This is a genomic window from Micromonospora sp. DT47, assembly GCF_049844475.1.
Lineage (GTDB): Bacteria > Actinomycetota > Actinomycetes > Mycobacteriales > Micromonosporaceae > Micromonospora.
In genome coordinates this window covers 56,745-112,532 of the sequence record NZ_JBNCLC010000014.1, presented here as the reverse complement: position 1 = coordinate 112,532, position 55,788 = coordinate 56,745, and the positions used below count along the sequence as shown (strand labels likewise).

Annotated in this window: 54 protein-coding genes and 1 pseudogene (2 of these 55 running past the window's edge); 32 read left to right on the top strand and 23 right to left on the bottom strand. The window is 72.4% G+C overall.

All coding sequences use genetic code 11. From position 1 onward, the window contains the following. Window positions 1–407, bottom strand: partial view of an NAD(P)-dependent oxidoreductase gene (locus ACLQ2U_RS21220; RefSeq protein ID WP_425752461.1) — the 5' end (the start) only. Its footprint begins 457 nt before the window's first position; 407 of the gene's 864 nt are visible here — the first part of the coding sequence; it begins with the start codon at window positions 405–407; the stop codon falls past the left edge of the window. A gap of 216 nt (window positions 408–623) precedes the next feature. On the opposite strand from ACLQ2U_RS21220, the gene ACLQ2U_RS21215 reads away from it, so the two are divergent. After that, window positions 624–920 (top strand): DUF6059 family protein, encoded by a 297-nt coding sequence (locus tag ACLQ2U_RS21215; RefSeq protein WP_425752460.1) that lies wholly within the window; start codon window positions 624–626, stop codon window positions 918–920. Window positions 921–1,096: 176 nt separating this feature from the next. Here the strand turns inward: ACLQ2U_RS21215 and ACLQ2U_RS21210 are convergent, their stop codons facing one another. The 3 genes from ACLQ2U_RS21210 to ACLQ2U_RS21200 all read right to left on the bottom strand — a co-directional run bounded on the left by ACLQ2U_RS21210 (window position 1,097) and on the right by ACLQ2U_RS21200 (window position 4,472). Beyond that, window positions 1,097–2,998, bottom strand: a complete 1,902-nt coding sequence (locus ACLQ2U_RS21210) for a BTAD domain-containing putative transcriptional regulator (RefSeq protein ID WP_425752459.1) — start codon at window positions 2,996–2,998, stop codon at window positions 1,097–1,099. 155 nt (window positions 2,999–3,153) lie between these two features. Beyond that, on the bottom strand, window positions 3,154–3,618 hold the full coding sequence (locus tag ACLQ2U_RS21205) for a DUF1772 domain-containing protein (protein ID WP_425752458.1): 465 nt from the start codon (window positions 3,616–3,618) through the stop codon (window positions 3,154–3,156). Continuing rightward, window positions 3,615–4,472, bottom strand: coding sequence for an LLM class flavin-dependent oxidoreductase (locus ACLQ2U_RS21200; protein ID WP_425752457.1), 858 nt, complete (start codon window positions 4,470–4,472; stop codon window positions 3,615–3,617). The genes ACLQ2U_RS21205 and ACLQ2U_RS21200 overlap by 4 nt, the downstream gene beginning before the upstream one ends. 179 nt (window positions 4,473–4,651) lie before the next feature. Between ACLQ2U_RS21200 and ACLQ2U_RS21195 the strand changes: the two genes are divergently transcribed. The 3 genes from ACLQ2U_RS21195 (at window position 4,652) to ACLQ2U_RS21185 (ending at window position 7,844) form a co-directional block, all read left to right on the top strand. Further along, window positions 4,652–5,788: a nucleotide disphospho-sugar-binding domain-containing protein gene (locus ACLQ2U_RS21195; protein WP_425752456.1), complete on the top strand. Its 1,137-nt coding sequence runs from the start codon at window positions 4,652–4,654 to the stop codon at window positions 5,786–5,788. Window positions 5,789–5,884: 96 nt separating this feature from the next. Further along, window positions 5,885–7,249: a phosphopantetheine-binding protein gene (locus ACLQ2U_RS21190; protein ID WP_425752455.1), complete on the top strand. Its 1,365-nt coding sequence runs from the start codon at window positions 5,885–5,887 to the stop codon at window positions 7,247–7,249. Then, on the top strand, window positions 7,242–7,844 hold the full coding sequence (locus tag ACLQ2U_RS21185; protein ID WP_425752454.1) for a helix-turn-helix transcriptional regulator: 603 nt from the start codon (window positions 7,242–7,244) through the stop codon (window positions 7,842–7,844). Before ACLQ2U_RS21190 ends, ACLQ2U_RS21185 begins: the two co-directional genes overlap by 8 nt. A 47-nt stretch (window positions 7,845–7,891) precedes the next feature. Here ACLQ2U_RS21185 and ACLQ2U_RS21180 read toward each other — a convergent pair whose 3' ends face one another. Both ACLQ2U_RS21180 and ACLQ2U_RS21175 read right to left on the bottom strand, forming a co-directional pair. After that, window positions 7,892–8,932, bottom strand: coding sequence for a beta-ketoacyl synthase N-terminal-like domain-containing protein (locus ACLQ2U_RS21180; RefSeq protein ID WP_425752453.1), 1,041 nt, complete (start codon window positions 8,930–8,932; stop codon window positions 7,892–7,894). Next, window positions 8,929–10,227 (bottom strand): beta-ketoacyl-[acyl-carrier-protein] synthase family protein, encoded by a 1,299-nt coding sequence (locus ACLQ2U_RS21175; protein ID WP_425752452.1) that lies wholly within the window; start codon window positions 10,225–10,227, stop codon window positions 8,929–8,931. The genes ACLQ2U_RS21180 and ACLQ2U_RS21175 overlap by 4 nt, the downstream gene beginning before the upstream one ends. Before the next feature lie 180 nt (window positions 10,228–10,407). On the opposite strand from ACLQ2U_RS21175, the gene ACLQ2U_RS21170 reads away from it, so the two are divergent. The 10 genes and pseudogenes from ACLQ2U_RS21170 to ACLQ2U_RS21125 all read left to right on the top strand — a co-directional run bounded on the left by ACLQ2U_RS21170 (window position 10,408) and on the right by ACLQ2U_RS21125 (window position 21,155). Continuing rightward, entirely contained in the window at window positions 10,408–10,731 is a 324-nt protein-coding gene (locus tag ACLQ2U_RS21170) for a TcmI family type II polyketide cyclase (protein ID WP_425752451.1), read from the top strand. Next, window positions 10,728–11,183 (top strand): cupin domain-containing protein, encoded by a 456-nt coding sequence (locus ACLQ2U_RS21165; protein ID WP_425752450.1) that lies wholly within the window; start codon window positions 10,728–10,730, stop codon window positions 11,181–11,183. Before ACLQ2U_RS21170 ends, ACLQ2U_RS21165 begins: the two co-directional genes overlap by 4 nt. Next, complete coding sequence (locus ACLQ2U_RS21160; RefSeq protein WP_425752449.1) at window positions 11,180–12,454, top strand: beta-ketoacyl-[acyl-carrier-protein] synthase family protein; 1,275 nt, start codon at window positions 11,180–11,182, stop codon at window positions 12,452–12,454. The genes ACLQ2U_RS21165 and ACLQ2U_RS21160 overlap by 4 nt, the downstream gene beginning before the upstream one ends. Further along, window positions 12,451–13,680: a ketosynthase chain-length factor gene (locus ACLQ2U_RS21155; protein WP_425752447.1), complete on the top strand. Its 1,230-nt coding sequence runs from the start codon at window positions 12,451–12,453 to the stop codon at window positions 13,678–13,680. Before ACLQ2U_RS21160 ends, ACLQ2U_RS21155 begins: the two co-directional genes overlap by 4 nt. A gap of 9 nt (window positions 13,681–13,689) precedes the next feature. Beyond that, window positions 13,690–14,160 (top strand): annotated as a pseudogene (locus tag ACLQ2U_RS21150) (SRPBCC family protein); the annotation flags it as partial. Then, on the top strand, window positions 14,160–15,788 hold the full coding sequence (locus ACLQ2U_RS21145; protein ID WP_425752446.1) for an FAD-dependent monooxygenase: 1,629 nt from the start codon (window positions 14,160–14,162) through the stop codon (window positions 15,786–15,788). The pseudogene ACLQ2U_RS21150 and the gene ACLQ2U_RS21145, both read left to right, overlap by 1 nt. Next, a complete protein-coding gene (locus ACLQ2U_RS21140; protein WP_425752445.1) occupies window positions 15,785–16,516 on the top strand; it encodes a TenA family protein in 732 nt (243 codons plus the stop codon). The genes ACLQ2U_RS21145 and ACLQ2U_RS21140 overlap by 4 nt, the downstream gene beginning before the upstream one ends. A gap of 190 nt (window positions 16,517–16,706) precedes the next feature. Continuing rightward, window positions 16,707–18,227, top strand: a complete 1,521-nt coding sequence (locus tag ACLQ2U_RS21135; protein WP_425752444.1) for a hypothetical protein — start codon at window positions 16,707–16,709, stop codon at window positions 18,225–18,227. A gap of 129 nt (window positions 18,228–18,356) precedes the next feature. Beyond that, window positions 18,357–19,697: a cation:proton antiporter gene (locus tag ACLQ2U_RS21130; RefSeq protein ID WP_425752443.1), complete on the top strand. Its 1,341-nt coding sequence runs from the start codon at window positions 18,357–18,359 to the stop codon at window positions 19,695–19,697. Between the two features lie 60 nt (window positions 19,698–19,757). Further along, entirely contained in the window at window positions 19,758–21,155 is a 1,398-nt protein-coding gene (locus ACLQ2U_RS21125) for an NAD(P)/FAD-dependent oxidoreductase (protein ID WP_425752442.1), read from the top strand. Between the two features lie 65 nt (window positions 21,156–21,220). Here ACLQ2U_RS21125 and ACLQ2U_RS21120 read toward each other — a convergent pair whose 3' ends face one another. After that, entirely contained in the window at window positions 21,221–22,198 is a 978-nt protein-coding gene (locus ACLQ2U_RS21120) for an LLM class flavin-dependent oxidoreductase (RefSeq protein ID WP_425752496.1), read from the bottom strand. Between the two features lie 236 nt (window positions 22,199–22,434). On the opposite strand from ACLQ2U_RS21120, the gene ACLQ2U_RS21115 reads away from it, so the two are divergent. Genes ACLQ2U_RS21115 through ACLQ2U_RS21105 form a run of 3 tightly spaced genes read left to right on the top strand, consistent with a single transcriptional unit; the run spans window position 22,435 to window position 25,578 of the window. After that, window positions 22,435–23,292 carry an LLM class flavin-dependent oxidoreductase gene (locus ACLQ2U_RS21115; protein WP_425752441.1) on the top strand — a complete coding sequence of 286 codons (858 nt, stop codon included), beginning with the start codon at window positions 22,435–22,437 and terminating at the stop codon, window positions 23,290–23,292. A 9-nt stretch (window positions 23,293–23,301) separates the two neighbouring features. Then, the gene (locus ACLQ2U_RS21110; protein ID WP_425752440.1) at window positions 23,302–24,549 is read left to right on the top strand and encodes an FAD-dependent oxidoreductase; all 1,248 of its coding nucleotides are present in this window, start codon (window positions 23,302–23,304) and stop codon (window positions 24,547–24,549) included. 15 nt (window positions 24,550–24,564) lie between these two features. Next, window positions 24,565–25,578: a methyltransferase gene (locus ACLQ2U_RS21105; protein ID WP_425752439.1), complete on the top strand. Its 1,014-nt coding sequence runs from the start codon at window positions 24,565–24,567 to the stop codon at window positions 25,576–25,578. A 51-nt stretch (window positions 25,579–25,629) separates the two neighbouring features. Here ACLQ2U_RS21105 and ACLQ2U_RS21100 read toward each other — a convergent pair whose 3' ends face one another. Then, window positions 25,630–26,637, bottom strand: coding sequence for a methyltransferase (locus tag ACLQ2U_RS21100; RefSeq protein ID WP_425752438.1), 1,008 nt, complete (start codon window positions 26,635–26,637; stop codon window positions 25,630–25,632). 176 nt (window positions 26,638–26,813) lie between these two features. On the opposite strand from ACLQ2U_RS21100, the gene ACLQ2U_RS21095 reads away from it, so the two are divergent. From ACLQ2U_RS21095 to ACLQ2U_RS21075, 5 genes are all read left to right on the top strand, one after another. Continuing rightward, window positions 26,814–27,002 (top strand): ferredoxin, encoded by a 189-nt coding sequence (locus ACLQ2U_RS21095; protein ID WP_425752436.1) that lies wholly within the window; start codon window positions 26,814–26,816, stop codon window positions 27,000–27,002. Window positions 27,003–27,055: 53 nt separating this feature from the next. Continuing rightward, on the top strand, window positions 27,056–28,648 hold the full coding sequence (locus ACLQ2U_RS21090) for a multicopper oxidase family protein (protein WP_425752435.1): 1,593 nt from the start codon (window positions 27,056–27,058) through the stop codon (window positions 28,646–28,648). An 87-nt stretch (window positions 28,649–28,735) separates the two neighbouring features. Then, window positions 28,736–30,595: an asparagine synthase (glutamine-hydrolyzing) gene (gene asnB / locus ACLQ2U_RS21085; RefSeq protein ID WP_425752434.1), complete on the top strand. Its 1,860-nt coding sequence runs from the start codon at window positions 28,736–28,738 to the stop codon at window positions 30,593–30,595. 17 nt (window positions 30,596–30,612) lie between these two features. Beyond that, complete coding sequence (locus tag ACLQ2U_RS21080) at window positions 30,613–31,209, top strand: nitroreductase family protein (RefSeq protein WP_425752433.1); 597 nt, start codon at window positions 30,613–30,615, stop codon at window positions 31,207–31,209. Further along, window positions 31,197–32,798 (top strand): hypothetical protein, encoded by a 1,602-nt coding sequence (locus tag ACLQ2U_RS21075; protein ID WP_425752432.1) that lies wholly within the window; start codon window positions 31,197–31,199, stop codon window positions 32,796–32,798. Before ACLQ2U_RS21080 ends, ACLQ2U_RS21075 begins: the two co-directional genes overlap by 13 nt. 223 nt (window positions 32,799–33,021) lie before the next feature. Here ACLQ2U_RS21075 and ACLQ2U_RS21070 read toward each other — a convergent pair whose 3' ends face one another. The 4 genes from ACLQ2U_RS21070 to ACLQ2U_RS21055 are packed head-to-tail and all read right to left on the bottom strand — an operon-like array spanning window position 33,022 to window position 36,422. Further along, entirely contained in the window at window positions 33,022–33,804 is a 783-nt protein-coding gene (locus tag ACLQ2U_RS21070) for an SDR family NAD(P)-dependent oxidoreductase (protein WP_425752431.1), read from the bottom strand. Window positions 33,805–33,832: 28 nt separating this feature from the next. Then, window positions 33,833–34,513, bottom strand: coding sequence for an SDR family NAD(P)-dependent oxidoreductase (locus ACLQ2U_RS21065; protein WP_425752430.1), 681 nt, complete (start codon window positions 34,511–34,513; stop codon window positions 33,833–33,835). Then, window positions 34,510–35,712: a cytochrome P450 gene (locus ACLQ2U_RS21060; protein WP_425752429.1), complete on the bottom strand. Its 1,203-nt coding sequence runs from the start codon at window positions 35,710–35,712 to the stop codon at window positions 34,510–34,512. Before ACLQ2U_RS21060 ends, ACLQ2U_RS21065 begins: the two co-directional genes overlap by 4 nt. Further along, window positions 35,709–36,422 carry a TenA family protein gene (locus ACLQ2U_RS21055; protein ID WP_425752428.1) on the bottom strand — a complete coding sequence of 238 codons (714 nt, stop codon included), beginning with the start codon at window positions 36,420–36,422 and terminating at the stop codon, window positions 35,709–35,711. Before ACLQ2U_RS21055 ends, ACLQ2U_RS21060 begins: the two co-directional genes overlap by 4 nt. A gap of 179 nt (window positions 36,423–36,601) precedes the next feature. Between ACLQ2U_RS21055 and ACLQ2U_RS21050 the strand changes: the two genes are divergently transcribed. Then, on the top strand, window positions 36,602–37,354 hold the full coding sequence (locus tag ACLQ2U_RS21050; protein WP_425752427.1) for an SDR family NAD(P)-dependent oxidoreductase: 753 nt from the start codon (window positions 36,602–36,604) through the stop codon (window positions 37,352–37,354). 60 nt (window positions 37,355–37,414) lie between these two features. On the opposite strand, the gene ACLQ2U_RS21045 is transcribed toward ACLQ2U_RS21050, so the two are convergent. Further along, complete coding sequence (locus ACLQ2U_RS21045; protein WP_425752426.1) at window positions 37,415–39,247, bottom strand: BTAD domain-containing putative transcriptional regulator; 1,833 nt, start codon at window positions 39,245–39,247, stop codon at window positions 37,415–37,417. A gap of 613 nt (window positions 39,248–39,860) precedes the next feature. Between ACLQ2U_RS21045 and ACLQ2U_RS21040 the strand changes: the two genes are divergently transcribed. Then, window positions 39,861–40,238, top strand: a complete 378-nt coding sequence (locus ACLQ2U_RS21040; RefSeq protein WP_425752425.1) for an antibiotic biosynthesis monooxygenase family protein — start codon at window positions 39,861–39,863, stop codon at window positions 40,236–40,238. A 39-nt stretch (window positions 40,239–40,277) separates the two neighbouring features. Here ACLQ2U_RS21040 and ACLQ2U_RS21035 read toward each other — a convergent pair whose 3' ends face one another. Continuing rightward, window positions 40,278–41,903: an FAD-dependent monooxygenase gene (locus tag ACLQ2U_RS21035; protein WP_425752424.1), complete on the bottom strand. Its 1,626-nt coding sequence runs from the start codon at window positions 41,901–41,903 to the stop codon at window positions 40,278–40,280. Between the two features lie 208 nt (window positions 41,904–42,111). Here ACLQ2U_RS21035 and ACLQ2U_RS21030 point away from each other — a divergent pair, with 208 nt between their 5' ends. Genes ACLQ2U_RS21030 through ACLQ2U_RS21020 form a run of 3 tightly spaced genes read left to right on the top strand, consistent with a single transcriptional unit; the run spans window position 42,112 to window position 45,627 of the window. Continuing rightward, a complete protein-coding gene (locus tag ACLQ2U_RS21030; RefSeq protein WP_425752423.1) occupies window positions 42,112–43,758 on the top strand; it encodes an acetyl-CoA carboxylase carboxyltransferase subunit alpha in 1,647 nt (548 codons plus the stop codon). A 20-nt stretch (window positions 43,759–43,778) separates the two neighbouring features. Then, entirely contained in the window at window positions 43,779–44,246 is a 468-nt protein-coding gene (accB, locus tag ACLQ2U_RS21025; RefSeq protein WP_425752422.1) for an acetyl-CoA carboxylase biotin carboxyl carrier protein, read from the top strand. A 19-nt stretch (window positions 44,247–44,265) separates the two neighbouring features. Then, the gene (locus ACLQ2U_RS21020; RefSeq protein ID WP_425752421.1) at window positions 44,266–45,627 is read left to right on the top strand and encodes an acetyl-CoA carboxylase biotin carboxylase subunit; all 1,362 of its coding nucleotides are present in this window, start codon (window positions 44,266–44,268) and stop codon (window positions 45,625–45,627) included. Window positions 45,628–45,777: 150 nt separating this feature from the next. On the opposite strand, the gene ACLQ2U_RS21015 is transcribed toward ACLQ2U_RS21020, so the two are convergent. The 7 genes from ACLQ2U_RS21015 to ACLQ2U_RS20985 all read right to left on the bottom strand — a co-directional run bounded on the left by ACLQ2U_RS21015 (window position 45,778) and on the right by ACLQ2U_RS20985 (window position 50,356). Further along, window positions 45,778–46,164 carry a SchA/CurD-like domain-containing protein gene (locus ACLQ2U_RS21015; protein ID WP_425752420.1) on the bottom strand — a complete coding sequence of 129 codons (387 nt, stop codon included), beginning with the start codon at window positions 46,162–46,164 and terminating at the stop codon, window positions 45,778–45,780. Beyond that, on the bottom strand, window positions 46,164–46,916 hold the full coding sequence (locus ACLQ2U_RS21010; RefSeq protein WP_425752419.1) for an SDR family NAD(P)-dependent oxidoreductase: 753 nt from the start codon (window positions 46,914–46,916) through the stop codon (window positions 46,164–46,166). The genes ACLQ2U_RS21015 and ACLQ2U_RS21010 overlap by 1 nt, the downstream gene beginning before the upstream one ends. Continuing rightward, complete coding sequence (locus ACLQ2U_RS21005) at window positions 46,913–47,254, bottom strand: antibiotic biosynthesis monooxygenase family protein (RefSeq protein WP_425752418.1); 342 nt, start codon at window positions 47,252–47,254, stop codon at window positions 46,913–46,915. The genes ACLQ2U_RS21010 and ACLQ2U_RS21005 overlap by 4 nt, the downstream gene beginning before the upstream one ends. Beyond that, entirely contained in the window at window positions 47,254–47,979 is a 726-nt protein-coding gene (locus ACLQ2U_RS21000; RefSeq protein ID WP_425752417.1) for an SDR family NAD(P)-dependent oxidoreductase, read from the bottom strand. Before ACLQ2U_RS21000 ends, ACLQ2U_RS21005 begins: the two co-directional genes overlap by 1 nt. Before the next feature lie 31 nt (window positions 47,980–48,010). After that, entirely contained in the window at window positions 48,011–48,472 is a 462-nt protein-coding gene (locus ACLQ2U_RS20995; RefSeq protein ID WP_425752416.1) for an anthrone oxygenase family protein, read from the bottom strand. A 47-nt stretch (window positions 48,473–48,519) separates the two neighbouring features. Next, window positions 48,520–48,768 carry an acyl carrier protein gene (locus tag ACLQ2U_RS20990; protein ID WP_425752495.1) on the bottom strand — a complete coding sequence of 83 codons (249 nt, stop codon included), beginning with the start codon at window positions 48,766–48,768 and terminating at the stop codon, window positions 48,520–48,522. A 97-nt stretch (window positions 48,769–48,865) separates the two neighbouring features. Further along, on the bottom strand, window positions 48,866–50,356 hold the full coding sequence (locus tag ACLQ2U_RS20985) for a peptide MFS transporter (RefSeq protein WP_425752415.1): 1,491 nt from the start codon (window positions 50,354–50,356) through the stop codon (window positions 48,866–48,868). A gap of 241 nt (window positions 50,357–50,597) precedes the next feature. Between ACLQ2U_RS20985 and ACLQ2U_RS20980 the strand changes: the two genes are divergently transcribed. The 5 genes from ACLQ2U_RS20980 to ACLQ2U_RS20960 all read left to right on the top strand — a co-directional run bounded on the left by ACLQ2U_RS20980 (window position 50,598) and on the right by ACLQ2U_RS20960 (window position 54,890). Next, window positions 50,598–51,194, top strand: a complete 597-nt coding sequence (locus ACLQ2U_RS20980; RefSeq protein ID WP_425752414.1) for a PadR family transcriptional regulator — start codon at window positions 50,598–50,600, stop codon at window positions 51,192–51,194. Further along, a complete protein-coding gene (locus ACLQ2U_RS20975) occupies window positions 51,191–52,423 on the top strand; it encodes an FAD-dependent monooxygenase (protein ID WP_425752413.1) in 1,233 nt (410 codons plus the stop codon). Before ACLQ2U_RS20980 ends, ACLQ2U_RS20975 begins: the two co-directional genes overlap by 4 nt. Before the next feature lie 208 nt (window positions 52,424–52,631). Continuing rightward, complete coding sequence (locus ACLQ2U_RS20970; RefSeq protein WP_425752412.1) at window positions 52,632–53,474, top strand: hypothetical protein; 843 nt, start codon at window positions 52,632–52,634, stop codon at window positions 53,472–53,474. A 143-nt stretch (window positions 53,475–53,617) separates the two neighbouring features. Continuing rightward, on the top strand, window positions 53,618–54,358 hold the full coding sequence (gene fabG, locus ACLQ2U_RS20965; protein WP_425752411.1) for a 3-oxoacyl-ACP reductase FabG: 741 nt from the start codon (window positions 53,618–53,620) through the stop codon (window positions 54,356–54,358). Window positions 54,359–54,539: 181 nt separating this feature from the next. Further along, the gene (locus ACLQ2U_RS20960; protein ID WP_425752410.1) at window positions 54,540–54,890 is read left to right on the top strand and encodes a DoxX family protein; all 351 of its coding nucleotides are present in this window, start codon (window positions 54,540–54,542) and stop codon (window positions 54,888–54,890) included. Between the two features lie 162 nt (window positions 54,891–55,052). On the opposite strand, the gene ACLQ2U_RS20955 is transcribed toward ACLQ2U_RS20960, so the two are convergent. Then, the gene (locus ACLQ2U_RS20955; RefSeq protein ID WP_425752409.1) at window positions 55,053–55,478 is read right to left on the bottom strand and encodes a hypothetical protein; all 426 of its coding nucleotides are present in this window, start codon (window positions 55,476–55,478) and stop codon (window positions 55,053–55,055) included. Between the two features lie 185 nt (window positions 55,479–55,663). Further along, window positions 55,664–55,788, bottom strand: the end of a protein-coding gene (locus tag ACLQ2U_RS20950) for a hypothetical protein (protein WP_425752408.1). 766 nt of this gene lie beyond the right edge of the window; only the last 125 of its 891 coding nucleotides appear in the window; its start codon lies off the right edge, out of view; its stop codon occupies window positions 55,664–55,666.

Here is a 55,788-nt window from a genome sequence, read left to right as displayed (position 1 = left end):
ACGCGCAGTGCGCCGGCCTGTGCCATCGCCGGGTTGCCGAGGACGCACGCCTCGACCCGACGAATTCCCTCCTTGGCAAGGCGCTTCCCCGCCTCGACCGCGTAGGCCGGCGAGACCGTGGAGGTGTCGATGACGATGGCGTCCGCGGACAGGTGACCGGCCAGTTGGCCGAACAGGACCTCCTCGACCGCCTGCTCATCACTGAGGCTGAGCACCACGATGCGGGCTGCGGCGGCCGCCTCTGCCGGCGAGTCCACCACCCGCGCGCCGGCTGCGGCCAGCGGTGCCGTCCGGGCCCGCGTCCGGTTGAACACCGTGATCGGGAAGCCGGCCGCGCACAGCCGCTGGGCCATGCCGCCACCCATCGCGCCCAGGCCGATGAAGGCCAGGTCCTCGTGACTGCTCACTGTGTCTCCGTCCGCCGTCGCACTGCCTCGGTGATTCCGGATCCTCCCGGACCGGACTCGACGCAGGATCGGAAACCCGTGGGGCTTGGCGCCTGGCCCGGGAGCCGCTCCCCGCCCGCCGGTGAGGTCCTCCGGTCGCGCCTCAGCGGTGTCGGGAGCCCGACGCGCGATTCTCTCCAGAAGGCATCGAGCCCACCTCGAGCCGGCGCTCAGCCGATGGCCGGAACATGTGCGGGCACCGGCGCGCCGGCCGGTCGTCACGGAACGGAAGCGGTGGTCTTGGTGGCATCCAGGGACAACTGGTTCGTCCGCCTGCTCAAGGGCGTCCTGCGCATACTCTGGGCCGGTCTGGTGAGCTACGGGGCGGCGTACAGCGGCACGGTCGTGCCTCCGGGGCCCCCGGTGCTGCCCAGACACCTCCGACCGGGGCCGCACGGAGACCACCCGGAGCGCTCCGCCGCTCACATACCCCCGTCACCCGTCGAGTCTCGCCTCTGGGCCCAGCTCGACTGATCGCGCCGCCTCGGTGCTGCGGGGACGTCAGCTGTCGACTCCAGCCACCGCACGGGGCCAGAGCCGAGCGGCTGCCCGCGCGGCTCCGGCGGGGCCGGCTTCCTTCCCGCCATCTCCCGGTCCTTCCCGGGCCGGGGACGTCGCGACGCGATCCCGGGCCGGGGCCTCGGGGCGCCTCACGCCAACGGGCTGTTGGACCCGGCGATGTCCTCCAGGGTGTCGTCGGGCTGTTCGCGGGCGTAGAGCCGGCTCAGCCTGTGCAGTCGGTAGCGGGGATCGCCTCGCCCCCGGCGCGAACTCAGCTCAAGCAGGTGGCAGGCCGCCAGCCGGCTGAACTGGGCCTCGACCGTGTCGAGGGACTCGCCGAGCAGTTCCGCCACCGTCGAGGCGGTGAACTCCTGCGCGGGCAGCAGGCTGAGCAGGCGCAGGGCCCGCCGTTCGCCGACGTCCAGTTGGGAGTAGCTGCTGTGGTAGCGGGCCCGCACGTCGATCTCGGCGAACCGGAACTCGTCGAGCGGGGTGACGCCCGAGGCGATCCGGGCCGCCAGCTTGCGCAGTGACCAGGTCGGGTTGGCGACCAGCCGGGTCCCCACGGACCGCAATGCCAGCGGCAGCCGCCCGCTGAGCTCCACGATCGCCTTGGCGTCGTCGGGCTCGGCCTCGACCCGGTCCTCGCCGATGATCCGGCCGAGCAGCTCGACGCCCTCGTCGACCTGCATCATCCCGAGCGCGATCGGGCGCAGCCCCGGCACGCCCTGCGGCCCGCACCGGCTAGTGATGATCACCGCGCAGGACGGGGACGCCGGCAGCAACGGCAGAACCTGGTTCGCCGTGTACGCGTCGTCGAGCACGATCAGCACCCGCCGGTTGTGGGTCCAGGTACGCCACATCTTGCCCCGCTCGGCGGCATCGGCAGGACCCGGGATCTGGTGTTCGGGAATACCCGCGGCCCGCAGGAAGCCGGCGAGCACGTCGCCGGGCGAGGCCGGCAGGGTGGTGGCGCCACGCAGGTCGGCGAAGAGTTGACCGTCGGGGAACCGGGACCGTTCGAGGTGTCCGGCCCGCAGGGCCAGCGTGGTCTTCCCGACGCCGGGCATGCCGCAGATGGACACCACCCGGGCCGTCGTGCGGTGCTCGTCGGCCGTCAGCACCCGACGGACATGGGCGAGGGCCTCGGGGCGGCCGGTGAAGTCGGGCAGATCCGGCGGCAACTGCGCCGGCATGACGGGCAGCGGCGCGTACGTCCGCTCGACCACCACCGGCGCCGGCGCGGCGGCCGGCCCGGGGGGGTCGACCGGTTCGTCCGCGTCGCCGGTGTCGGCCGACAACAGCGACTGGTGCAGGCGCTGGACGGCGGGCGACGGTTCGAGCCCGAGCTCCTTGGTGAACACGGTCCGCAGCCTCCGGTACGCCTCGAGCGCTTCGTGCCGGCGCCCCGAGCGGTGCAGCGCGGTCATCAGCGCGGAGTAGAACCGCTCGTGCAGCGGATAGGTGAAGGTGAGCATCTTGAGCTCGCTGATCAGCCGCTGGTGGTGGCCGAGCAGCATGTCGGACTCGATGCGCGACTCGAGGGTCCGCAGGCGCTCCTCCTCGAGTCGGGTGACGTAGGCGGAGAGGATGTCGCCGGCCACGACTCCGGCCAGGGCCTGCCCGTGCCACAGCCCGAGCGCCCGGGAGAGCAGCTCGGACGCCCGGCGCGGCTCGTCCTGCTCGAGCGCCAGCCGACCCGTGGACGAGAGCGCGTCGAAGTCGTGCGCGTCGATCGTCCCCTCCTCGATCTCCAGCAGGTAACCCGACGGGCGGGTGTGTACCCGGCCCAGCCCGTTCTGGTCGACCACGTCCTTGCGGAGTTTGTAGATGTAGGTCTGCAGGGTGGTGAGCGCACTCTCGGGTGGGCGGTCCCCCCACAGCTCGTCGATCAGCTCGGTCACCTGCACGAGGTAGTTGCGCCGAGCCAGCAGGAAGGCGAGTACCTGCCGGATCTTCGGTGCGGTGGGGGTGATGTCCCGACCCTCGTGGAGCACTGTCAGCGGTCCGAGAAGGCGGAAATGGTGCGCGCCGGCAGACGCGATCTTCATGTGATCTCCCCCAGGATGTCCGGTCACCCGACGCCGCTGAAACTATGGCCCATCGCTAGAAGACCACTCGAACGGTTGAACGTTCAAGGTCGGAGTTCATCGATGTACGAACAGCCGGCCGCATCGCGTGGCATCGATGCAGCTACGGGCTCGGATCAACCGAGCAGCGTGACGGCGACGCTGTCTGCGGTCAGCGCGAGCAGTGCCAGGGCCGTACGCAGCAGGTGCCAGCGCCGCCACACCGGCCGCGGATCCGACCAGTCGGCCGGGATCGCCTCCGGGTCGGTACGGTGCACCCGGCGGTTGATCGGCACGTTGCGGAAGTGCGACACCACCGAGACCCCGAGCAGAGCGACCGACGCGGTCACGACCAGTGCGCGCGCGGCGGCGCCGGGGACCACCACGGCCAGCCAGACATTGAGCAGCGTGCTGGTCAGCACGATGATCGGCATCGTCGGGTCCCAGTTGCGCCCCAGCAGCGTGTGGGTGGCGACGTAACGCCCCGGCGACATGGCCGCGAGTGCCGGCACGGTGCTGAGCGCCACGGCGAACAGCACGCCGGCGACGGTGCCACTGCCGAGCAGGACGAGCACCGAGAGCACGCGGGTCAGGGTGCTCACCGCAGCACCACCCGGGCGATCTCGTCCACCTGACCCGGCTCGCTCACGCAGGGGAACAGGATCAGCTCGTCGCACCCGACGGCCCGGTACCCGTCGACGAACTCCCGCAGCTGATCGGGCTCGGTGATCAGACCCTTGACCGCGATCTCGGCCTTCCAGCCGAGGAAGCCGTAGTAGTCCAGCAGGAACCGCTCGGCCCGCTCGGCCGCGTCGGGGCCCAGCGCCACGTTCGCGATGGCGACCAGGCGCGGCCTGTCCGTGCGGCCCTCGTCCCGCCAGGCCTGACGCGCCCGGTCCGCCAGGTCGCCGTAGCTCGACGCGGAGCTCCCCCCGGCGATCCAGCCCACCCCGAACCGGGCGGCCCGCCGCATCGCCTGCGGCGTGTGACCGCCGACGAGCAGTGGCGGGCCACCGTCGCTACGGCTCGGCCCGGGGTTGAGCGGGTCCGGCCCACCGCTCCACGTCCGGCGCAGGCCGTCCAGCAGGTCGTCGAGGCGGCGACCGCGACGCTCGTACGGCGTGTCGCAGGCCTCGAAGTCGTCGGGCCGGCCACCCGCCGCCACGCCGACCACCAGCCGCCCGCCGCTCAGCCGGTCGATGCTGGACAGCTGCTTGGCCAGCACGGACCGGTCCGCGCGGTAGGCGGCGATGAGGATGGTCGTGGTCAGCCGGATCCGGCGGGTGGCCCCCGCCGCCGCAGCGAGCGTCACGAGCGGCTCGTAGCCGTCGTACATCAGTCGGTCCAGCACGCCGAGCGAGGCGAACCCCAGTTCCTCCGCCCGGACGGCCGAGGCGAGCAGGTCCTCGCCGGGAACACCGGGGATCATCGTCGGCAAGCCGATGCCAAGCTCCATGTCTGCACCCTCAGTCCGCGGAAGCTGTCGGCGTCCACCAGAACGCAGCGCGCTGGTCGTTCGCTTGCGGACCGCCGGGGTCCACCGGCACCTCGGGACGCCGGCTCGAGACCGGCTCGATTCGCCGCAGTTGAGCAGTCGTGGAGCGGGCGGTCAGCCGGTGCTGCTGCAGTGGCCCGATGCGGATTCTCTTCACCTGCTGGGCGTGGCCCTCCCACCTGTACGCGATGGTCCCGGTCGCCTGGGCCTGCCGGGCCGCCGGGCACGACGTCCTGGTTGCCAGCCAGCCGTCGCTGACCGGCACGATCGAGCGCACCGGCCTGCCCGCCGCCGTGGTGGGCCGCGACGTGGACGCCGAACAGACCTTCCGGGACGTCGTCTTCACCCCGCCCGGCGCCAACGGTGGCGGTCCGCGGGTGCTGACCCTGCTGTCGCAGCTCGCCGAGACGATGACGGGCGACCTGGCCGACCTGGCCCGCCGGTGGGGTGCCGACCTGGTGGTCAGCGACCCCACGGCCTTCGCCGGCCCGCTCGCCGCCGCGGTCGCGGGTGTCCCGGCGGTACGGCACCTCTACGGCACCGACCTGATGAGTGCCGCCGGCCGTTTCCTGCCGACGGTGCTCGAGCCGCTGGCCGCCCGCCACGGCGTCGGCCCGGTCGACGCCTTCGGGGTCGCCACGATCGACCCGTACCCGGAGGGCCTGCAGGTGCCGGTGGCCTCGCGCCGGCTGCCGGTGCGCTACCTGCCCTTCAACGGGCCCGGCACGGTCCCGCCGGTGCTGCCGTCACGCACCGGGCGAGCCCGGGTCTGCGTCACGTGGGGCACCACGCCGGGTCGGCTGGACCCGTCGCTGTTCCTGGCCGGCGACGTCGTCCGGGCACTGCACGGCACGAACGTCGACCTGGTGGTGGCGGTCGCCCCGGAACAGCGCCGGCTGCTCGGCCCGATCCCGGACGACGTGCCGGTGGTCTCGGCGCCCCTGCACCTGCTGCTCGGTGACTGCGACGTGGTGGTGGGGCACGGTGGCGCCGGCACGCTGCTCACCGCCGTCACCTACGGCCTTCCGCAGTTGCTCGTGCCACGGCTGCCGGACCACGTACGGCACGCCGACCGGATCGCCGCGGCGGGCGCCGGTGTCGTCGTGCCCGCCGCGTCGGCCGAGCCCGCCGATCTGGTGGCCGGGCTGACCGCACTGCTCGACGACCCGGCGTACCGGGCCGCCGCGGCCGGCCTGCGTGAACAGTCGGCCGCGCAGCCGACGCCGGCACATCTGGTCGGCGAGCTGACCGCCCTGCGCGCGCCCGCGCGCAGGTGACCCGTCCAGTCGACCGGCCTGCGAGCCGCGCTCCACTCGGCGCAGTGAAGGTCTTCAGGCACCGACCGAGACCCGACGACGCGCCGGGAGCGACCCATGACAAGCACCCCGCAGTTCGAACACGACACCTTCGCCCGCCGGCATCGGGGCGGCATGCTGCTCGAACGCCACGGCATCGACCTCTACCTGCACCCCTTCCTGGGGTTCACCCTGGCTCCGGGCCTGCGGACCGAGGCGATCAACACCGACGAGGAGAGCTTCCGCCTCTCCGACTCGCCGTTCGGCACCGTCGACTCCGAGAGCTGGCTCGCGACGGGCGGCGGAGGCATCCTCCTCGGCAACTCCGTGGCGTTCTCGCTCGCGGCGAGCAGCGACTCGACCACCATGGCCTCGTACCTGGCCCATGCCACCGGGAGCCGGCAGCTGAACCTCGGTTTGTGCGCGGCGGTCTCGCTGCAGGAGCTCGTCGTCGCCGTGCCGTTCCTGCACGCCGCCTCCACGATCACCGTCGTCGGCGGCGGCCCGGACTTCGTGAACCTGATCGGCTCGCTCGCACCGGCCGGCCAGTTCGGCACGGTGTCGTACGAGCGCACGTTCGACGACCTCACCCACGTCCCGATGTTCGACCTCGCCGCCCTGGCGGCCGGCAAGCCGGTGCCGGACCTGGAGCAGCTGCGCCGGCCCCGCCGCACCGCACCGGCCTGGGACCTCGCCGAGGTCGGGTCACGGATGGCGCTGGCGGCCCAGCGGCGGCTGCGCGACCTGGCCGTGCTCGCCCGGGCGGCCCGCGACGACGCGCGCATCGTGTTCTGCCTGCAGCCGCTCGCCTCCACCCGGACCCGGCAGATCACGCCGGAGGAACAGGCCCGGTACGACTTCGCCGCGCCGGTCTTCGGCATGCTGCACAGCGCGATCGAGGAGCACTGGGACGCGTACGCGGACCTGTTCGCCAAGGGCTGCGCCGAGCTCGGCGTGACCTTCGTCAACCTGGCCGCGGACCGCTTCGAGGGCGACTCGTTCGCCGACACCGTCCACTTCACCGACCACGGCAACCGGCAGGCGGCCGAGGTGATCCGGCGGGCCCTCGACGCCACGCCGCCGCTGCGGGACGGCGCCCCGGCCGCGCGGCCGGCGCCGACCGTGCAGCCGGGGCCGACCACCGCGACGGCGGCCGCCGAAGCGCCGGCCCCGACCGGCGCGGACGGCGACGAGGAGTGGCTCGACCAGCTCGTGGAGATCGTCACCGAGTCGCTCGAGATCGAGCCCGGGGTGCTCACCCGCACCGGCAGCTTCGTCAACGACTACGGCGCGGACTCGATGCTCGTCATCGACATCCTCGCCCGCGTCGAGCGGGACATGGACGTGCGTATCCCGGACGCGGCGCTGGCCCAGATGACCGACCTCGAAGCGGTGATCGGCCTGGTCAAGCTGCACGGCGGGAAGGCCGAGGTGAATGCCTGAGCCACCGGCGCGGGCCGGGCGGGTCGTCCTGACGGGCGGCTGGCCGGCCGCGCACGTCGACGCGCTGGCGGCGGCGTCCACCATCGTGGACCCCGCCGAGGCGCGGGTGTCGCCGCAACCGGTCGACTGGCTGCTGGCCGCCGCGGGACCGGGCGGCCCGATGCCGGTCCTGGCCCTGGCCGGTGACCTGCGCGCCGCGACCTCCCCCGCGCTGCGGGTGGCGGTCGTCGACTCCGCCGGGCACTGGCCGACCGGTGTCGACTGTGACGTCTACGTCGCCGGTGACGTGGGACCGGGTGAGCTCATCACCGCGCTGTGGCTCGGCGGTCGGGGTTTCCGGGTCGGTCGGCCGGCCGTGGCCGGTCTGCCGGCGCCCCGGTGCCCGGCCGCCCTCACGGTCCGGGAGGACCAGCTGCTGCAGGCTCTGTGCGCCGGGCTCAGCAACGATCGGATCGCCCGTCAGCTGCGGATCTCGCGCAGTACGGTCGAGTTCCACCTGACCCGCATCTTCAAGAAGCTCGGCGTCACCAGCCGGGCCGAGGCGATCGTGCATGTCCTGCAGCGCGACGGCACCGCACCGCTGTCCCTGCCCTGACACCGGCCGCGCCGGCGTCCCTCGTGGGTCCCGGTGCGGCCGGTCGGCTATCCGGCGGGCGTCACGCGGACCACGCCGACCGCCACCTGCCCGTCCGGGTCGACGGAGGTGACCAGCGTGACGCCGCCGTCCGGCCCGGCGGAGACGACGGCGGCGGCGACGCCGAAGGCCGAGGACGCGCCGTAGGTGTCGCCGACGACCGCCGCCGGGTCGACGATCCGGGCGTCCGGCGCGAGCGCCGCCAGCAACGCGCTTTCCTGCCGGGCGAGGGAGTCGTTGCCGGGGGCGCCGCGGACGACCGTGCGGATCTCGCCGGGTGCGACGCCGGCCAGCCGCAGGGCCCGAGCTGCGGTCCGCGCCAGGGTCGCCTCGGCCTCCGCCTCCTCGGCGCAGTGCCCGGCCGTCGTCGCCAGCAGCTCGGCCAGTACCCGCCGGCCCGCGCGCCGCGCGGAGTCCTCGGTCTCCAACGCGAAGACGCAGCATCCCTCGCCCGCCGCGACGCCGTCCGCCGACCGCCCGGTCGCCGTCTCGATGCGCAGGCGACGCTCGGTCACCTCCTCGAAGGCGCCGGCGAGCATGACGTCGGCCCGGCCCGCGGCGACCAGGCGCCGGCCGCAGGTCAGCGCGGTCAGCCCGCTCGCCCGTCCGGCCGTCACGGTCACGTTCGGGCCGTGCAGGTCGAACTTCACCGCGGCCTGGCCGCTCGTGTAGTTCATGATCCCCGGCGGCATCCGGTTGTGGTCGACGAAGTAGGGCTTGGCGCCCGACAACGACCCCTTCGACACGATCATGTACGAGTCGATGCTCGCCATGGCGCTGCCGAACACGATGCCGCGCCGGGCGGGCGGCGAGGCGGACAGGTCCAGAGCTTCGAGCAGCTTGGTGACGGTGCCGACGGCCAGCACCGAGGAGCGCTCCCGCAGCCGGACGCGCCGGCTGGTGGCGAACGCCTCGTCGTCCTGCTCGGACACCCGCGCCGGCTGCGCCGGGTCGCCGGGGGCCCGGCCCGCCGGCAGGCCGGCGGTGAAGCTCCCGGTGTCGGTGCCGAGGCACGACACGACCGCCATCCCGGAGATGACCACCTTCATCGGACCGCTCCTCGAGCCGGGGTCGAGCCCGGCGTCTCGTCGTCGAATCGGCGCAGGACGACAGCGGCGTTGTTGCCGCCGAAGCCGAGCGAGTTGACCATCGCGGTCCGGACCTCGGCCGGCCGTGACGTGTTCGGCACGCAGTCGATCACGCAGTCCGGGTCGGCCTCGCGGAAGTTCACCGTCGGCGGCAGGAAACCGTGCCGCATGGCCAGCATCGCCGCGATGCAGGTGTGCGCGCCCGCCGCCCCCATGGTGTGCCCGATCATCGACTTCAGTCCGACGATCGGCGGGAGTTCCCGCCCGCCGAACACGTCCCGGATCGCCTTGACCTCCATCGGGTCGCTGGCCTTGGTGCCGGTGGCGTGGGCGAAGACCACGTCGAGCTCGGCGGGGTCGACACCGCTGTCCCGCAGGGCGCCGGCGATGTTCTCGGCGACCCGCTGCCCGACCGGCGCGGTCGGATGGTCGGCGTCACAGTTCAGCTGGAACCCGAGCACCTCGGCGTGGATGGCGGCGCCCCGGCTGCGAGCGTGCGCCAGGCTCTCGAGGACCACCACCGCCGAGCCCTCGCCCCACATCGTCCCGTCGCGGTCGCGGTCGAAGGGCCGGCAGCGTTCCTGCGCCATCGCCCCCATCCGGAAGAAGCCGGCGAAGGCCATCCGGTTGACCGCGTCCGCGCCGCCGCAGAGCGCGAAGTCGGCCTCGCCCGCCCGGATCGCGTCCATCCCGTAGGCGATCGCGTAGTTGCCCGCCGCGCACGCGGTCGGGATGGTCAGGGTCTCGACGTCGTGCAGGTCCAGCTCGGCGGCGGCGGTCGCCGCCAGGCGGCCGGGCGACAACAGTCGTGCGGTCTCCGCGGGCAGCGCCGCCGGCTCCGCCCGCAGCTCGGCCTCGGCCACCCCGTCGAGTTCGAGGGACTCACCGCAGGTGGTGCCGATGGCGATGAGGCCGGTCTCGGCCCGGGCCTGCGCCAGGGCGAACCCGGCGTCGGCCATCGCCATCCGGGCGGCGGCCGCGGCGAGCCCGGCCACCCGGCCGGTCTCCTTCGGCTCCACCCGCTCCAGCACGTCGGCGGGCTCGAAGTCGGTGACCTCGCACGCGTGGTAGTGCGGGAAGCCGGTGGCGTCCCAGCGGCTGATCGGCTTGGCTCCGCACCGGCCCTCCCGCAGCCCAGCCAGGAAGCCGGCGCGCCCGGAACCGATGCTCGAGACGACGCCGAAGCCGGTGACGACGACGCGGCGTTCCTCGTCGTGCCCGGCCGGAATCCGTCGGACGTCCTCAGAATTCGACAAAGCGGCCTCCGGAATAGGGATGAGCGACCACCAGTGCCACTATCGGCGTCCGGCGCGGCCGGTGCCACTAGGGCTATCCCCAGGTGTGCCGCGGCGGTGGCGAGCGTCGAGCGGCCTTCGACCGGGCGGATATCCGGGCCCCACATCATGTGCGCCGTACCCGATCGAGAGGGGTCCGAAGTGCACCGCACGCTGATCGTCGCCCGGATGGCGCCGGAGAAAGCAGACGACGTCGCCGAGATATTCGCCAAGTCAGACGCCAGTGATCTGCCGCGGATGATCGGCGTCTCGCGCCGCACTCTCTTCCGGTTCCACGATCTCTACTTCCACCTCGCCGAGGCCGACGAGGACATCTCGCCTCGCCTCTACCAGGCCCGTTCGCACCCGTTGTACGGGCAGATCAACGAAGAGCTGTCGCACCACATCCGGCCCTACGACCCGAACTGGAAAGAGCCGAAGGACGCGATGGCCAGCCCCTTCTACGTCTGGGAGGCGGACAAGTGAGCGAGACCGCTAAGGCGGCGGCCACCTCACCCGTGGTCGCCGCCGCCGACGTGGCGCCGAACCGGCGGCGCGGCGGCGACATCCGCGTCGTGCTCAGCCCGAAGACGGTCGGCTCGACGTCCGGGTTCATGGGCACCCTGACCGTCCGGCCCGGCGAGTACGTGGCGGAGCACTACCACCCCTACTCGGAGGAGTTCGTGTTCGTCGTCAGCGGCACGCTCGTCGCCCGCGTCGAGGACGTCGGCGTCTTCGAGGTCGCCGCCGGCGAGGGCTTCATGGTGCCCATCGGTCGCCGGCACCGGGTCTGGAACGACGGCGACAGCGACGTGCGGGCCGTCTTCTACCTCGGCCCCCTCGCGCCGCGGCCGGAGCTCGGTCACGTCGACACCGAGGAGCTGCCGGTTGGCGGGGAGGCCATGAGCCAGCCCGACGTGGGAGCACCGCGCCGATGACCGGACAGCGGCGGGTGGTGGTGACCGGGATCGGCGTCGTGGCGCCGGGCGGCATCGGCACCAAGGCCTACTGGGAGCTGCTCACCGCCGGGCGGACCGCCACCCGGCCGATCACGCTCTTCGACGCCACGAACTTCCGGTCCCGGATCGCGGCCGAGTGCGACTTCGACCCGGCGGCGCAGGGGCTCAGCCCGCAGGAGATCCGCCGGATGGACCGGGCGGCGCAGTTCGCCGTCGTCTCGGCGCGGGAGGCGCTGAGCGACAGCGGGCTGGAGGTCACCGACGTTCCGCCGGAACGCATCGGCGTCAGCATCGGCAGCGCGGTCGGCTGCACCACCGGGCTCGAGGAGGAGTACGTGGTGGTCAGCGACGCCGGGCGGCGCTGGCACGTCGATCCCGCGTACGCGGTGCCGCAGCTCTACGGCTATATGGTGCCGAGCACGATGGCGGCCGAGGTGGCCTGGACGGTCGGCGCCGAGGGCCCGGTCGGGCTGATCTCGACGGGCTGCACGGCGGGGCTCGACGCGGTCGGCAACGGCAGCAACCTGATCTGGTCGGGCCGGGCGGACGTCGTGGTGGCCGGTGCCACCGACGCCCCGATCTCGCCGATCACCTCGGCCTGCTTCGACGCCATCAAGGCGACCTCGCCCGACAACGACGACCCGGCGCACGCCTCCCGGCCGTTCGACGCGCACCGGCGTGGCTTCGTGCTCGGGGAGGGCGCGGCCGTGCTGGTGCTCGAGGAGCGCGAGGCGGCCCGGCGGCGGGGTGCGCACATCTACGCCGAGATCGCCGGGTACGCGAGCCGCAGCAACGCGTACCACATGACCGGCCTCAAGCCGGACGGCCGGGAGATGGCCGAGGCGATCCGCCAGGCGATGGACGCCGCGCGCGTCGACGCGACGGCCGTCGACTACATCAACGCCCACGGGTCGGGCACCCGGCAGAACGACCGGCACGAGACGGCGGCGTTCAAGCGGGCGCTGCGCGAGCGGGCGTACCAGGTGCCGGTCAGCTCGATCAAGTCGATGATCGGGCACTCGCTGGGCGCCATCGGGTCGATCGAGGTCGCGGCGTGCGCGCTGGCGATCGAGCACCAGGTCGTGCCGCCGACGGCGAACCTGCACCACCGCGATCCGGAGTGCGACCTCGACTACGTGCCGCTCACCGCCCGGGAGCACCGCGTCGACGGGGTGCTGAGCGTGGGCAGCGGGTTCGGCGGTTTCCAGACCGCCATGGTGATCACCCGGGACCGGGGGGCCGGGTCGTGAGCCGCGCCGCCGTGGTGACCGGGATCGGGGTCACCGCTCCCAACGGGCTGGGCACCGAGGCGTACTGGGCCGCGACGCTGGCGGGGAAGAGCGGGATCGCGCCGATCACCCGCTTCGATCCGGCCGGTTACCCCGTCCGACTGGCCGGCGAGGTCACCGACTTCACCGCCACCGAGCACGTGCCGAACCGGCTGATCCCGCAGACCGACAACTGGACCCATCTGGGCCTGACCGCGGCCGCCTGGGCGCTCGCCGACGCCGAGGCCGACTCCGCCGGCTACTCCGAGTACGACAAGGCGGTGGTGACCGCCAGTTCCTCCGGCGGCACCGAGTTCGGGCAGCACGAGATCGAGCGGTTGTGGACGAAGGGTCCGTCCTGGGTGGGCGCGTACCAGTCCATCGCCTGGTTCTACGCGGCCACCACCGGTCAGATCTCCATCCGGCACGGGATGCGGGGACCGTGCGGGGTGGTCTGCTCGGAGCAGGCGGGGGCGCTGGACGCCGCCGGTCAGGCCCGACAGCTGATCCAGCAGGGCACCCGCCTGGTGGTCACCGGGGGCACCGACGCGTCGCTGTGCCCGTACGGGCTGACCGCGCAGCTGAGCACCGGCGCGCTCAGCACCCGTACCGACCCGCGCCGGGCCTACCTGCCGTTCGACGCCGACGCCGCGGGCTACGTGCCGGGCGAGGGCGGGGCGATGCTGATCATGGAGGACGCCGAGTCGGCGCGGGCCCGCGCGGTCCCCCGCGTCTACGGGGTCGTCGCGGGACACGCCGCCACCTTCGATCCGCCGCCGGGTTCCGGCCGCGAGCCGGGGCTGCGCCGGGCGATGGAGCTGGCCCTGGCCGACGCGGGGCGGCGCCCGGACGAGGTCGACGTGGTCTTCGCCGACGCGGCCGGCGTGCCCGCGCGGGACGCGGCCGAGGCGAAGGCCATCCGGGACCTGTTCGGCCCGGCGGGCGTGCCGGTCACCGCGCCCAAGACGATGACCGGCCGGCTGTACGCCGGCGGGTCGGCCCTGGACCTCGCCACCGCCCTGCTCGCCATCCGTGACCGGGTCATCCCGCCGACGGTGGGCGTGACCGCGCCGGCCGTCGGCTACGACCTGGACCTGGTCCGGGACACGCCCCGGGAGGCGCCGGTGCGCACCGTCCTGGTGGTGGCCCGGGGGCACGGTGGTTTCAACGCGGCGGCCGTCGTCACGGCCGCCTGGAGTGAGGAGTAGAGCGTCATGGCAGGACACACCGACAACGCGATCGTCATCAACGCCCCGATGGACCTGGTGTGGGAGATGACCAACGACGTGCCGTCGTGGCCGCAGCTGTTCAGCGAGTATGCCTCGGCGGAGGTGCTGGAGCGCGACGGCGACACGGTCACCTTCCGGCTCACGATGCATCCCGACGAGGACGGCACCGTGTGGAGCTGGGTGTCGCGGCGGACCGCCGACCCGGAGAAGCGTGAGGTACGCGCCCACCGGATCGAGACCGGGCCGTTCGAGTTCATGGACATCCACTGGACCTACGAGGAGGTCGAGGGCGGTGTCCGGATGCGCTGGGTGCAGGACTTCCACATGAAGCCGCAGGCACCCGCGAACGACGACGTGATGAGCGCCCACCTGAACCGCAACACCTTGATCCAGATGGACCGGATCAAGGGCCTCGTCGAGGCAGCCGCCAACCGGGCCACTGCAGAGAAGGTTTCCTGATGGTTGACGAGAACGTCCCCGTACTCGTGGTGGGGGCCGGCCCGGTCGGCCTGTCCACCGCCCTCTTCCTGGGCCGGCACGGCATCCGCGCCACGGTCGTGGAGAAGCGCTCCGCCACGTCCCGACTGCCGCGGGCGCCGGGTCTGCAGGCCCGCACGATGGAGCTGTTCCGGGCCGCCGGCATCGGCAAGGAGATCCGGGCGCTGGAGATCGGCGACTCGCACCGGTTCTTCGAGGGCGGCATCCTGCGGGTCAACACCTACTCGGAGATCGCCGACGCGGTGGTGCTCGAGGCGCCGTCGCTGGACGGTCCGGAGATCAGCCCCGAACGGGTGATGGGCTGTGGCCAGGACCGCTACGAGGTGGTGCTGACCGAGAAGGCGGTGGAGTCCGGCGCGACGGTGGAGTTCGGGCAGCGCCTGGTCTCCGTCGCGCAGGACGACGACGGCGTCACCGCGACCCTGGAGGACGTGGGCACCGGCGCCGTGCGCACGGTGCGCGCGCAGTACCTGGTCGGCGCGGACGGGGCGAGCAGCACGGTGCGCGAGGTGCTCGGCATCTCCCGGACCGGGCTCGGCACGGTGTTCAACGCGCTGAGCATCTACTTCCGGGCGCCGGAGCTGGAGGAGATCCTCGCCGACCGGCCGTTCATCCTCTGCTACGCCACGGTGGGCGGCACCATGACCGGGCTGTCCCGGCTGCACGGCCGCGACCCGTGGCTGGCCGCGCCGGTCTACCACCCGGACCGGGGCGAGACGCCGGCCGACTTCACCGACGAGCGCTGTGTGGCGATCGTCCGGGAGGCCGCCGGCAAGGCCGACATGCAGGTCGAGATCATGGACAAGGTGCCGTGGGAGGGCGCGCAGCTGGTCGCCGAGCGGTTCCGCAGCGGCCGGGTCTTCCTGGCCGGCGACGCCGCGCACGTGCACCCGCCGGCCGGCGGGTTCGGCGCGAACACCGGCATTCACGACGCCCACAACCTGGCCTGGAAGCTCGCCGCCGTGATGCGCGGCTGGGCCGGTGAGGACCTGCTGGACAGCTACCACGCCGAGCGGCACGCGGTGGGCAGCGCGATGGCCGAGCAGGCGATGGTCCGCAACCGGATCCGGCACGGGTACGCCGACGACGCCACCCGCGCGCAGATGGTCGACGACATCATCATCACGCTCGGCTACCGCTACCGCTCGGCCGCGGTGATCGCCGACGACGCCCCGCCCGTGCTGACCGCGCCGCTGACACTCACCGGCGAGCCGGGCACCAGGGCCCCGCACGTGTGGCTGCGCTCCGAGGCCGGCCGGGAGTCCACGATCGACCTGTTCTGGTCGGAGTTCGTGCTGCTGACCACGACCGAGGAGAACGGTTGGTCGGAGAGCGCGCTGCGGGCGGCGAAGGCGGCGAAGGTGCCGCTGCGCGTGGTGCGGATCGGGCCGGGCGGCGACTACACCGATCCGGACGGCGACTTCGCGGCGGCGTACGGGATCTCGCCGCGGGGCGCGGTGCTGGTCCGGCCGGACGCGTTCGTGTCGTGGCGCAGCCCGGAGGGTTCGGACGATCCGGACCGGGTGCTGGCCGACGTGCTCGGCGCCGTGGCCGCGACCGCACCGCTGGCGACGGTGTCGTCGTCGTGACGCCCGTGCGGCAGGCGCTCCCGGACCTGCGGGACCCGGGGGCGCCCGCCGGGCGGGAGCCGACCCGGCGGACGCTCGAGCGGCTGGCCGCCCCGGTGCTGGACCGCATCCGCAGCCACCCGTTCTGGCAGGGCCTGCGCGCGGGGACGCTGCCCGCCCCGGTGCTGTGGCACTTCGCCGAGCAGGACGCCCGCTTCGTCGTGCCGGCGTACGCGCGGGCGCTGTCCCGGTGTGCCGCGCTGGCCGGCAGCGACGCGCACGCGACGCTGTTGTCGTCGGCGGCCACGGCCACCTTCGGTTCGCTGCCCCGGCTGCGCGAGGAACTCGCGATGCTGGCCGCGGCGGTCGGTGGGGCTCCGGCCGCGCCGGCGACGGCGCCGACCCCGGTGGTGCACGCGTACGCGTCGTTCCTGCTGGCCGCGCCGGCGACCTCGTTCGCCGGCGCGGTGGGCGCCCTGCTGCCGATGTCCTGGTTCCACCTGGCGGTGTCCCGCGAGCTGCGTCGGCACCCCGAGGGTGGCCCCCGGTACGCCCGCTGGATCGCGCAGTTCGGGGCGCACGACGGCTTCGACGACTACCTGTCGGCCTTCCTCACCGTGGTCGGCGAGGTCGCGACGGAGTGCTCGGCGGCCGAGCGCGAGCAGCTTCTCGAGCTGTTCTCGACTGGCGCCTCCTATGAGTTAGCGTTCGCTGACTCAGCGTGGCAACTCGAACGCTGGCCCGACTGACCCCCATCTCCAAGATCGATTGTCGAGCGTCGAACCAGAGCCCCGGATCACACTGGCCGACAGCGTCGACCACCGGACCGGGCGGACCGCCCGGACGGTACGTCCTTCTTGGAGAGAAACCATGACCGAACTGTCACACCGTTCCCGATCAGGCCTACGGGCCCTGGCTCGCATCGGAGGTCGGATCCTCATGGCAACCGTCACCGGCGCCGCCACCCTCGCCGTGGGGGCGACGGCCGCCGAGGCGACGTACACCGGCGGGACCGCTTACTACGTGGACTGCGTCGGCGGCAACGACGCCGCGAAAGGCACCGCGCCCGACAAGGCCTGGAAGTCGCTCGCGCGGGTCAACCAGGTGACCTACCAGCCGGGCGACTCCATCTCGCTGCGGCGCGGCACCACCTGCACCGGCGTGCTGCAGCCGAAGGGCTCGGGCACCCCGTCGGCCCCGATCACGCTCGGCGCGTACGGCAGCGGCGCCCAGCCGAAGATCGTCGGCACCGGCGGCCGGGCCACCGTGCTGCTGCGCAACGTGCAGGGGTGGCACATCCAGGACCTGGAGATCACCAACCCGGGCCCGGCCGACGGCACCGCCCGGGTCGGCATCTACGTGCAGCTGGAGGACTACGGGATCGGCCGCTCCTACCGGGTCGAGAACGTGTACGTGCACGACGTCCCCGGCTGCGACTGCCTCGACCCGACGCTGGAGAACAGCGGCGGCATCCTGTTCGAGGCGATGGGGTCCACCAAGCCGACCGGCTTCGACTCGATCAAGGTGCTGCGGAACACCGTCTCCGGGGTGGACAACATCGGCATCGGCACCCTGTCGTCGTGGTCGAAGCGGGACCTCTTCCCGGGCGGGCACAACAGCTTCGTCCCGATGACCAACGTCCGGGTCGCCAACAACACGCTGTCCAACCTGGGCGGTGACGGCATCCTGCTGATGAACACCATCGACGGCCAGACCGAGCGCAACACGGTCGACGGCTTCGGGCTGCGGGCCACCCAGTCGCACGCCGCGGTGCTGGCCTACAACTCCGACCGCACGATCATGCAGCACAACGAGATCACCGGCGGTGCCGCGTTCCCGCCGTCGTTCGCCTTCAGCGTCGACGCCGCGACCAAGGACATCGTCTACCAGTACAACTACAGCCACGACAACAACGGGCCGTTCGTGCTCTACTGCGCGCCCGCCGGCACGTTCTCCGACGGCGCGATCATCCGCTACAACATCAGCGAGAACGACAAGGACCTCGACCTCGGCGGCTTCATCATCCCGGTCGTCGCGGCCGGCTGCGACAACGCCGTCACCAACTCGAAGTTCTACAACAACACCATCCACGCCCCGAACGCCGCGAACCTCGTCGGCACCCTGCCGCCGTACACCTCGATCGCGTTCACCAACAACATCTTCGCCGGCCGCGCCGAGGGCGCGACGATCCAGGACCCGGCCGGCGTCTACTCGCACAACCTGTACTTCAACGTCGGCCCGGACGCGGTCAGCGACGGCGGCGCGGTCGTCGCCGACCCGCTGTTCAACAACCCGGCCGGCCCGCGTCCGGCCGGCCTGCGGCTGACGTGCGGCTCGCCCGCCGTCGACGCGGGCACGCCGGTACCGGCCAACGGCGGCAGGGACTACTTCGGCAACCCCGTCTCTGCCACCGACAACCCGAACATCGGTGCCTACGAAGGGCCGTGCCTCGACTCCTGAGCACGACCACCCGGGCAGCCCTGCGCGGCATCCACCGCGCGGGGCTGCCCGCCCGTCTGGGGGCACCGCAGCGAGGCAGTCCGCCGCCGCCGCGTCCCGGCCGTGGCGGCCGAGACCGGAGGGTCATCCATGTCCGTGAGCCAGCCCATCCCCCTCATCGAGTCCGTCGACCTGCGTACCTTCCTGATCCAGCTCACCCTGCTCGCGGTGAGCGCGCTGCTGCTCGGCCGGCTCACCCAGCGGCTCGGACTGACGTCCATCGTCGGCGAACTCAGCGCGGGCGTCCTGCTCGGGCCGTCCGTGCTGGGCAACCTGGCCCCCGCCCTCAGCGGCTGGCTGTTCCCGCCCGACCCGGCCCAGTTCCACATGGTCGAGGCGGTCGGGCAGGTGGGCGTGCTGCTGCTGGTCGGCATCACCGGCGCCCACATCGACCTCTCCCTGGTACGCCGCCGCGGCGCCACCGTGGCCCGGGTCAGCCTCGCCGGCATGCTCATCCCGGCCGGGCTCGGCGTGGCCATCGGCCTGGCCATCCCGGCGTCACTGGTGCCGGAGACCGCCGACCGCGGCGCCTTCGTGCTGTTCCTCGCCGTCGCGATGGCGGTCAGCGCCATCCCGGTCATCGCCAAGACGCTGACCGAGCTGCGGCTGGTGCACCGCAACGTCGGCCAGCTGATCCTCTGCGCCGTGACGGTGGACGACATCATCGGCTGGGCCACCCTGTCCGTGGTGTCGGCCATGGCGACCACCGGCGTACGCGCCGGCAACATCGCCCTCTCCATCGGTTCGCTGCTCGGCGTCCTGGTCGCGGCGATGCTGCTGCGCCCGGTCTTCCGGGGCCTGCTGCGCCGGGCCGGGCGCGCCGACGGCGCCGAGGAGGGCAGAGTGACCATCGCGGTGGTGGTGATCCTCGTCCTGCTCGCGGGGGCACTGACCCAGGCGGTCAAGCTCGAGGCGGTGTTCGGTGCCTTCATCTGCGGCATCGTGATCGGCAACTGCGGCGCCCTGTCGTACGCCAAACTGGCTCCCCTGCGCGCGACGGTCATGGCCTTCCTCGCGCCGCTGTTCTTCTCCCTCGCCGGGCTGCGCATGGACCTGACCGCACTGGTGCGCCCGGTCGTGCTGGTCACCGGCCTGATCGTGCTCGCCGCGGCGATCCTGGGCAAGTTCGCCGGCGCCTACCTCGGCGCCCGGCTGAGCCGGCTCGGGCATTGGGAGGGCCTCGCGCTCGGCGCCGGCATGAACGCCCGGGGCGTCATCGAGGTCATCATCGCCATGGTCGGCCTGCGGCTCGGCGTGCTCAGCGTCGAGGTGTACACGATCATCATCCTGGTGGCGATGGTGACCTCGCTGATGGCGCCGCCGCTGCTGCGCCGCACCATGGCCGGCCTCGAGCAGACCGCCGAGGAACGGCTGCGCGCGCAGACGTTCGACGACCGGCCGCTGGCGCACGACGCGGACGGCGCGCGCTGACCACCCCCGAGTCGATCGGCGCACCATCGCCGCTGGACGCCGGGTCGCCACGATGCGGACATGCGTGAATCCACCCAGATCCTTGTCATCGGCGGCGGCCCGGCCGGCGCCACCACAGCCGGCCTGCTGGCCAAAGCGGGGTTCCAGGTGACGCTCGTCGAGCGCGATCGGTTCCCCCGTTACCACATCGGAGAGTCCATCCTCCCGTCGTGCCGTCCCATCTTCGAGCTGCTCGGCGTCTGGGACAAGATCCGGGCGCACGGCTTCCAGCCCAAGGGCGGCGCCTACTTCCACTGGGGCACCGAGGAGTGGGAGGTCCGCTTCTCCGACCAGGGCAACGACAACACCAACGCGTGGCAGGTCATCCGGAGCGAGTTCGACCAGATCCTGCTGGACCACGCCCGCGAGCTGGGCGTCGAGGTCGTGGAGGGGGTGAGCGTCCGGGACGTCGAGTTCGACGGCGAGCAGGCCGTGGCCGCACGCTGGTTCGAGACCAAGAATCCCGACGTCGGGGGGCGCATCGAGTTCGGCCACCTGGTCGACGCGTCCGGCCGCGGCGGCGTGCTCGCCACCCGGCACCTGCAGAGCCGCCGGTTCCACGAGGTGTTCCGCAACGTCGCCGCGTGGTCGTACTGGAAGGGCGCCAAGCCGCTGGGCAAGGGGCCGGACGGCGCGATCGCCGTCTGCTCGGTGCCCAACGGCTGGTTCTGGGCCATCCCGCTGCACGACGGGACGCTCAGCGTCGGCCTGGTCACCGGCCGGGACCTGTTCAACGACAGCCGCCAGCGGCTCGGCGGCATCCAGGCCGTCTACGACGAGGCCCTGCAGGAGTGCCCGACCGTGCTGGCGATGCTCGAGGGCGCCGAGCAGGTCGCCGAGATGAAGGTCGAGCAGGACTACTCGTACGTGACGGAGAGCTTCGCCGGCCCGGGCTACCTGCTCGCCGGCGACGCGGCCTGCTTCCTCGACCCGCTGCTGTCCACGGGTGTGCACCTGGCCACCTACAGCGGCATGCTCGCGGCGGCCAGCCTGAGCAGCGTGCTGCGCGGAGAGGTGGCCGAGAAGGACGCGTGGGCGTTCTACGAGACCGTCTACCGCCACTCGTACGAGCGCCTGCTCGTCCTGGTGTCGGTCTTCTACGAGAGCTACCGGGGCAAGGACTACCACTTCTACAACGCCCAGCGGCTCACCGCCGACGAACGCGACCGGCTCAACGTGCAGGCGGCGTTCGACCGGATCATCACCGGCATCGCCGACCTCGACGACGCCGAGCGCGCCTACCACGTCGTGCAGGAACACCTGCAAGGGTCCGGCAGCGGCGACCCGAACCCGCTGAACAACCTCAACCGGGTACACGAGATGAAGCAGTCACCGCTCGACCCGGCCAACGCGGTCGGCGGGCTCTACCTGACGATGCAGCCGACGCTGGGGCTGCGGGCCACGCCCGCGCCGGAGTGAGCCGGGCACCCAGACGGATCGGGCACCGCTACTTCGGCAACGGTGCCCGATCCTTGTGCCGAGGATCAGCCCGCGGCCGCGCGGAGCCCGCGCAGGGTGCCGAGCGGATCGGCCAGCGGCGGCAGCGCCGCGAACACGCCGGTCAGTCCCGCCTCCTCCAGCAGCGGCAGGTGCGCCGCCACCTCGGGCACGCTGCCGGTGATGCCGGTCATCCCGAGTGCCAGGTCGACCAGGCCCAACTCCTCGAGCAGCTGCGCGTTCTTGCCACCGACCGTGTGGTCCCACACGTCGTACCGGCGCTCCATCTCCTCCACCGCCGGCAGCAGGTCCGCCGGGACCTGTCGGCGCATGTGCGGGCTCTTGAGCCGCAACGCGACGTCCGAGGCGAGCGCGGCGCCGATCTCGGCGTTCGCCTCCGCCCGGGTGGCGCGCACCGAGATGAAGCTGAAACCCCACACCTGCACCGCCGCCGGGTCGCGGCCGGCCTTCTCGGCCGCCTCGCGGACCACCGCCACCTTGCGGGCCACCCGCTCGATTGACATGCCGACGGTGGTCACCACGCCGTCGGCCAGCTCGCCGGCGAGGCGCAGCGTCGTCGGGTAGTCGGCGGCGACGAAGACCGGCACCTGCCGGGTACGCGTCAACGGCTCCGTGTCGAAGCCGTCGACGTGCGCCGACTCGCCCTTCAGGATCGCCTGCACGGCGATCAGGTAGTCGCGCAGCTCGTGCGGCGTGGCCACCGGGGACCGCCCGACGATCCGGCGCACGCTGCCGCCGTTGCCCAGCGCCAGCATCGCCCGGCCGCCGGTCAGGTCGTGGAGGGTGGACACCGCGGTGGCCGTCGCGGCGGGATGCCGGAAGAAGGGCGTGGTCACCATCGGCGTCAGCGTCGCGCTGCGCGTCTCGTGTGCCGCCACGGTCAGCGACACGTACATCTCGTAGGCACGAGCCGGGCTGTCGCCGACGCCGACGATGTCGTAGCCGAGCTCGTCGGCGAGCCGGACGGCATGGCGGAACGTCGCGAGGTCGTCCGCCCACTCAATGATCGCTCCGAGTTTCAGGGGTCGGTCCTCCAGGTCCGCGGCCGGCGACCAGGCCGGCCTGTGCTTATGAGCCGAGAGGCAGTTATGTCACGGCAGGCCGCAGGGCGGGTCGAGATGGTGTCGAGCGGTCCGCCCGACAGCTCCGGCGGGCCGTACGGGTCGACCGCGCCTCGACCGCTGCCCCAGACGTGGTCGGCAAGCTGGCCCCCGTTGAGTTGCGACGCGAGGAGAGCCTGATGGATATCGGTGTCTGCCTGCCCACCACCATCCCAGGGGCGGAGGGGCGCCAGCTGATCGAGTTCGCCCGCCGCGCGGAGAGCCTCGGCTTCCACAGCCTGACCGTCGTGGACCGGATGGTCTACGACAACTACGACAGCATCGTCGCTCTCGCGGGCGCGGCCGGGGTCACCGAGCGGATCAAGCTGGTCACGGCGATCCTGCTGGCCGCGTACCGGCCCAGCCCGGTCGAGCTGGCCAAGCAGCTGGCCAGCCTGGACCGGCTCAGCGGCGGTCGGCTGATCGTCGGTGTCTCCTCCGGCATGCGGGCGGACGACTACGAGGCGACCGGCACCGACTACGCGACCCGGGGCCGGCGGCTGGACGAGACCATCGAGGAGCTGCGCGCGGTCTGGCGCGGCGAGGGCCCGGTCCCCGGGGTCGGCCCCCGGCCGACGAACGGCGACATCCCGTTCCTGGTGGGCGGCCAGTCGCCGGCGGCCCTGCGGCGCGCGGCGAAGTACGGCATCGGCTGGATCTCGCCGGGCGGCCCGCCGCACAAGTACCCGGAGCTGGTGACGAAGGTCAAGGAGCTGTGGGCGGAGGAGGGCCGCGAGGGCACCCCGCGGATGGGCGCCAACTGCTACGTCTCGCTCGGCGAGAACGGCCGGCAGCTCGCCACCGAACACATGCAGAGCTACTACGCCTACATGGGGGACCTGGTCCAGCACCTCGCCAAGGGCGCCGTCACCGACGAGGCCGTGCTGCGCGACGTGGTGGACGGGTACGCCGCCAACGGATGCGACGAGCTGCTGCTGCTGCCCTGCAGCGCCGACCCGGCCCACCTGGACCGGATCGCCGCCGTGGTGCTCGGCTGAGCCGGACTCATGCCTACCTCCCACTCCAGGGCGCGTGCCCTGCGCGTGCTCGTCATCGGCGGCGGCATCGGCGGCCTCTGCCTGGCCCAGGGGCTGCGCCAGGCGGGCTTCACCGACGTCGCGGTCTACGAGCGCGACAGCTCCCCCGACGGCCGGATGCAGGGCTACCGCCTGCGGATCAGCCCGGACGGCGAGGCGGCGTTGCGCCAGTGCCTGCCCCGCCGGGCGCAGGAGCTGCTCAGCGCCACGGCCAACGACCGGCACCAGCGCGGGCTGGTCGCGTACGACGAACGGCTCAACCCGATGCCGGCGCCCACCTTCGACGACCCGCGCGGCGACTCCCCGGACAAGATCGACGCGGTGGACCGCGCCACGTTGCGCCGGGTGCTGCTCGCGGGGCTGGCGGACGTGGTCCACTTCGGCAAGCGCCTCGTCCGCCACGAGCAGACGCCGGACGGGGTGGTGGCGCACTTCGCCGACGGCACCTCGGCGACCGGGGACGTGCTGGTGGCCGCGGACGGCGCCAACTCGGCGGTCGGCGCACAGGTGCGGCCCGGCGAGAAGACCCGCGACATGGGCGTACGGGCGATCCTGTCCCGCACGCCGCGGGCCCTGGCGCACGAAGCCGGCCTGCCGGAGGTGCTGCGGGACCGGTTCCTCAACGTCACCGGCGCCGACGGCCTGCGGCTCGCGCTGATGCCGATGGTCTTCCGGACCGCCCCCGGTGCGGCTGCCGACCGGCTCTGGCCGGACCTGGACCTGGGCTCCCCCGACGACTACTACATGTCCGTCTTCAGCGTGCACCAGGACGTGCTGGGGTTGAGCGACGAGCGCTTCTTCGCGTTGAGCGGGGAGGAGCTGCGCCAGCTCGTGCTGGAGCGCACCGCCGGCTGGCACCCCGACCTGCGCGGCATCTTCGCGCACTCCGAGCCGGCCGAGACGTACCCGCTCGCGCTGCGGGCGACCCTGCCGGTCGAGGCCTGGCCGACCGGCACCGTGATTCCCCTCGGCGACGCGGTGCACCTGATGCCGCCGACCGGCGGGGTGGGCGCCAACACGGCCCTGCGGGACGCCAGCGCGCTCTGCGCGGCCCTGACGTCCGTGGCGGACGGCGATAGCTCCCTGGCCGACGCGGTGACCCGGTACCAGACCGAGATGGTCCGGTACGCCACCGAGGCCGTCACCATGTCCCTGCGGATCGCGCAGTGGTCGATGAAGAAGATCAATGTCAGCGAAACCGAATTCTCCACGACGTAAAGGCGGGCCGCACACGTGACCACCACTGCGATCGACACCAGCCGGCCGGCCGGGATCATCCGGCTCGCCAACTCCTTCTGCGACGCGAAGGCGTTGCTGACCGCCGTCGACCTCGGCCTCTTCACCACCCTGCGGTCCGGGCCGGCCACCGAGGACGAGATCCGCGAGAAGCTCGGCCTGCACGGCCGTGGCCTCTCCGACTGGCTGGACCTGCTGGTCGAGCTGTCGCTGCTGGAGCACTCCGACGGCCGGTACCGCAACGCCGCCGGCGCCGACCAGTTCCTCGTCAGCGGCGAGCGATCCTACATCGGCGGGTTCCTGGAGCGCTCCAACCGCAACCTCTACCCGGCGTGGGGCCGGCTGACCGACGCGCTGCGCACCGGCCAGCCGCAGTCGGGCAGCAGCTTCGACGCCGTCGTGCAGAACCCGCGCATCCTGTCCCAGTTCATCAACTCGATGGACGCGCTGACCCGGACGCTGGGGCCGCAGCTGATCGCCGCCTACGACGGCTGGGGTGGGTACCGTTCGGTGCTCGACGTCGGCGGTTGCCGGGGCAGCCTGGCGGCCCAGATCGTCACCGCCAACCCCAACCTCACCGGGCACGTCTTCGACCTGCCCCAGATGGAGCCGTTCTTCGACGAGCAGGCCGCCGAGAAGTCGCTGACCGACCGGCTCACCTTCCACGGCGGCAGCTTCTTCACCGACCCGCTGCCCACCGCGGACATCGTGGTGATGGGCCACGTCCTGCACGACTGGGACCGCGAGCAGCGGCGCTTCCTGGTCGAGAAGGCGTACCAGAGCGTCAACCCCGGCGGCGTCCTGCTGGTCTACGACCGGATGCTCGACCGGGCGTCCAGCCGGGTGGAGAACCTGGTGATCAGCCTCGACATGCTGCTGGTCACCGACGGCGGCTCCGAGTACACGGTCGGCGAGGTGACCGAGCACGCCAAGAACGCGGGCTTCGAGACGGTCGAGAGCCGGCTGCTGGGCGACGACGACACCCTGGTCGTCGCGCGCCGGGCCAGCTGACGTACGCCGAGAGGGCCGGGACCACCGCGGTGGTCCCGGCCTCGTGCGTGGTCAGGTCGCCTTGCGGCACAGCACCAGGGTCTCGTTGTCGTCGAGCGGTTGCCGGTCGACCGCGGCGAAGCCCGCCGCGCGGGCCAGTTCGGCGAGTTCCTCGACGGGGTACTCGCCGCCGTCCTCGGTGACCAGGGCCATGGTGAGGCTGGCCAGCAGGTTGTCGACGCGCGGGTCGGCCGGGTCGAGCATCCGGTCGTGCACGAGCAGCGCCCCCCCGGGCCGCAGGGCGTCGAACGCGGCGCGCACCAGCAGCTCCCGCTGCTTGGCGTCCCAGTTGTGCAGCACGTGACCGAAGACCACCAGGTCGGCTTGCGGCAGCGGGTCGGTGAAGAAGTCTCCGGCGTGGAAGGTGACCCGGCCGGCAGCGCCCGCCTCCGCCATGTGCTCGGCGAAGACCGGTTCCAGCTGGGGCAGGTCGAAGACGTGCCCGGACATCCCCGGGTGCCGCGCGACGAGCCGGGCCACCAGGCTGCCGCGGCAGCCGCCGACGTCGAGCACCTCCGGGTACGCCGCCCAGTCCACCGCCTCCAGCAGGCGCGGCAGCAGCGGGCGCAGCACGCCGTCCATCATCTGCGCGTACCGCCGGAGCTGTGCGGGGTCGTCGAGCATGGCGGCGAAGGAGTCCGACGCCGAGCGGGGCCGTCCGGTGCGCAGCGTCTCGGTCAGGCCGCCCCAGACGGGATAGAGGTTGGCCTTGGCGCCGTGCAGGAAACCGCCGACGTAGCCGGGCTCGCCGGCGACGAGGTACCGGTCGGCGTCCGGGGTGTTGCGGTACCGCCCGTCCTCGTCCGTCAGTAGGTCGAGCCGGACGAGCAGGTGCAGGAAGTCGCGGGCGCCGCGGCCGTGCAACCCGACCCGGCGGCACAGCTCGCGCTCGGTGGCCGGGCTGCCGTGCAGCACGGTGAACAGGTCGAGCTCGGCGGCCGTGAGCAGGGCCTGCGCCTCGCAGAAGGCGTTGCCGAGCCGCAGGATCCACGGGCTGGGTTCGAGAGCCGGGTCGGTCATGGGCGGTCCTCTCCGCGGCGGGCGATGGGTGTGCGCGCATCGTCGCGTCCGGGCGTCGCACCCTGCTGGAGATCGCGGCGGGCGGCTACACCGAGGCTCGAGCCGGGCCGTCCACCATGGCGCGACCAGGGCCCTGTGGCCGGGCCGGCGGACCGGACGACGGACGGAGAATCGTGATGCGGGTCAGTGCCACCAAAGAGACGTGCGCGGTGAGCAGCCTCTGCGTCTACCGCGCGCCGGAGGTCTTCGACCAGGACGAGGACGGCGCGGTCGAGGTGATCGACCCGGAGCCCACGGCGGACCTGCACGAGGACGTGAAGATCGCGGCCCGCGGGTGCCCCACGCGATCCATCCACATCGAGTAATATTCCGCTGACTTTCCGCGTTGCCAGCCGCCGACCGACAGGGGTACGACGTCTTGGTCAAGCCGATCGAGAGCACGCCGACCGAAGGCCCGACGACCGCGCCGCCACCGGCCGCCCGACCACGCCGGCTCACCCGGCGCAGACTTCTCAAGGCAGGATTCATCGGCGTCCCTGCGGTGCTGGGTCTCGCCGCCGCGGGCACCGGCATCGTGTACGCCGTGCACGACGTGGACACCGTCGGGAAGGTCGACTTCGACCAGCCCCTCGCCATCCCGCCGCTGGCCCCCGCCCGCACCGACGGCGGCCGCCGGGTCTTCGACCTGCAGGCCACCGCCGGCACCCGCCAGTTCCGCCCGGGGCGACCCACCACGACGTGGGGGTTCGACAACGGCTTCCTCGGCCCGACGGTGCGCGCCAACCGCGGCGACACGGTGCAGCTCAACGTCCGCAACGGCCTGGACGTCCCCACCACCGTGCACTGGCACGGCATGCACCTGCCGGCCGTCATGGACGGCGGTCCGCACCAGCTGATCGGCCCCGGGGCGGTCTGGCAGCCCACCTGGACGATCGACCAGCCGGCCGCCACGCTCTGGTACCACCCGCACCCGCACGACCAGACGGCACTGCACGTCTACCGGGGCATGGCCGGGCTCCTCCTCATCGACGACCCGGAGCAGACCGCGGCGTCCCGGCTGCCCACCGAATACGGTGTCGACGACATCCCGGTCATCGTGCAGGACAAGAACTTCGACGGCGACAACCAGTTCGACGCGGGCTGGTCCCGGCTCGGCAACGTCGGCATCCTCGGCGACACGGTGCTGGTCAACGGCACCGTCGGGCCGTACCTGGACGTGGTGACCGAGCGGGTGCGGCTGCGCATCCTCAACGGGTCCACCGCGCGCGTCTACAATTTCGGCTTCGCCGACGACCGGTCGTTCGCACTGGTCGGCACGGACGGCGGCCTGCTGAGCGCGCCGCACGCCACCGACCGGGTGCAGCTCTCCCCCGGCGAGCGCGCCGAGATCGTCGTCACCCTCACCCCCGGGGAACGGGTGGTGCTGCGCAGCTACCCACCGGAGCTCGGGCTCGACCCGCTCAACGAGCGGTTCACCGGAGGCGACGACGCCCTCGACGTTCTCCAGTTGCGCGCCGGCGCCCAGCTGCGGCCCTCGCCGCAACCCGCGGCCACGCTCGCGCCGGCCCCGGCGCTGCAGGCCGCGGCGGACCGCGTCGACCGCCGGTTCGAGATGTCCGGCGAGCAGATCAACGGCCTGGTCATGGACATGGGCCGGATCGACTTCGGCGTGGTCAGGGACACCACCGAGGTCTGGGAGGTGGTCAGCCCGTTCCCCCGCCCGCACAACTTCCACGTGCACGGTGCGCAGTTCCAGGTGCTGTCGGTGAACGGCGCCCCGCCCCCGCCGGAGCTGGGCGGCTGGAAGGACACCATCTACAACCCGCCCGAGGTGACCTTCCGGCTCGCCGTCCGCTTCGACCGGCACGCCGACCGCAACGTGCCGTTCATGTTCCACTGCCACCTGCTGCTGCACGAGGACAAGGGCATGATGGGCCAGTTCGTGGTCCTCGAGCCCGGCGAGACCGTCGGCACCCCGGGCCACAGCGGGCACTCCACCGCTCCGCGTTGACACCGGCGCCGTCGAGCGGCCGTCGAGAGGGGCTTCAAAGCCCCCCGGCAGGCTGCAGGCGGCGTCGGAGCAACCGGAGGAGATGGTATGTGCGGCATCGTCGGCTGGGTCGCCTTCAGCCGTGACCTGACGAACCAACGGCCAACCCTGCAGGCGATGACGGACACGCTGGCCAACCGCGGCGTGGACAGCCGCGGAGTGTGGCTGGGGAAGCACGTCGGGCTCGGCCACACCCGGACCGCGATCATCGACGTGGCGGGCGGGGCCCAGCCGATGACCGCCTACGGCGGCGACGGCCGGGTCGCGGCCATCGTCTACAACGGCGAGGTCTACAACTTCAAGCAACTGCGCACCGAGCTGCGCAGCCGGGGGCACCGGTTCGAGACCCGCAGCGACACCGAGGTGATCCTGCGGGCCTACCTCGAGTGGGGCGCCGACTGCGCGACCCGCCTCGAGGGCATCTTCGCGTTCGCGATCTGGGACGCGGCCCGCTCCGAACTGCTGCTGGCACGCGACCGGCTCGGCGTCAAACCGCTGTTCTACGCGCTCCGCCCGGACGGTGTGGTCTTCGGCTCCGAGCCCAAGGCCCTCCTCGCGCACCCCGAGGTGCGGCCGGTCGTCGGGATCGACGGGCTGCAGGAGCTCTTCGCCACCGCCAAGCAGCCGGGCATGTCCGTGTTCCGCGACATGCGCGCCGTGCTGCCCGGGCACAGCCTCACCATCGGCCGCGACGGGGTCGTCGACCGCACGTACTGGGAACTCACGGCGCAGGAGCACACCGAGGACGTCGACGGCACCGTGGCACACGTACGGTCCCTGCTCGACGACATCGTGCTGCGCGAGCTCGAGGCCGAGGTGCCGCTGTGCACGGCGTTGTCCGGCGGAGTGGACTCCAGCGCCGTCTCGGCCATCGCGGCCGACTGGCGCTGGAAGCTGGAGGGCGAACGGATCCGCACGTTCGTGACGACCTTCGACGACTACGCGACGAAGTTCCAGCCCGACGACGTCCGGTTCGCCCCGGACGAGACGTTCGCCGCCGAGGTCGCCCGGCAGCTGCGGTCCGAGCACGTACGCATCCAGCTGAACACGCGGGACCTGATGGACCCGGCGGTCCGGCTCGCCGCCCTCAGGGCGCAGGACATGCCGACCACGCTCGGCGACATGGACACCTCGAACTTCCTGACCGCGCGCCGGATCAAGCAGCACTCGACCGTCGCGCTCAGCGGCGAGGTCGCCGACGAGATCTTCGGCGGCTACAGCTGGATGTACGACGACGAGCTGCTCAGCGCCGACATGTTCCCGTGGGTGGCCAAGGAGTTCCTGCAGCCCGGCTCGCCGCGGGGCCAGGGCCGGGCCCTGTTCGACCCGGCGTTCATGGACAAGCTCGACCTGGGCAGCTACTACGCCGACCATTACCGGCAGGCGCTCGCGCGGGCGCCGCACCAGGACGGCGAGAGCGCCGAGGAACACCGGATGCGGGCGATCAGTCACGTCACGCTGACCTGGTGGCTGCCGATGCTGCTGGACCGCGACGACCGGCTCGCCATGGCCAACGCCCTGGAGCTGCGGGTGCCCTACGGCGACCACCGGCTGGTCGAGTACCTGTACAACACGCCCTGGGCGATGAAGACCTTCGACGGCCGGGAGAAGAGCCTGCTGCGGGCGGCGGTGCGGGACCGGGTGCCGCGGTCCGTGCTGGATCGGGTGAAGTGTCCGTGGCCGGTCACCCAGGACCCGGCGTACGCCCAGATGCTCCGCCAGGAGCTGGCCGAGCTGCTCGCCGACAGTTCCTCGCCGGCGCTGCCGTTCCTCGACCTGCCCGCGGCCCGCGCGGCGGTCGAGCAGCCGTCGCAGATCGCCCACCAGTGGGTCAGCCGGATGAACATCGAGATGGCGCTGCAGTTCGACACCTGGCTGCGCGAGTACGACGTCGAGCTGGCCGTCTGAATCGGAAGGGGATTGCCATGGACTACGCGGACGTGCTGCGCAAGCGCCAGATGGTGCGCAGCTACACCGACGAACCTGTGTCGGACGAGGCCCTGGAACGGATCGTCTCAGTCGTCGACCGCGCGCCCAGCGCGGGCTTCAGCCAGGGATACCGGGTCGTGGTCGTGACCGACCAGAAGCTGCGCCAGGCGGCCGCCGACATCGCCGAGGCGCGGTACGTGGAGCTCGGCTTCCCACGGTGGATCGCCGACGCCCCGGTGCACATCTGGGTCGGCACCCGGGAGCAGACCTATCACGAGCGCTACTCCGGCGAGGCGGTCCGCCCCGGCTGGTCGGAGGTGCCGTGGCCGGTGCCGTTCTGGTGGTTCGACGCGGGGGCACTGTTCATGCTCCTCCAGCTCGCCGCACTCAACGAAGGGCTTGGCACCGGCGTCTTCAGCTCGGTCTACACCGACGAGCTGCGGGCGCTCAGCGACGTGATCGGCCTGCCGGACGACGTCGGGCTCGCCGGGGTCATCACCATCGGACACGAGGACCGTTCCCGCCGCATGCCGATCCCGCCCGGCGCCGCCCGCCGCAAGCCCCGAGACGAGATCGTCGAGTGGCGGCGCTAGGCCCGCGCCAGCCGGTCGCCGGGCAGCCCGCACCCGGAACGCCGTACGGACGCATCGCCATCCTCGGCGGCAGCATCGCCGGGCTCGCCACGGCCCTGGCGCTGGCCCGGTCCGGCCGGCCCGTCGAGGTCATCGAGCGGGATCCGCCACCGGCCCATCCGGCGGCGGACCCGTTCCTGGCATGGCCGCGCCGTGGCGTGCCGCAGTTCCGGCTGCCGCATGGCTTCTCGGCGCGCGCCCGCAACCTGCTGGCCGAGCGCGCCCCGGACGTCCTGGACCGGCTGCGGGCCAACGGGGTCGGCGAGATCAACCTCTTCAAGCACTTCATCCCGCCGGAGCTCTGGCAGCCCACCGACGACGCGTTCACGAACATCTGGGCGCGGCGACCGGTGCTGGAACTCGCGCTGCGGATGACCGCTGAGGCGGAGCCGGGGATCGTGTTCCACTGCCCGGCGGTCGCCACCGGGCTGCGGTTCGCGCCCACCCCGGACGGACCGCCACGGGTCACCGGGATCGAGCTCGCCGACGGCAGGTTCGTCGAGGCCGATCTGGTCCTCGACTGCGCGGGCCAGCGCACGCCGGTCCCCCGCTGGCTCGCCGCCCGCGGCATCGACGTCCCGACCGACGTGCAGGACTGCGAGACGGTCTACTACAGCCGCTACTACCGGTTCAGGCCGGGATGCGAGCTGCCCCGCATGTCGGTCGCCACGCTGCGCGGTGAGTTCCCGCTCGGCTCCTGGATCGGCTTCGCCGGCGACGACGACACCTACGCGTTCGCGCTCGAATGCCATCCGGGCACTCCCGGGGTCCGGGAGCTGCGGCACGTCGCGCGCTGGGAGGCCGCGGCCCGCGCCATCCCGGCGCTGGCGCCGTGGATCGACCCCGGCGCCGGCACGCCGCTCGACGACGTGCAGGTGATGGCCGGCAACCGCAACCTGCGCCGGCACTACCTGCGCGACGGCCGGCCGGCCGTCGTCGGCCTGCTGCCGGTAGGCGACGCGCTGTGCAGCACCAACCCGGCGTACGGCTGGGGGTCCGCGATGGCGCTCACCTACGCGTTCGCCGCAGCGGACGCCGTCGTCGCCCACGCACCCGACCTGCTGGCGCTGGCGCGGGCGTACGACGCGACGAGCGCCGCGGAGGCCGACGCCGTCTACCGGGAGGCGGCCGCGATGGACCGGGCGCGCAGCTACCGGCTCACGGGCCGGCCGGTGCCCGAGCACGACCGGGCCGAGATGGACCGTCAGGACCTCATCATGGCGGCGATGGCCGGCGGCGTGCTGCACGACGTCGAGCTGGGCCGGGCCTTCAACCGGCGGGTCAACCTGGTCGGGCCGGCGGCGGTGGTGCTGGGCGGCGACGACCTGCTCGACCAGGCGCGGCGGGCCCAGGCGGAGGCAACCGGGCCGGCCGCGAACAGTCCGGGGGCGACCGGGCCGGCCGCCAACGGGTCAGCTGCCAACGGGCCGACAGCGAACGGGGCGGCCACCAACGGGCCGGCAGGGAACGGCGGCCGTGACGAGATCGCCGTCGAGGTCGGGGCGGAGCCGGCGGTCGCAGCGGGACGGGACAGTGCCCGGGCCGGGTGACCCGTCCGGCGCGGGACGACGATCGCGACGAGGGGCGCCACCCGCCTGGGTGGCGCCCCTCGTCGCCGGCCAGTCCGTGGCCGCCGCGCCCCTCGTCCGCCGGCCGGTCTCTGGCCGGCGCGCCCCTCGTCCCCAGCCGGCCGGTGGCCGCCGGGCTGTCCGGGCGCGACGCGGCCCCGACCGCGCTCCTCGATGGAGTGCGGGCGGGGCAGGCGGCGTGGGCTCAGTTCGGTCGCTGGTACCGCGACGGCGGCACCATGCCCGCGTCGATCGTGTAGTCCGCGCCGGTGATGCTCCGCACCTTCCCCGAGGCCAGCAGCAGCACGAGCGCGCCGATCTCGTCCGGCTCGATCAGCTGCCCGGTCGACAGGCCGGCCATCTTCGGCACCATCGCCAGGAACTCCTCCGGAGTCATCCCGGCCCGTGCGGCCATGGCGGGATTGGTCCACAGGCGGGTCTTCACCGGGCCGGGCAGGATCGTGTTGACCCGGACGCCCAGCGGACTGAACTCGGCCGACAGCGCCTTGCTGATGTTGGACACCGCGGCCTTGGCCGCCGAGTAGTGGGCCAGCCGAGGGTCGGCCATCGCCGCGTTCATCGAGCCGATGTTGACGATCGCGCCCTGGCGCTCGACCAGGCTTGGCAGCGCCGCGCGGGTCGCCCGGATCATGGTGAAGACGTTGAGGTCGAACGTGTGCCGCCAGACGTCGTCACCGATGTCGAGGAAGCCGGCCGCGAGCTTGACGCCGCCGCCCACGTTGTTGACCAGGATGTCCACCCCGCCGAACTCGTCGAGCGCCCGCTGCACCAGCTGCTGCGGACCGTCCTCGGTCATCAGGTCGACCGTCATGGTGTACGGGGTGCACTCCTTGAGTTCCGGACTGACCGTACGGGCACCCCCGAGCACGTCGGCGCCGGCACCGGCGAGCGCCTGGGCCACGGCCAGCCCGATACCGGCGCCGGCACCGGTGACGACGGCCTTCTTTCCGGACAGATCGAATCGCATGTCTTCTCCTGTTCGTCGAACCGTCGGCTCAGCCCGAGCCACGTCGCTCGGTGAGGAAGTGACCGGTCGGGCCGTCGTCGGGCAGCGTCGCCACGTCGGCGATGAAACGGGCCGCCACCTCGGGCGGCGTCTGCTGGCCGGGCATCATCCGGGTGCGGACCCGGCCGGGGTTGACCGCGTTGACCAGCACGCCGGTGCCGGCCGTACGGGCGGCCACCATCGCGGTGAGCCCGTTGATCGCCGCCTTGGACAGCGAGTAGCCGGGCGCACCGGCGAACAGCGCGCCGCCGAACTCGGCGGTGGTGCCGCTGGAGACCAGCACGACCCGCCCCCAGCCCCGCTCGATCATCGGCGGCAGGAACGTCTGCAGGACCCGCCAGGCGCCCAGCAGGTTGATCCGCAGCGTCGTCTCGACCAGGTCCAGCGGGGCGCCGAGCGGATCGGTGCCGGCGTCCAGCAGGACGCCGGCGTTGCACACCAGCACGTCGACCGGGGCGAGCTGCTTGCCGGCCTCCTCGACGTCACCGGGTTCGGTCACGTCGAGCCGGTACGCGGTGGCGCGGGGGCCGATCTCCGCTGCGGCGGCCGCCGCCGCCGCGCCGTCGCGGCCGGTGACGACCACCCGCAGCCCCCGGGTGTGCAGTTCCTGCGCGACCGCCCGTCCGATGCCCCGGTTGGCGCCGGTGACCAGAGCCGTGCGGTCGTTCACCAGGTCACCGGGACCGCGCTGAAGCCCTCCATGAAGCCACCCAGCGCCCGGGGCAGGCTCGCGGCGGGGACGGCGAGCCGGATGTCCGGGAACCGGCGCAGCAGCGTCTCGGTGGCCACCTGCAGCTCCATCCGGGCGAGCGCGGCACCGACGCAGTAGTGGATGCCGGCGCCGAAGGTCATGTGGTGGTTCTCCTGGCGGTGGATGTCCAGGGTGAAGGGGTCCTTGAAGACCTCCTCGTCCATGTTGGCCGACTCCTCGGACAGCAGGACGCTCGATCCCTTTGGCAGGATCGTGCCGTCGGACAGCTCGATGTCCTCCAACGCGAACCGCAGGGTGCCGATCGAGGACCCCATGATCTGCGTCCGCAGCATCTCCTCGACCGCCGAGGGCACCAGCGAGTAGTCCTCCTGGATCTGCCGCTTGAGGTCCTGGCGGTGCAGCAGGACGGCGGTGGCCGTGCCGATCTGGCTCGCCGTGGTGACGTAGCCGGCGATGAGCAGGCTGCGGGTCCAGTGGTGCAGCTCGTACTCGGAGAGCCGGTTGTCGTCCTCGTCGCGCACCTTGATCAGGCTGGTGATGAGGTCGTCCTCGCCCGGGTTGGCCCGCTTGTAGTCGATGAGTTCGACCAGGTAGTCCCAGAGGCCGGTGCGGCACTCCTCCACCTCGGCTGGCGGCAGCTTGGTCACCGACAGGAAGCCGTCGACCAACCGGCGGAACTTGGTGCGGTCCTCCGGCGGGATGCCGAGCAGCTTGCAGATGACCAGGATGGGCAGCGGGAAGGCGAGCGCCTCGTTGAGCTCGACCGGCTTGGGGCCCTTGGCCATCTCGTCGATCAGCTCGTCGGTGACCTGCTGGGCGTACGGGCGCAGCAGTTCGATCCGGCGCGCGGTGAACGCCTTGGTCACCAGGCCCCGCATCCGGGTGTGGTGCGGCGGGTCGCCGTCGATCTTCGGGTCGACGAACAGGTCGTTGTCCTTGGTGATCCTCGCGACGTCCGGCCGGGCGATGTTCTTGCTCAGCCGGTCGTCGGCGAACAGGCTGCGGACGTCGGCGTACCGCGTCACGAGCAGGGCGGTGTCGCCACTGGGCAGGCTGACCTCCACCAGCGCGTCCTCACGCAGGCCCTGGAGCGCTTCGGGGACCTCCATCACGGGGGTCCAGGGGAACGGGTAGGGGATGGCACTCTGCGTACTCACGTCGCTGCGCCCTTTCTGGTCGGCTCCTCGTACGGAAGCTGATCGCGGTGGCCCCCGGCCGATGCGGCGCAGGCCTCGGCGAACGCCCATTCGTAACGGACGCCGATGGAGAACTGCTCGATGATCAGGCGCCGCCCGCGCGGCCCGGCCGCCGCGCCGGCCCGGTCGACCATGTCGAGAAATGCCTGTACCGCGTAGCCGTAGTCCGCTCCCGGGTGGTAGGCCTCGATCCACGGCAGGTAGCGGGATCCGGGCGTCGCCGCCGCGACCAGATGGTCGGACACCTCGGCGTTGAACCACACCATCGGCAGCAGGGCGCCGAGGCCCGCGTGGAACGAGTCGGCGGTGGCGGCCGCGAGGAACGAGGTGTGGGCCCGGGTGGCGGGGTCGATCGGTGGCGCCTCCCGGTAGGCCGGCACGCCGAGGCGGCCGGCGAGCTCGCGGTGGGCCCGGCGCAGCCGGTCCCGGGCGTCGAGCGTGCCGACGATCGAGTGACCGAGCAGCAGGACGTCGCCGTCGTCGGGCGCGGCGGCGGCGCAGCGGGCCAGCGCCCGGGCGTACGCCGGCAGCAGACCGAAGGTGTCCTGCTCGACGAAGTGGGTCAGGGCCGCGCCGGGCAGCGTCCCGTCGCGCAGCCCGGCCCAGAACCGGTGGTTCTGCACCCGACGCAGCACCGGATCCCGGATCTCGCGTAGCTCCTCGTGCACCATCGGCGTCCTCTCGACGGGCGGTCGTCGGGGGCGACGCTAACCACGTCGGCTTGACCCGCCCTGGAGCGACGACCGAGCGGACCGGCCCGCGGCGGCGTCCGGCGAGCAAACGTCGAGTCCGGTGACCGAGGGTGAAGGGCACGTCAGGCATGCCGGAAAAGCGAGGCAGGGGAAACGCGATGGATCTCGGTTTGAAGGACAAGCGCGTGCTCGTCACGGGCGCCACGCGGGGGATCGGGCTCGCCACCGCTCGGGCGTTCGCCGAGGAGTCCGCACGGGTGGCGATCACGTACCACTCGGCGCAGGACGCCGCGGACCGGGTGGTGGACGAGCTGGGCGGGGCCGACCGGGCGCTGGCACTGCCGTACGACCTGGCCGACCCGGCGAGCGCCCGGGCGGCGGTACGGGCCGTGGAGCAGCGGTGGGGCGGGGTGGACGTCCTGGTCGCGAACGCGCAGACCTGGGTCTGGACCAATCCGGAGGAGACGCCGGCCTACCACGAGCTGCCGATGGAGTACTGGCTCGATCGGTTCCGGGAGAACGTCGAGGGGCACCTGTGGACGGTCCGGCAGGTGCTGGGCGGCATGCGCGAGCGGGGCTGGGGGCGGATCGTCCTGTTGTCCTCGGTCACCGCGACGCACGGCAATCCCGGCTCGGAGCTCTACAGCGCGGCGAAGGCGACGCTGCACGGTCTCGTCCGCGGTCTGATGTGGACACGGCACGGCGTCCTGGCCAACGTGGTCGCACCCGGGGGCACGCTGACCGAGAGCCTCGAGGCGGTGGACCCGGCACTGCTCGAGCGCGCCACCGAGGACACCCCCAGCGGGCGGCTGAGCACCGCCGCCGAGGTGGCCCGGCTGATCGTCTTCCTCGGCTCGGAGGCGAACGGGAACGTCAACGGCGAGGTGGTGCACACCGCCGGCGGCAAGTGACCCGCCGGCGGCCCGGTGCCGCCGGCAGGTCCCCGGCCGCCGCGGCTGCGGCGGCCGGGCTCACGCCGACACGGGTCGGATGAACTCGCGGTTGAGGCGCTCCCGGGCGTAGAGCCGGACGAGCCGGTGCAGCTGGTACCGGACCGTGTCGGTGCCACGGTCGGACGACGCCTCCAGCAGGTGGTAGTTGACCAGTCGGCCGAGCTGGTCCTCCACGGCGTCCGCGCCGACACCGAGCAGGCTCGCCGCCGTCGCGACCGTGAAGGTGGGTGGCGGCAGCAGGCTGATCAGCCGCAGCGCGCTGCGGTCGTGCGGCGCGAGCCGGAAGTACGTCTTGTCGTAGTTGGCCCGTACGTCGAACTCGGCGAACCGCAGCTGGTCCAGCGGCGCGGGGCCGCTCTCCAGCAGCGCGGCCATCCGCTGCAACGTCAGGGTGGGCGCCGCGGCCAGCCGGGCCCCGACGCAGCGCAGGGCCAGGGGCAGGTTGCCGCACCGGTGGATGATGCGTTCGGCCTGTTCGCGCTCCGCGGCCACCCGGTCCCGGCCGATCATGCGGCCGAGCAGCTCGAGGCTCTCGTGGGGGCGCATGACGTCGAGCTTCATGACCCGTACACCGGGCAGGTCCTGCAGTCCCCACCTGCTGGTGATGACCACGGCACTGGTGGGTGTCGCCGGGATCAGCGCGGCGATCTGTGACGCGGACAGCGCGTCGTCGAGCACGACCAGCAGTCGCCTGCCGTCGCTGACGGTGCGGAAGAGGCTGCTGCGCTCCTCGAGCGTCGGTGGCACCTGTTGTTCCGGCACCCCCAGCGCGCGCAGGAAGCCGGCCAGCACGTCGGTTGGCGTCGCCGCTCCGCGGGGAGACGGCCCGCGCAGGTCGGCGTAGAGCTGCCCGTCGGGGAACTGCGCCTTGTCGACGTGAGCGGCGTGCAGGGCCAGGGTCGTCTTCCCGACACCGGCCATGCCGCAGATCGACACGGCACGCGCCGTGGTGCCGTTGTCGTGGCGGACGGCGAGCATCCGGCGGACCCGCTCCAGCATCTCGGCGCGTCCGGTGAAGTCCGGGGTGTCCGCCGGCAGCTGCGCCGGGACGACGGCCGGCCGGGTGGGACGCCCGGGGCCGGTCCGGACCGGGCTCGCCGCGCCGTCGGCCGGTTCGGCGTGCAGCAGGGACTGGTAGAGGCGTTGCACCGAGGTGGACGGTTCCAGGCCGAGCTCGTCGGCGAGCAGGTCGCGCAGTTGCCGGTACACCTCGAAGGCCTCGTAGCGGCGTCCCGAGCGGTTCAGCGCCGTCATCAGGCTGGCGTGGAAGCGCTCATGCAGCGGGTAGGACCGGACAAGCCCCTTCAGCTCGCTGACCAGCTCCTCGTAACGGCCCAGGAGCATGTCCCCCTCGATCCGCATGCCCAGCACCCGTAGCCGGTTCTCCTCGAGCCGGGCGACGTGGGCGGACAGGATCTGCCCGGCGGTCACCCCGGAGAGCGCCCGACCACGCCACATGCTCAGGGATTCACTGAGCAGCTCGCTGGCTCGGGCGGTGTCCCCGGCCTCCTGGGCCGCCCGGCCCTGCCGGGACAGGCTCTCGAAGCGGCAGACGTCGAGCTGGTCGTCGGCGACGTCGAGCAGGTAGCCACACGACTGCGTGTGCAGGTTCGCCAGGCCGGACAGCTCGAGAACGTCGCGGCGCAGCTTGTAGATGTACGTCTGCAGGGTGGTCATCGCACTGCCCGGTGGGTTGCTGCCCCACAACTCGTCGATGAACTCGCTGACCTGCACGATCTGGTTGCGTCGCACGAGCAGGAACGCCAGGACCTGGCGGACCTTCGGTGCCGTCGGCGTGATGTCACGGCCTTCGTGGCATACGGATAGTGACCCGAGGATTGAGAAACCCACTATGCCTTCCCCCCTCATCGCATTGGCCCGGGGTTGCCTCACCGTTGATGCCCAGCAGTTCGAGTGGCCCGGTGCGCGCAAATTCCACATCGTGTTCAATTCCTGGCAGCCATTCGGCTATTCATCGTTGAGTTACGCAGTGGAGTCATCGAGAAACGTCAACCTGGAGCGATGTACACGCATTTTCGATTGATCGGCCGGATCACCCCCAAATGCCCGATAAACTCGAATCGCCGCCGATCACCAACGGTCATCAGGCAGCTACGGAGTGCGGGAACGTCATGAACGGTAAGCGTGACTGCGCTGGCCGTCAAGACCGTCTGCTCCGTCAGACCGCTGCCACCAGGCCCATTTCGGGCCCATTAGGATGAGCCGTGCCCCACGGCGCTCCGGTCGTTTTCAGAACTTTTACAAACGGGCGCAGGATTGACAAGGACAACGATCGACGTCAAACCGACTCCTGCCCCGTCGTCGAGGAAGCCTCGAGCGCGGGTCCGGCGGACCCGACCCGGCCACACCGCCGCCAGCCGGACACCAGTGCCGTCGGATGTGCTGTGCGGGCGGCCGCCGGAACGCCGGCGGTCGGCCTTACGCGCAGAGAGGACGGCGGACCATGTCCGATCGGCAGGCCCAGTCAGTTCCCGGCGGTGCGTCCGGTTCGCCGCCGTCGGCAGCCGCGCCGGGCGCGGCGCGGGTGCGGGTCCTCATCCACGCCGCCGCGCCGCCCACCGAGCAGGGCGCCGTCGAGGAGGCCTACCACCGGATCAGCGCCGACCTGGCCGGCACGCCCGGGTTGCTGGGCAACGAGCTGCTGCGGCTGGCGGACGATCCCGGCAGGTTCGTGGTGATGAGCGAGTGGGAGAGCCTGGCGGCGTTCCGGTCCTGGGAGGCCGGGGCGAGCCACCGGGGTACGACCGCGCCGCTGCGCCGCTACCAGGGGCCACCCCTCGACCGCCCCTTCGGCATCTACGAGGTCGCCGCCGCCTACTGAGGGGCGGCGGGCCGGCACGCCGGCCCCGCCGCACGCCACTCAGAACGATCCGCTGAGCACCTCGCGGAGCACCCCGGTCAACACCTCCGCCCGGCCGTCCACCGGCCCGGCGCTACGCCAGGCCACGTAGCCGTCCGGACGCAGGAGCACCGCGCCGTCGGCGGGGCAGCCGTAGCGGCTCTCCCAGACACCCTCCACATCGGCCAGTTCGGCGCCGATCCGGTACGCCCGCAGCGGCGCCCCGGTCCGCTCGGCGCAGCGGCCCGCGGCGCTCACCCAGGCGCCACCCGTGGCCCCGGTCAGCAGCACGAACGAGTCGTGGCAGAGATCGTGCACGGTGATCCGCTCGCCCTCGTGCTCGAGCCACAGGTGCGGCGCCCGGGTGCCCGGCGCGGCGTCCGGCGGCAGGTCGGACCCGTAGACGGCGTCATGTCGCACGCCCAGCATCGCGGTGGACCGGTAGCGCTGCCCCAGGGTCAGCAGCACGTCGTCGACGTCGTCGAAAGTGGGGTCGCCGCCGCCGAACCGCGCCCGCTGTCGGCGTACGGTGATGTCGGCGAGCGCGAGCGCGACCGGGCGCCGCTCGTCCTCGTACGAGTCCAGCAGCCGGTCGCCGGCGCAGCCGCGCAGCCGCGCGGCCAGCTTCCAGGCGAGGTTGTGCGCGTCCTGCACCGCCGCGTTGGCGCCCATCGCGCCGGCCGGCGGCCAGACGTGGGCGCTGTCGCCCACCAGGAAGACCCGGTCGCTGCGGAACCGCTCCGCGACCCCGACCGCCTCCTCCCACGCCGCCACGTCCAGCACCTCGACGGGCACGTCGACGCCCAGCACGGCGGTGGCCAGCCGGGCACACCGTTGCGGGGTGTAGTCGGCGCCGGTCTCGACCGCCGGGTCGTAGGTGACGCTGACGGCCCACTGGTCCGGCTCGGACGTGGTCAGGAAGGAACCCTGGCCGATCTCGTCGTTCACCACGATCCAGAACATCGCCCGTTGCGTCACGATCCGCGACAGGTCGGCCCGGATCACGAACGTGACCCAGTTCTGGGTGGTCCCCGGCCCCTCCCGGGTGACGCCGGCCTGCGGCCCGACCTTCCCCCGGAAGCCGTCCGCGGCGATCAGGTAGTCGCAGCGGACGGTACGCCGGGCACCGGTGCCGGCGTCCTCGAGCACCGCGGTGACGCCGTCGGCGTCGGCCGCGACCGACACGCACTGGGTGCCGAAGCGGATGTCGGCGCCCCGTTCGCCGGCCGCCTCGATCAGCAGCGGCTCGACGGCGCGCTGGTCCGCCATGCCGAACTCGCAGGCGGTCAGGTCGGGCAGCGGTTTGCGGGTGTCGTCGGACAGGATCCAGGACCACTCGCCCGCGAGCGTCTCGCAGCGCACCACACCGGACTCGTCGTCGAACGGCCGGCCCGCCGCGCGGATGGCCGGCTCCAGGCCGTACGGCCGGTACAGCTCCATGGTCCGCTGGTTGATCCCACGGGCCCGGCCCTGCACCGAGACCGCCGGGTGCCGGTCCACCAGGACCGTCCGCACCCCCTGGTGGGACAGGAACAGCGCGGAGGCGAGGCCCGCGTACCCGCCGCCCACGACGAGCACCTGGGTGTGCTCGTCCTCCGGTCCGGCGCCGACGGCGTCCGTCGGCCTGGCGTCGCTGTCGGTCGGCATCGCTTCCTCATCTCGGTCGGGAACACGCGGTCGGGTACCGGGCCGGGGCCCGGGATGGGGGAAGGCGCACCCGCCGGGTCCGGCGCCTCCCTTCGCGGGCACAGCATCGGGCCCGCGCCTCAAGGGCCGGTTGACGGCCGGGCGGCCGGCTCGAGGCGATACAGCGCGCTTCCATCGGCCGTTGAGCCGGACGGGCCAACCTGCCGGGGTGAGCCTCTCGACCCTTACCACCGAAGCGGAGTGGATCAGCTGCGGCGGCTGCCGCGGACTGATCTACGGACCGCGTTTCGACCGAGACCTGCGGGTGTGCTCCGGGTGCGGCCGGCATGGCCGGCTCACCGCGGACCAGCGCATCGAACAACTCCTGGACCCCGGCACGGTGCAGCGGCTCGAGCCGCCCGTGGTGGCCGTGGACCCACTCGGATTCGTCGACTCGCAACCGTACGGCCGACGGCTCGCCCGGGCCCGCGACGAGACGGGCCTCGACGAGGCCGTCGTCTGCGTCACCGGCGAGCTGATGGGCCGGCCGGTGGTGGCGGCGGTCATGGACTTTCGGTTCCTGGGCGGCAGCCTCGGCGTCGGCGCCGGCGAGGCCATCACGGCCGCCGCCGAGACCGCGCTGGAGACCCGGCGGTCACTGATCATCGTCACCGCCTCCGGCGGCGCGCGGATGCAGGAGGGCGCCTTCTCGCTGATGCAGATGGCGAAGACCAGCCAGGTGCTCGGCGAGCTCGACGAGGCCGGCATCCTGACCGTCTGCGTCCTCACCGATCCCACGTATGGCGGCGTGGCCGCGTCGTTCGCCACCCTCGGCGACGTGGTCATCGCCGAACCCGGCGCACGCGTCGGCTTCGCCGGCCGCCGGGTCATCGAGCAGACGATCGGGCACGCGCTGCCGGACAACTTCCAGACCGCCGAGTTCCTGCTGGAGCGGGGCCTGATCGACGCGGTGGTGAGCCGCTCCGCGCTGCGCTCCACCATCGGCGCCGTGCTCGAGACCCGGGCCGGGGACGCGCGGCCGGCCGCCGCGCCGGCGGCGGCCGGGCTGGTCCGCGACCCGGACCAGCTGCCCGAGGTGGCGCCCGAGGACGTCATCAGGCTCGCCCGGCATCCGGGCCGGCCGTGCATGCTCGACTACCTGGCGCACGTGACCGACGGCTTCCTGGAGCTCAAGGGCGACCGGATCGGCGGCGACTGCCCCGCGCTGATCGGCGGGATCGCCCGCATCGACGGACGGTCGGTGATCGTGCTCGGCTTCCAGAAGGGCCGGGACACCGCGGAACGGGTACAGCGCAACTTCGCGATGGCGCTGCCCGAGGGCTACCGCAAGGCCGCCCGGCTGATGCGGCTCGCGGCCAAGCTCGGGCTGCCCGTCGTCACGCTGGTGGACACCCCCGGGGCGCACCCCGGAATGGCGGCCGAGGAGGGCGGCCAGGCCTGGGCCATCGCGGAGAACCTGCGGCTGATGTCCGCCCTGCCGGTGCCGATCGTCGCGGTCATCACCGGCGAGGGCGGCAGCGGCGGCGCGCTCGCCCTGGCGGTGGCGGACCGGGTGCTCGCCTTCGCCGGTGCGATGTACTCGGTGATCAGCCCCGAGGGTTGCGCCGCGATCCTCTGGAAGGACCCGGCCGCCGCTCCCCGCGCTGCCGCGGCCCTGCAGATCGGCGCCCGCGACCTGCTGCGGCACGGCATCATCGACGCGGTCGTGCCGGAGCCGGCCGACGGCGCCCACCAGGACCCGGTCGCCGCCGCGGAGCAGTTGCGCGCGGCGATCGCCGAGACCCTGCGCGAGGTCGCGGCCATTCCCTCGCACGACCTGGCGGCTCGCCGCCGGCGACGCTTCCGGCAGTACTGACGAGAAGAGCCGAGGTACAGATGACAATCGAGGCAACGGACGACGTGCCAGCCGGGATCAACGAACTGTGCCGGTACGCCGAACGCCTGACCGAGTCGACCCCGGGACCGCTGAAGAGCCTGCGGGTGCGCTCCGGCGACCTGCTGGTGGAGCTCGAGTGGTCGCGTCCGGGGGTGGTGGCGGTCGCCGAGTCCGGGCTCCCCGTGGCCGCTGCGGCGACGGATGCGCCGCCGGGCGCCGAGGACGGCACGTTCGTCGTGTCGGCACCGCTGGTCGGCACCTTCTACCGCGCGTCGTCCCCGGGCCAACGTCCCTTCGTGCAGGTCGGCGACGTCGTCGCGGCCGGGCAGCAGGTGGGCATCGTCGAGGCGATGAAGCTGATGAACCCGGTCGAGGCCGACCGGCCCGGCCGCGTCGTCGACGTGCTGGTCGACGACGGGACACCGGTCGAGTACAGCGACGCGCTGATCGTGCTCGCCCCGGCGTGACCCACGAGGAGGAACGCCCGTGTTTTCCACCGTCCTGATCGCCAACCGGGGCGAGATCGCGCTCCGGGTGGCGCGTACCTGCCGCGAGATGGGCATCCGTACGATCGCGGTCTGCTCCGACAGCGACCGCGAGTCCGCCGTGGCGCGGTACGCCGACAAGTGCGTACGCATCGGCCCCGCCGCGCCCCGGCTGAGCTACCTCAACCCGGCCGCGCTGGTCACGGCGGCCCTGCAGAACGGCGCGGAGGCGGTGCATCCCGGCTACGGGTTCCTCTCCGAGGATCCGGACTTCGCCGAGATCTGCGAGGCCAACGGGCTGACCTTCGTCGGGCCGCCGGCGGCGCTACTGCGCCGGCTCGGCGACAAGGCGCAGGCGAAGGAGATCGCCCGGGCGGCCGGCCTGCCGGTCCTGCCCGGCAGCTCCCGTTCGCTGCTGACCACCGAGGAGGCGCGGGAGGTCGCCGAGCGGATCGGCTATCCGCTGATCGTCAAGGCCACCGCCGGTGGCGGCGGTCGCGGGATGATGGTGGTCCGCGACAGCCGCGACCTCGGCCGGGCCTGGGGACAGGCCCGCGCGGTGGCCCAGGCCACGTTCGGCGACCCGCGCCTGTACGTCGAGCGGTTCCTGGAGAACGCCCGGCACATCGAGGTGCAGGTCCTCGGGGACGGCCGGGGCGGCGTGGTCGAGCTCGGCGAACGGGACTGCTCGGTGCAGCGCCGCCGGCAGAAGCTGATCGAGGAGACGCCGGCGCCGGGCCTGCCGCAGGAGCTGTCCGAGCGGATCCGGGCCGCCGCCGTGCACGCGGCCCGCGAGGTGAACTACGCCGGCGCCGGCACGTACGAGTTCCTGGTCGACGACGGCGACTTCGTGTTCATGGAGGTCAACTGCCGGATCCAGGTGGAGCACCCGGTCACCGAGCTGGTCACCGGCATCGACCTGGTACGCGAGCAGATGCGGGTCGCGGCCGGCTACGGCCTGTCGGTGACCCAGGCCGACGTCCAGCCCCGCGGCGTGTCGATCGAGTGCCGGATCAACGCCGAGGATCCGCGGCGGGACTTCATGCCCACGCCCGGCACGGTGACGGAGTTCCTGCCGCCGAGCGGCCAGTTCGTGCGGGTGGACACGCACGGCTATCCCGGTTTCCGGGTCACCGCGGACTACGACCCGATGCTCGCCAAGGTCTCGGTGTGGGCACCGGACCGCCGCCAGGCCATCGCCCGCGCCGACCGGGCCCTGCAGGAGTTCCGGGTGGTGGGCAAGGGCGTGCACACCACCCAGGAGTTCCTCCGCGACGTGCTGCGGGACCCGGCGTTCCGGGCGGCCAAGCACACCACGGACCTGGTGGACACCATGACCCGGCAGGAGCCGGAGCTCGGCTGAGGCCGGGCGCCGTACCACCGATCGACGGTCTCCCACCCGGGAGGCCGTCGATCCGTTGTGCGCGGCGGCCGGGCCGGGTGGGCGGACCGACGGGCACGGGGAAAGGCAGCCACCGCCCGGGGGCCGTGACTGCCTTTCGTCCTGGCCGGGTCAGGCCGGTTCGGCGGGTGCGTAGGTGTCGCGGGACAGCTGCGAGACGCAGCGCATGGTGGCGTTGCGGAAGTAGTGCTGGAAGCCGTCCACGTTGCCGGTGTCCCGCTGCTCGGCGAGGTAGGGCGCGAGCTTCTGCTCCAGCAGGTGCACGCCCTTCTGGGCGGCCATGTGGCGACCGATGGCGGCGAAGTCGCCGCTGTAGTGGATCACCCGGACCATCAGGTCGTCCTTGATGAACACCGCGGTGCCGAGCAGTTCGCCGACGGACTCGCCGGCCTCGTCCGTGAGCACCGGGGAGTCGACCCGGCGGAACTTCTCGAAGATCTCCGCGATCTCGTCCTCGTGACCGGGCTTCACGGAATAGGTGATGGCGGCGTAGGGCATCAGATTCCTCCGTCCACATGCAGGGTTGCTCCGCTGACGTACCGGGACTCGTCACCGATCAGGAACAGCACGGCACCGGAGACGTCCTCCGGCGTGCCGAGGCGGCCGAGGGCGGTCATCCCCTTGATGATCTCCGCCACCGGCGGCGGCGGGCCCGGGTCGGACTCGGTGACGATGACGCCCGGTGCGATCGTGTTGACCCGGATGCCGCGGCCGCCGACCTCCCGGGCGAGGCTGCGGGTCAGGCCGATCAGCGCGGACTTCGCGGCGGCGTAGTGGGCGCTGTGCGGGCGGCCGCGCAGCGCCGCCGACGCGCCGATGGTGACGATCGAGCCGCCCGGGGTCAGCAGCTCCAGCGCGGCCTGGGAGACGAGGAACGCCGCCGTCAGGTCGATGTCGACGACCCGGTCCCATTCCTGCGGCGTGAGTTCCTCGAGCGCCGCCCGGCCGTCCACCCCGGCGTTGTTGACCACGGCGTCCAGCCCGCCCAGTTCCTCGCGGCACACCTCCGCCAAGCGCCTGACCTCCGCCTGGCTCGTGACGTCGGCCTTCACCACCCGGTGCGGTCCGCCGCTCTCCTTGAGCTCGCGGGCCACGTCGTCGGCGCCGGCGTCGTCGTGCCCGTAACACAGCACGAGCCGGGCGCCGCGACGGGCGCAGGCCAACGCCGTGGTGCGGCCGATCCCCCGGGTGCCGCCGGTGATCAGGATGCGCTTGCCGGCCAGCGCGCCGGCCTGCTCCGGCGCGCTCATGCGACCGCGGCGGCGGCGCCGGTCATCCCGTACACCACCTGCATGGTCGTCATGGACCCGCTGGAGCGGTACGGGTGCAGCTTCGTCCGGTGCTCGACGTGCGCCGCGCTGTGCTCGAACTCGCGGAACCGCGGTTCGTCGACCCAGTCGCTGACGACGTAGTACACCGAGCCGTCCTCGTCGATGCCGCGCGACAGCCAGTGCCCCAGGTTGTCCGGGTGCTGCACGATCACGCTGCCGACCCGGTGCCAGGTCCGCTCGAACTCCCGCTCCATGCCGGGGTGGATGACCATCCGCAGCATCACCCGGAACGGGCCGGGCTGCGCCTGATCCGTCATCAGATGCCTCCGTCCACGTTGATGGTCTCGCCGTTGATGAAGCTGGCCTGGTCGCTGACGAGGAACTGCACGACGGAGGCGATCTCGTCGGTACGGCCCAGCCGGCCCAGCGGGATCATGGTCTTGTAGCGCTCCAGCACGGCCGGCGGCGTCTCGGCTTCGGTCTGGATCGGTCCGGGCGCCACCACGTTGATCCGGATGCCCCGCGGGCCGAGCTCCTTGGCCAGCGAGCGGCTGAGCCCGACCAGGCCCGACTTCGCGGCGGTGTAGTGCGCTCGCAGCGGGATGCCGACGGCCGCCACCCGCGAGCCCACGTTCACCACGGAGCTGCCCTCGCCCAGCAGCGGCAACGCGGCCTGGACGATTCGGGCCGCGGCGGTCAGGTTGCTGTCGACGACCCGGCGCCACTCGTCGATCTCCAGCTGGGCGAACGGGATGTGGCTGATGACGCCCGCGTTGTTGACGATCGCGTCGAGCCGGGTGAACCGCAGCCGGCACTCGTCGATCAGCGCGGCCACGTCGTCGGCGTTCGTGACGTCGGCCCGGATCACCTGGTGGTCGCCGGGGATCTCCTTGAGCTCGGCGACGAGGCTGGCCACCGCCTCGCTCTCGGTGCGGTAGCAGGTGATCACGTCCGCGCCGGCCCGGGCCAGGCCCAGAGCGATGGCGCGTCCGATGCCGCGGCTTCCTCCGGTGACGAGCACCTTCTTGCCCGCAACATGCACGGTGTTTCCTCCTCGTGACTTGGTCGCGCCGCTACAGCAGCACGCTGACAGCAGCCAGATTCGTGGCGAACGCCAGCACGGCGAGCGCCGTGCGGACGAGGTTCCAGTTGCGCCATCGGGTACGCGGGTCCATCCGCGCCCAGTCCGCCGGCTGGGCCTGCGGGTCCAGCGACATGACGTACCGGTTGATGGGGACGTTCTTGACGACCGAGATGGCCATCACCACGACCAGCAGCACGCCCGCGGCGCCGAACAGCGCCCGGGCGGGCGGGTCGTCCACCCGGGCCAGCAGCACGAGGTCGAGCACGCAGGCCAGCGTGTTCATGATCGGCATGAACGGGTCGTAGCGCTTCCAGAGGTACTGGATGGTGGCGACGTACCGCTCGTAGGGCACCGCCAGGCTCATCGGCGCCAGGCCGATGACGGTGGACACCATCACGCCCACGGCGATCCCGTTGGCCAGCAGCGCGATGGGGATCAGAAGTCGGTCCACGTCCTCCTGCCTTCCTGTGGGCCGTGACGGTTACGGCGGGACGCGGGTCAGGTGGTGATCACGCGGGCGTTGTTGACGTAGTCCACGATGCTGTCGGGCGTGGTCAGCTCCGCGACCTCCTCCTCGCGGATCTTCACGCCGTACTGCTGCTCGATCCGGGCGGCCAGCTCGAGCACCGCCAGCGAGTCGTAGCCCAGGAGGCTGAAGTCGGTGGCGCCGATGTCGCCGTCGATGTCGACGGACTCGTCCACGCCGGCGCTCTCCCGCAGCAACCGCCGGATGTCGTCGATGTTCATCTCGTTCACGCTCTCTTCGTCGGAGTGAGGGTCGCCGACCGTCTCTGACCCGGGTCGGGCGTCCGGTCCGGCAAGGCTGTCGGCCGGACGTCGGGTGTCACTGGAGGACCGCTGGATCGGCCGTGCCCTGCCCGTTCACCGCCCGTCGGGAAGCCAGGAAGGGCGCGCCGAGCCGGCGGCGGTTGACGACGAACAACACCGCCACGAGGCCGGCCACCAGACCCAGCGACAGGTAGTAGACGGGCGCGGAGAGCACGTCGATCAGGGCGGCCACCTGGCTGCTCAGGCCCCCGCCCATGGCGGCGAAGAGCCAGTAGACGCCGATCGCCTGGCCGAGGAACTCGCGGGGCACGAGGTCGGAGATGGCGCTGATGCTGACCGCCGCGACGACGATCTCGCCGCAGGCGTGCATCAGGTAGACGGTCAGCAGCCACAGCGGCGAGACGCGTTCCCCGCCGGCGGCCGCGACGGCGGCGAGCGCCATCACCAGGAAGCTGACGCTGGCGACGGTCAGCCCGAAGGCGAACTTCGCCGGCACGCTGAACCGGGCGCCCAGCCGCGGCAGCTGCCAGGCGAAGAGCGGCGCCAGCAGCAGCATGAACATCGGCGTGGCGCCCTGCAGCCAGCTCGCCGGCAGGGTGAAGCCGAGCACCTCGCGGTCGGTCGAGTCCTTGGCGAACAGGGTCAGCACCGAGCCGTCCTGCCCGGCCAGCAGCCAGAACACCGTCGCGGCCAGCAGCAGGCGCAGCATCACCGACAGCCGCCACCGGTCGGCCAGGTTGAGGCCGGGGTGCCGCCGCAGCTTGGCGTACGCTCCCCAGGGCGCGGCGATCAGGCCGAGCCCGATCAGCATCAGCGCGGCCATCGGCGGCATCAGCCCGCTGCCGAGCGCGCCGACCAGCAGCAGCACCACGACGAGGACGACCGGGATGACGCGACGGCGGATCCGGCCGGCCTCTTCCGGCGACAGCGGCCGGCTCGGTCGGGCCCCGACCGGGCCGTACGCCCGCAGGCCCGCGTAGACGGCCCCGACGCCGATGGTGAGTACGACGCCGATCGTGGCGAAGGCGAGGCTCCAGCTCACCCGCTCGCCGATCGACCCGACGACGAGCGGCGCGAGCAGTCCGATGACCTGGGTGCCGACGAACAGCGCCGCGATGGCCGCCTCGCGCCGTCCCGGCGTACCGGCCAGCATGTTGATCAGTGCCTGGTGGTTGGGCTTGAACAGGCCGAATCCGCAGGCGATGAGGAGCAGCCCGACCGGCGTGAGGGCGTCGGGCGGCAGCGCGAGGCTGAAGCAGCCGAGCGCGATGAAGCCCGGCCCGAGCATGATCGCACGCTGCTGGCCGATGACCCGGTCGGCGAGCCAGCCGCCGGGCAGCGCCAGCATGAAGGTGATGCCGATGTACCCGCCGAAGAGCGCGGCGCCGCTGCCCTCGGACAGGCCCAGCCCGCCGTCCTCGGCTGGTGCGACCGCGTAGAGCACCAGGATGGCCTGGACGCCGAAGAAGCCGAAGCGCTCCCAGAGCTCGGCCAGGAAGAGGTTGCGGAACCAGCCGGTGGAGTAGAGCCGGGGCGTCGGTGGCACCGGCGCACTGACGGGCGGATTGAACGACGTTGTCCCGACCATGGGGGCACCAACCTTCCGGACCTGTCGTTGGACGGGGCACAGCGTCGGGCAGCGCCATCGAACCGGGATTGAGCGCGGCTTGAGCCGGCCACCGGCGCGGTACGGGACGGTCTGAGACGACAACATGACAGACGGTACGGATTAGTTGACGCCGACTGGTCGATACTGGATAGTTGATATCGACTAAGGAGCAACACACATGGAGCACCGACGCAAAGTGCCCAACCCGCTGGCCTTGGTCGTGCTCGCCTGGCTTCTCACGCAGCCGCTGCACCCGTACGAGCTGGGGCGGAGGCTGCAGGGCAGCGGCCAGGACCGGCACATCAAGTACACGCGCAGCTCGCTCTACATGGTGGTGGAGCGGCTCGAGAGGGCCGGCTTCATCGTGGAACAGGAGACGGTGCGCGACGGCCAGCGGCCCGAACGCACGGTCTACGCGATCACCGACACGGGGCGCACCGAGTTCTACGACTGGTTGCGCGAGCTCGTCGCGCAGCCGCAGGAGGAATACCCGCAGTTCGCAGTCGCTCTGTCGCTGCTGAGCCTGCTCGCCCCGCGGGAAGCCGTGGAGCTGCTCCGGAAGCGGCATGAGGCACTCACCGTCAAGGCCGAGGAGACCCGCAAGCTCATGCAGGAAGCCATCGACAACGGCGTGCGATGGATCTTCCTGGTCGAGGAGCGGTACGCATTGGCCATAATGGACGCAGAAGGCCGTTACCTCACCGAGTTGACCGACTCGCTCACCGATCCGGACTACATCAGGTCCTGGCAGGAAACCTTCGGGAGTCTCACATGACAGCGGTAAGAACTGCACTCGTCATCGGCGGCGGCGTCGCCGGCCCGGTGGCCGCGATGGCTCTGCGGAAGGCGGGGATCGACGCCACCCTCTACGAGGCCTACCCCACGTCGGCCGACGGCGTCGGCGTCACCTTGACGCTCGCCCCCAACGGGCTCGCCGCGCTCGGCATCATCGGTGCGGACGACGCGGTCCGCGCGATCGGCCAGCCAATGAACCGCACCATCGTGACCGACGGCTACGGGGTGCTCATCGGTGAGATGCCGAACCCGGGGGTCACGCCCGAGACGCTCGGCGTCTGGCGCGACGAGCTGTCCCGCGTCCTGCACGAGCAGGCCGTGGCCCAGGGCATCCGGGTCGAGTACGGCAAGCGCCTCGTCGACGCCACGGAAACGGCCGACGGCGTCACGGCGCACTTCGCCGACGGCACCACGGCCACCGCGGACGTCCTCGTCGGCGCCGACGGCATCCGCTCGCGCGTGCGTACCATCATCGACCCGCAGGCTCCGAAGCCCACCGTCATGCCGATCCTCAACTTCGGCGCGGCGTCGAACTACGTCCCGCCGGCGGCCAAGCTCGGCACCATGTACTTCTCGTTCGGCAAGAAGGCCTTCTTCGGCCACTGGACGCAGCCCGACGGCCGCACGGCCTGGTTCGCCAACGTGCCGGACAAGCGCCCGATGACCTTCGCCAAGGCCAACGAGACGTCCAAGGCGGAATGGATGGAGGAGCTGCGGGAGGCGTTCGCCGAGGACGTGCCGGCCCGGGACATCCTCAAGCACACCAACGCCGAAGACCTGGTCGCGATCGGTTCCATCGAGAGCATGCCGAAGGTACCGCACTGGTACCGCGGCCGGATGGTCCTCGTCGGCGACTCGGTCCACGGCCCGTCGCCGAGCTCCGGCCAGGGCGCGTCGATGGCGGTGGAGAGCGGCATCCAGCTCGCCCGCTGCCTGCGGGACCTGCCGGACGTCGGCAGCGCGTTCGCCGCGTACGAGAGCCTGCGCCGCGAGCGGGTCGAGAAGATCATCCTGCGGGGCGCCCGCACCACCAACAGCAAGACCGTGGGCGGCTTCGCCAAGACGATGATGCGGATCATGATGCCGCTGGCCCTGAAGACGTTCCTCAACCCGGAGAAGACGCTCGGTCCCGAGCAGCGCTACCGGATCGACTGGGACGCCCGAGTCACACCCCAGGCGGCGCAGGAGGCCCCGTCCCGAGCGGCATGAACCCGGTCCGGCCGGCCCGCGCGGGTCTCCCCCGCCGGGCCGGCCGCCACCCCGGCGCTCCGGCCGACCCGTACCGCGGTCGGCGCGCCGCAGCCTCACCCCCGGCTGCCGAGGCCCGGCCGCCGGTCGCACACCCCTGGGCGCTGGCGCAAGGCGCCCGGGCACCAGCCGACGAATCCGAGCCGCCGACCCTGACCGGAGGTCCGCCATGACCGACACCGATTCCCGCCGCATCGACTCCTTCGCCTGTGCCGGGCCCGTAGACATCCAGGCGCACCTCAACGGCGGCGAACTGCTCGTCGAGCTGGTGGACACCGACGTGGTCGCCGTCGTGGTCTCAGCCGTGACCGACCCCGACCGGCGGCTACGTGACCTGCTCGGCCGATCCGTGAACCCCGACGCCGAGGCCGCGGCCGACGCCGTCCGCAAGACCAAGACCCACTTCACGCGGGGACACCTGGTGGTGCAGGCGCCCAGCGGACGGCTCAAGTCGGTGCCGATGCGGGTCGTGGTGCGGGCACCCCGGCGGTCCAAGCTCCACCTGACCGGCGGCAGCGCCCGCTTCACCGTGACCGGACAGGCCGCCAGCCTCCTCGCGACCTGGGACACCGGCGACCTCACCGTGACCGACTCCGTCGAGGGCGCCACCAAGGTCCGCGTCGGGAACGGCCGGGTCCAGCTGGGCACCCTGTTGGGCGCCGCCGACCTGAAGATCGGCACCGCCACGCTCCAGGTCGGCCGCTTCGCCGCGAAGGCCACCGTGACCACCGGCAGCGGCACCGTCGAGTTCGGCACGGTCGAGGCCGACGTGGCCCTGACGACGGGCGCGGGCACCATCACGGTCGCCGATGCCGCGGCCGGCGCGCTGACCATCAAGACGGGCCCGGGCTCGATCCGGATCGGCGTCCGGCCCGGGGTGGCGGCCAGGGCCGACCTGTCCAGCCGCGGCGGCACCGCTCGCAACGAACTGCCCCAGCCGAGCGGCCGGGTGGCGCTGACCATCGACGCCGCCTCGACCAGCGGTGACATCGTGGTGGCGCCCGCCGCCTGACGCCTTTCCTCACGGCCCTCCCGAGCGGAACTCCGCCGCTCGGGAGGGCCTCTTCTCGGACCGGGCCACAGCACGGTTCCAGCCCGCCTCGACCCGGACCCGAGACGATGACGCCCACCGAGGCGAACAGGAGAACCGAGGCGATGGCGGCACCGAGGGTAGCGATGGTCAGCGGCGGATCACGCGGCATCGGGAGAGCGACGGTACTGCGGCTCGCGCAGGACGGCTACGACGTCAGTTTCTCCTACCGCCGCGACGAGGACGCCGCAGCGGTGGTGACCAAGCAGGTCGAGGCGACCGGCCGCCGCGTGCTGGCGGTCCGCGCCGACATGACCGACCGCGCGGCCGTGGAAGGCTGGGCCGACCGTACGGAACGGGAGCTGGGCCCGGTCGACGTCGCCGTCGCGTCGGCCGGCGTGATCCGCGACCGACCGCTGGCGCTGATGGCCGACGACGAGTGGCACGACGTCCTCGACACCAACCTCGGCGGCGTCTACCACCTCTGCCGCGTCCTGGTGCTGCGCATGACGAAGCGACGGTCCGGCTGCCTGATCAACATTTCCTCGGTCGCCGGCGTCCACGGCGTCGCAGGCCAGACCAACTACTCCGCGGCGAAGGCGGGCATCATCGGCTTCTCCCGGGCGCTCGCCAAGGAGGTCGGCCGCTACCAGGTACGGGTCAACGTCGTCGCCCCCGGCTACATCGAGACGGACATGCTGGCGTCGGTGCCGGACGCGGCACGGGAGAAGGCGCTGACCGCCGTGCCGCTGGGCCGCGCCGGCCGCCCCGAGGAGGTCGCCGACCTCGTCGCGTACCTGGCCGACGAGCGGGCCTCGTACATTTCCGGAGCGGTCGTGCAGATCGACGGCGCCGTCGTGCTCTAGCGCGTCGAGTCGGTGATCCGGCCGCCGGGACATGCTGCCGGTGGCCGCGCTGCACCAGCAGGATCCGCGTGAAGCCCTGTCACTAACGCGCGGTGCGGTGTGTCAGTGCAGTGAGGACCTCAAGACACCTCCGGTCGGAGCAGGCCCTGCACCGGCATCCGGAAGACGAGGAGCAGTTCTGATGCCCACCGCCTACATCATGGTCACCCTCCTGGCCGCCGCCATGGCGGGCTTCTCGGCCGCATCCGTGTTCTTCCGCGCCAAGTGGGTGGTGGTGGAACCCCTGGCCGACTACGGAGTCCCCCGCTCGTGGTGGCCCTGGCTCGGTACGGCCAAGGCCGCGGGGGCGGCGGGCCTGGTGGCCGGCCTGTTCGTGCCGGTCATCGGCGTCATGGCCGCGATCGGCCTGGTGCTGTACTTCGCCGGGGCCGTCGTCACCGTGGTCCGGGCGCGCTCGTACTGGCACACCCCGTTCCCGTTGCTGTACGTGGCGCCGGTTGTGGGAACCCTGCCGCTGGGATTCGCCGCCTGAGCGCCGTCTCCCGGTCGGTACGGTGTGGTTACCGCCCTCCGTACCGACCGGGAGACCTGCGCCGGATAGGTGCTGACGGCACCTGGCTACCGTCACCGTTCACGACCGCGCTGTCAGCCGTGCTCGATGACGCCAGCGTCCTCCGGGCGTCGACCCCCAGGGTCAGCGGGTGGCCTTGCGGGCTGTCCGCCGGTTGCCGAAGGATTCCATGGTGGCGGCCTTCGTCGCCGGCGCCCGGGTGGCCGTGGTCGTACGGGCGCGCGCGGGCGCCGCCTTCTTCGCCGGCGCCTTCTTCGCTGGCGCTCTCGTCGCGGGCGCCTTCTTGGCGGCGGTCGCCTTGGCGGTCGGTCTGCGCGTCGGCGCCGCCGTCGCGGAGGTGTCCTTCTTCCGGGCTACGCGGGCCGTCGTCGGGGTGGGCTTCTCACCCGGCGTCTTGGCCGCGCTCGCCGCGGTGGCCCGCTTCGTGGCGGTCGCGACCTTCTTCGCCGCCGCCTTCCGATTCACCGGGGCCTTGCGGGCCCCGGTGGCCTTCCGGGCGCCGGTGGGCCTGGTGGCGGCCCCGGTCGTGCTCCGTCGAGCGTCGGCCATCGTCGCTCCTCCTCGGGATGTGCTACCGAGGCCCGCACCGACGGGTGCTGCCGACGGGACAGGCCCTGTCCAGCCGGGTCGGGCCGACCGGCCCGCTCGGCGCCCGTGTTTTCCCCCGCCCCCGGCACCCAAACTCTCCGGCCGGCTGCTGCAACAAGGGTCGGGGGAAAACCTGCCGCCGCCGGCTACCCCGCCGCGAGCCGGCTCGCCGCCGCCGTGGCCACCATCCGCGCATACTGCTCGTCGCGGTCGGGCGAGAACATCACGGTGCCGACCAGGTCGCCGACCCGGACCACCGCGGTGAGCGTCA

Coding starts and splice junctions, on each gene's coding strand:
- ACLQ2U_RS21215 (WP_425752460.1), top strand. CDS start 624: ATGGCCGGAACATGTGCGGGCACCGGCGCGCCGGCCGGTCGTCACGGA.
- ACLQ2U_RS21210 (WP_425752459.1), bottom strand. CDS start 2,998: ATGAAGATCGCGTCTGCCGGCGCGCACCATTTCCGCCTTCTCGGACCG.
- ACLQ2U_RS21200 (WP_425752457.1), bottom strand. CDS start 4,472: ATGGAGCTTGGCATCGGCTTGCCGACGATGATCCCCGGTGTTCCCGGC.
- ACLQ2U_RS21195 (WP_425752456.1), top strand. CDS start 4,652: ATGCGGATTCTCTTCACCTGCTGGGCGTGGCCCTCCCACCTGTACGCG.
- ACLQ2U_RS21190 (WP_425752455.1), top strand. CDS start 5,885: ATGACAAGCACCCCGCAGTTCGAACACGACACCTTCGCCCGCCGGCAT.
- ACLQ2U_RS21185 (WP_425752454.1), top strand. CDS start 7,242: ATGCCTGAGCCACCGGCGCGGGCCGGGCGGGTCGTCCTGACGGGCGGC.
- ACLQ2U_RS21180 (WP_425752453.1), bottom strand. CDS start 8,932: ATGAAGGTGGTCATCTCCGGGATGGCGGTCGTGTCGTGCCTCGGCACC.
- ACLQ2U_RS21160 (WP_425752449.1), top strand. CDS start 11,180: ATGACCGGACAGCGGCGGGTGGTGGTGACCGGGATCGGCGTCGTGGCG.
- ACLQ2U_RS21145 (WP_425752446.1), top strand. CDS start 14,160: ATGGTTGACGAGAACGTCCCCGTACTCGTGGTGGGGGCCGGCCCGGTC.
- ACLQ2U_RS21135 (WP_425752444.1), top strand. CDS start 16,707: ATGGCAACCGTCACCGGCGCCGCCACCCTCGCCGTGGGGGCGACGGCC.
- ACLQ2U_RS21130 (WP_425752443.1), top strand. CDS start 18,357: ATGTCCGTGAGCCAGCCCATCCCCCTCATCGAGTCCGTCGACCTGCGT.
- ACLQ2U_RS21125 (WP_425752442.1), top strand. CDS start 19,758: ATGCGTGAATCCACCCAGATCCTTGTCATCGGCGGCGGCCCGGCCGGC.
- ACLQ2U_RS21115 (WP_425752441.1), top strand. CDS start 22,435: ATGGATATCGGTGTCTGCCTGCCCACCACCATCCCAGGGGCGGAGGGG.
- ACLQ2U_RS21110 (WP_425752440.1), top strand. CDS start 23,302: ATGCCTACCTCCCACTCCAGGGCGCGTGCCCTGCGCGTGCTCGTCATC.
- ACLQ2U_RS21100 (WP_425752438.1), bottom strand. CDS start 26,637: ATGACCGACCCGGCTCTCGAACCCAGCCCGTGGATCCTGCGGCTCGGC.
- ACLQ2U_RS21095 (WP_425752436.1), top strand. CDS start 26,814: ATGCGGGTCAGTGCCACCAAAGAGACGTGCGCGGTGAGCAGCCTCTGC.
- asnB (WP_425752434.1), top strand. CDS start 28,736: ATGTGCGGCATCGTCGGCTGGGTCGCCTTCAGCCGTGACCTGACGAAC.
- ACLQ2U_RS21080 (WP_425752433.1), top strand. CDS start 30,613: ATGGACTACGCGGACGTGCTGCGCAAGCGCCAGATGGTGCGCAGCTAC.
- ACLQ2U_RS21070 (WP_425752431.1), bottom strand. CDS start 33,804: ATGCGATTCGATCTGTCCGGAAAGAAGGCCGTCGTCACCGGTGCCGGC.
- ACLQ2U_RS21055 (WP_425752428.1), bottom strand. CDS start 36,422: ATGGTGCACGAGGAGCTACGCGAGATCCGGGATCCGGTGCTGCGTCGG.
- ACLQ2U_RS21050 (WP_425752427.1), top strand. CDS start 36,602: ATGGATCTCGGTTTGAAGGACAAGCGCGTGCTCGTCACGGGCGCCACG.
- ACLQ2U_RS21040 (WP_425752425.1), top strand. CDS start 39,861: ATGTCCGATCGGCAGGCCCAGTCAGTTCCCGGCGGTGCGTCCGGTTCG.
- ACLQ2U_RS21035 (WP_425752424.1), bottom strand. CDS start 41,903: ATGCCGACCGACAGCGACGCCAGGCCGACGGACGCCGTCGGCGCCGGA.
- accB (WP_425752422.1), top strand. CDS start 43,779: ATGACAATCGAGGCAACGGACGACGTGCCAGCCGGGATCAACGAACTG.
- ACLQ2U_RS21015 (WP_425752420.1), bottom strand. CDS start 46,164: ATGCCCTACGCCGCCATCACCTATTCCGTGAAGCCCGGTCACGAGGAC.
- ACLQ2U_RS21010 (WP_425752419.1), bottom strand. CDS start 46,916: ATGAGCGCGCCGGAGCAGGCCGGCGCGCTGGCCGGCAAGCGCATCCTG.
- ACLQ2U_RS21005 (WP_425752418.1), bottom strand. CDS start 47,254: ATGACGGATCAGGCGCAGCCCGGCCCGTTCCGGGTGATGCTGCGGATG.
- ACLQ2U_RS20990 (WP_425752495.1), bottom strand. CDS start 48,768: ATGAACATCGACGACATCCGGCGGTTGCTGCGGGAGAGCGCCGGCGTG.
- ACLQ2U_RS20980 (WP_425752414.1), top strand. CDS start 50,598: ATGGAGCACCGACGCAAAGTGCCCAACCCGCTGGCCTTGGTCGTGCTC.
- ACLQ2U_RS20975 (WP_425752413.1), top strand. CDS start 51,191: ATGACAGCGGTAAGAACTGCACTCGTCATCGGCGGCGGCGTCGCCGGC.
- ACLQ2U_RS20970 (WP_425752412.1), top strand. CDS start 52,632: ATGACCGACACCGATTCCCGCCGCATCGACTCCTTCGCCTGTGCCGGG.
- fabG (WP_425752411.1), top strand. CDS start 53,618: ATGGCGGCACCGAGGGTAGCGATGGTCAGCGGCGGATCACGCGGCATC.
- ACLQ2U_RS20960 (WP_425752410.1), top strand. CDS start 54,540: ATGCCCACCGCCTACATCATGGTCACCCTCCTGGCCGCCGCCATGGCG.
- ACLQ2U_RS20955 (WP_425752409.1), bottom strand. CDS start 55,478: ATGGCCGACGCTCGACGGAGCACGACCGGGGCCGCCACCAGGCCCACC.